Annotated in this window: 55 protein-coding genes (1 of these 55 cut by a window edge); 24 read left to right on the forward strand and 31 right to left on the reverse strand. The window is 68.9% G+C overall.

Annotated features, from left to right (window positions below; genetic code table 11):
• Positions 1-197 precede the first annotated feature (197 nt).
• From ACODRV_RS08895 to ACODRV_RS08910, 4 genes are all read right to left on the reverse strand, one after another.
• Positions 198-407, reverse strand: a complete 210-nt coding sequence (locus ACODRV_RS08895; RefSeq protein WP_092310331.1) for a DUF3126 family protein — start codon at positions 405-407, stop codon at positions 198-200.
• Between the two features lie 78 nt (positions 408-485).
• The gene (locus ACODRV_RS08900; protein ID WP_488908075.1) at positions 486-944 is read right to left on the reverse strand and encodes a hypothetical protein; all 459 of its coding nucleotides are present in this window, start codon (positions 942-944) and stop codon (positions 486-488) included.
• Positions 945-993: 49 nt separating this feature from the next.
• Entirely contained in the window at positions 994-1,815 is an 822-nt protein-coding gene (cysE, locus tag ACODRV_RS08905; protein ID WP_488908076.1) for a serine O-acetyltransferase, read from the reverse strand.
• A gap of 22 nt (positions 1,816-1,837) precedes the next feature.
• The gene (locus ACODRV_RS08910) at positions 1,838-2,488 is read right to left on the reverse strand and encodes an NUDIX domain-containing protein (RefSeq protein WP_488908077.1); all 651 of its coding nucleotides are present in this window, start codon (positions 2,486-2,488) and stop codon (positions 1,838-1,840) included.
• A 45-nt stretch (positions 2,489-2,533) separates the two neighbouring features.
• Between ACODRV_RS08910 and ACODRV_RS08915 the strand changes: the two genes are divergently transcribed.
• A complete protein-coding gene (locus ACODRV_RS08915; protein WP_141626990.1) occupies positions 2,534-3,136 on the forward strand; it encodes a nitroreductase family protein in 603 nt (200 codons plus the stop codon).
• Positions 3,137-3,302: 166 nt separating this feature from the next.
• Here ACODRV_RS08915 and hutI read toward each other — a convergent pair whose 3' ends face one another.
• The 3 genes from hutI to ACODRV_RS08930 are packed head-to-tail and all read right to left on the reverse strand — an operon-like array spanning position 3,303 to position 6,567.
• On the reverse strand, positions 3,303-4,502 hold the full coding sequence (gene hutI, locus ACODRV_RS08920) for an imidazolonepropionase (protein WP_488908078.1): 1,200 nt from the start codon (positions 4,500-4,502) through the stop codon (positions 3,303-3,305).
• Positions 4,499-5,200, reverse strand: a complete 702-nt coding sequence (gene hutC / locus ACODRV_RS08925) for a histidine utilization transcriptional repressor HutC (RefSeq protein WP_488908079.1) — start codon at positions 5,198-5,200, stop codon at positions 4,499-4,501. Before hutC ends, hutI begins: the two co-directional genes overlap by 4 nt.
• Positions 5,197-6,567: a formimidoylglutamate deiminase gene (locus tag ACODRV_RS08930; RefSeq protein WP_488908080.1), complete on the reverse strand. Its 1,371-nt coding sequence runs from the start codon at positions 6,565-6,567 to the stop codon at positions 5,197-5,199. Before ACODRV_RS08930 ends, hutC begins: the two co-directional genes overlap by 4 nt.
• Before the next feature lie 67 nt (positions 6,568-6,634).
• Between ACODRV_RS08930 and hutG the strand changes: the two genes are divergently transcribed.
• From hutG to hutH, 3 genes are all read left to right on the forward strand, one after another.
• Complete coding sequence (gene hutG, locus ACODRV_RS08935; protein WP_488908081.1) at positions 6,635-7,453, forward strand: N-formylglutamate deformylase; 819 nt, start codon at positions 6,635-6,637, stop codon at positions 7,451-7,453.
• A gap of 16 nt (positions 7,454-7,469) precedes the next feature.
• Complete coding sequence (gene hutU, locus ACODRV_RS08940) at positions 7,470-9,128, forward strand: urocanate hydratase (RefSeq protein WP_488908244.1); 1,659 nt, start codon at positions 7,470-7,472, stop codon at positions 9,126-9,128.
• A gap of 159 nt (positions 9,129-9,287) precedes the next feature.
• Positions 9,288-10,817, forward strand: a complete 1,530-nt coding sequence (hutH, locus tag ACODRV_RS08945; RefSeq protein ID WP_488908082.1) for a histidine ammonia-lyase — start codon at positions 9,288-9,290, stop codon at positions 10,815-10,817.
• Positions 10,818-11,099: 282 nt separating this feature from the next.
• Here hutH and fni read toward each other — a convergent pair whose 3' ends face one another.
• Together fni and ACODRV_RS08955 are read right to left on the reverse strand one after the other, a co-directional pair.
• Positions 11,100-12,122 carry a type 2 isopentenyl-diphosphate Delta-isomerase gene (gene fni, locus ACODRV_RS08950; RefSeq protein ID WP_488908083.1) on the reverse strand — a complete coding sequence of 341 codons (1,023 nt, stop codon included), beginning with the start codon at positions 12,120-12,122 and terminating at the stop codon, positions 11,100-11,102.
• A 17-nt stretch (positions 12,123-12,139) separates the two neighbouring features.
• Positions 12,140-13,981 (reverse strand): PPC domain-containing protein, encoded by a 1,842-nt coding sequence (locus ACODRV_RS08955; protein ID WP_488908084.1) that lies wholly within the window; start codon positions 13,979-13,981, stop codon positions 12,140-12,142.
• A 104-nt stretch (positions 13,982-14,085) separates the two neighbouring features.
• On the opposite strand from ACODRV_RS08955, the gene folD reads away from it, so the two are divergent.
• From folD to ACODRV_RS08970, 3 genes are all read left to right on the forward strand, one after another.
• On the forward strand, positions 14,086-15,009 hold the full coding sequence (gene folD / locus ACODRV_RS08960) for a bifunctional methylenetetrahydrofolate dehydrogenase/methenyltetrahydrofolate cyclohydrolase FolD (protein WP_488908085.1): 924 nt from the start codon (positions 14,086-14,088) through the stop codon (positions 15,007-15,009).
• 50 nt (positions 15,010-15,059) lie between these two features.
• A complete protein-coding gene (locus ACODRV_RS08965) occupies positions 15,060-15,635 on the forward strand; it encodes a LemA family protein (RefSeq protein WP_141626999.1) in 576 nt (191 codons plus the stop codon).
• 99 nt (positions 15,636-15,734) lie between these two features.
• Positions 15,735-16,472, forward strand: coding sequence for an endonuclease/exonuclease/phosphatase family protein (locus tag ACODRV_RS08970; RefSeq protein ID WP_488908086.1), 738 nt, complete (start codon positions 15,735-15,737; stop codon positions 16,470-16,472).
• On the opposite strand, the gene ACODRV_RS08975 is transcribed toward ACODRV_RS08970, so the two are convergent.
• Positions 16,459-17,910, reverse strand: coding sequence for a phospholipase D-like domain-containing protein (locus ACODRV_RS08975; RefSeq protein WP_488908087.1), 1,452 nt, complete (start codon positions 17,908-17,910; stop codon positions 16,459-16,461). The genes ACODRV_RS08970 and ACODRV_RS08975 overlap by 14 nt on opposite strands.
• Before the next feature lie 192 nt (positions 17,911-18,102).
• Here ACODRV_RS08975 and ACODRV_RS08980 point away from each other — a divergent pair, with 192 nt between their 5' ends.
• The 3 genes from ACODRV_RS08980 (at position 18,103) to ACODRV_RS08990 (ending at position 21,651) form a co-directional block, all read left to right on the forward strand.
• On the forward strand, positions 18,103-18,291 hold the full coding sequence (locus tag ACODRV_RS08980) for a hypothetical protein (RefSeq protein WP_141627001.1): 189 nt from the start codon (positions 18,103-18,105) through the stop codon (positions 18,289-18,291).
• A 113-nt stretch (positions 18,292-18,404) separates the two neighbouring features.
• On the forward strand, positions 18,405-20,942 hold the full coding sequence (locus ACODRV_RS08985; RefSeq protein WP_488908088.1) for a coiled-coil domain-containing protein: 2,538 nt from the start codon (positions 18,405-18,407) through the stop codon (positions 20,940-20,942).
• Positions 20,943-21,054: 112 nt separating this feature from the next.
• The gene (locus ACODRV_RS08990) at positions 21,055-21,651 is read left to right on the forward strand and encodes a hypothetical protein (protein ID WP_488908089.1); all 597 of its coding nucleotides are present in this window, start codon (positions 21,055-21,057) and stop codon (positions 21,649-21,651) included.
• 3 nt (positions 21,652-21,654) lie between these two features.
• On the opposite strand, the gene ACODRV_RS08995 is transcribed toward ACODRV_RS08990, so the two are convergent.
• Positions 21,655-22,848, reverse strand: coding sequence for an MFS transporter (locus tag ACODRV_RS08995; protein WP_488908090.1), 1,194 nt, complete (start codon positions 22,846-22,848; stop codon positions 21,655-21,657).
• A gap of 122 nt (positions 22,849-22,970) precedes the next feature.
• On the opposite strand from ACODRV_RS08995, the gene ACODRV_RS09000 reads away from it, so the two are divergent.
• A complete protein-coding gene (locus tag ACODRV_RS09000; RefSeq protein ID WP_141627004.1) occupies positions 22,971-23,342 on the forward strand; it encodes a DUF423 domain-containing protein in 372 nt (123 codons plus the stop codon).
• 30 nt (positions 23,343-23,372) lie between these two features.
• Entirely contained in the window at positions 23,373-24,347 is a 975-nt protein-coding gene (pip, locus tag ACODRV_RS09005; protein WP_488908091.1) for a prolyl aminopeptidase, read from the forward strand.
• Positions 24,348-24,463: 116 nt separating this feature from the next.
• Here pip and ACODRV_RS09010 read toward each other — a convergent pair whose 3' ends face one another.
• The gene (locus tag ACODRV_RS09010) at positions 24,464-24,934 is read right to left on the reverse strand and encodes a DUF6173 family protein (RefSeq protein ID WP_488908092.1); all 471 of its coding nucleotides are present in this window, start codon (positions 24,932-24,934) and stop codon (positions 24,464-24,466) included.
• A gap of 153 nt (positions 24,935-25,087) precedes the next feature.
• Here ACODRV_RS09010 and ACODRV_RS09015 point away from each other — a divergent pair, with 153 nt between their 5' ends.
• A complete protein-coding gene (locus tag ACODRV_RS09015; RefSeq protein WP_488908093.1) occupies positions 25,088-25,327 on the forward strand; it encodes a hypothetical protein in 240 nt (79 codons plus the stop codon).
• Positions 25,328-25,370: 43 nt separating this feature from the next.
• Here the strand turns inward: ACODRV_RS09015 and rodA are convergent, their stop codons facing one another.
• The 9 genes from rodA to ACODRV_RS09060 form a co-directional block, all read right to left on the reverse strand.
• Positions 25,371-26,537 carry a rod shape-determining protein RodA gene (gene rodA / locus ACODRV_RS09020; RefSeq protein ID WP_488908094.1) on the reverse strand — a complete coding sequence of 389 codons (1,167 nt, stop codon included), beginning with the start codon at positions 26,535-26,537 and terminating at the stop codon, positions 25,371-25,373.
• Complete coding sequence (mrdA, locus tag ACODRV_RS09025) at positions 26,534-28,612, reverse strand: penicillin-binding protein 2 (protein ID WP_488908095.1); 2,079 nt, start codon at positions 28,610-28,612, stop codon at positions 26,534-26,536. The genes rodA and mrdA overlap by 4 nt, the downstream gene beginning before the upstream one ends.
• A complete protein-coding gene (locus tag ACODRV_RS09030; protein WP_488908096.1) occupies positions 28,609-29,133 on the reverse strand; it encodes a hypothetical protein in 525 nt (174 codons plus the stop codon). The genes mrdA and ACODRV_RS09030 overlap by 4 nt, the downstream gene beginning before the upstream one ends.
• Positions 29,130-30,254: a rod shape-determining protein MreC gene (gene mreC, locus ACODRV_RS09035; RefSeq protein ID WP_488908097.1), complete on the reverse strand. Its 1,125-nt coding sequence runs from the start codon at positions 30,252-30,254 to the stop codon at positions 29,130-29,132. The genes ACODRV_RS09030 and mreC overlap by 4 nt, the downstream gene beginning before the upstream one ends.
• 137 nt (positions 30,255-30,391) lie before the next feature.
• Positions 30,392-31,432, reverse strand: coding sequence for a rod shape-determining protein (locus tag ACODRV_RS09040; RefSeq protein WP_141627012.1), 1,041 nt, complete (start codon positions 31,430-31,432; stop codon positions 30,392-30,394).
• A gap of 299 nt (positions 31,433-31,731) precedes the next feature.
• The gene (locus tag ACODRV_RS09045) at positions 31,732-32,454 is read right to left on the reverse strand and encodes a TVP38/TMEM64 family protein (protein WP_240811611.1); all 723 of its coding nucleotides are present in this window, start codon (positions 32,452-32,454) and stop codon (positions 31,732-31,734) included.
• A 58-nt stretch (positions 32,455-32,512) separates the two neighbouring features.
• Positions 32,513-34,126 carry a cisplatin damage response ATP-dependent DNA ligase gene (locus ACODRV_RS09050; RefSeq protein WP_488908098.1) on the reverse strand — a complete coding sequence of 538 codons (1,614 nt, stop codon included), beginning with the start codon at positions 34,124-34,126 and terminating at the stop codon, positions 32,513-32,515.
• The gene (locus ACODRV_RS09055) at positions 34,126-35,148 is read right to left on the reverse strand and encodes a ligase-associated DNA damage response exonuclease (RefSeq protein ID WP_488908099.1); all 1,023 of its coding nucleotides are present in this window, start codon (positions 35,146-35,148) and stop codon (positions 34,126-34,128) included. The genes ACODRV_RS09050 and ACODRV_RS09055 overlap by 1 nt, the downstream gene beginning before the upstream one ends.
• Before the next feature lie 57 nt (positions 35,149-35,205).
• Entirely contained in the window at positions 35,206-37,647 is a 2,442-nt protein-coding gene (locus ACODRV_RS09060; protein WP_488908100.1) for a GH92 family glycosyl hydrolase, read from the reverse strand.
• 157 nt (positions 37,648-37,804) lie between these two features.
• On the opposite strand from ACODRV_RS09060, the gene ACODRV_RS09065 reads away from it, so the two are divergent.
• The gene (locus tag ACODRV_RS09065; protein WP_141627015.1) at positions 37,805-39,010 is read left to right on the forward strand and encodes a pyridoxal phosphate-dependent aminotransferase; all 1,206 of its coding nucleotides are present in this window, start codon (positions 37,805-37,807) and stop codon (positions 39,008-39,010) included.
• Positions 39,011-39,245: 235 nt separating this feature from the next.
• Positions 39,246-39,581 carry an endonuclease domain-containing protein gene (locus tag ACODRV_RS09070; protein ID WP_240811612.1) on the forward strand — a complete coding sequence of 112 codons (336 nt, stop codon included), beginning with the start codon at positions 39,246-39,248 and terminating at the stop codon, positions 39,579-39,581.
• 39 nt (positions 39,582-39,620) lie between these two features.
• Here the strand turns inward: ACODRV_RS09070 and fabG are convergent, their stop codons facing one another.
• Positions 39,621-40,361: a 3-oxoacyl-[acyl-carrier-protein] reductase gene (fabG, locus tag ACODRV_RS09075; protein WP_488908101.1), complete on the reverse strand. Its 741-nt coding sequence runs from the start codon at positions 40,359-40,361 to the stop codon at positions 39,621-39,623.
• Positions 40,362-40,431: 70 nt separating this feature from the next.
• On the opposite strand from fabG, the gene ACODRV_RS09080 reads away from it, so the two are divergent.
• Complete coding sequence (locus ACODRV_RS09080; RefSeq protein ID WP_168196825.1) at positions 40,432-41,736, forward strand: serine hydrolase domain-containing protein; 1,305 nt, start codon at positions 40,432-40,434, stop codon at positions 41,734-41,736.
• On the opposite strand, the gene ACODRV_RS09085 is transcribed toward ACODRV_RS09080, so the two are convergent.
• The 6 genes from ACODRV_RS09085 to ACODRV_RS09110 all read right to left on the reverse strand — a co-directional run bounded on the left by ACODRV_RS09085 (position 41,733) and on the right by ACODRV_RS09110 (position 47,839).
• Positions 41,733-42,008, reverse strand: a complete 276-nt coding sequence (locus ACODRV_RS09085) for a hypothetical protein (protein WP_488908102.1) — start codon at positions 42,006-42,008, stop codon at positions 41,733-41,735. The genes ACODRV_RS09080 and ACODRV_RS09085 overlap by 4 nt on opposite strands.
• Positions 42,005-42,949, reverse strand: a complete 945-nt coding sequence (gene fabD, locus ACODRV_RS09090; protein ID WP_488908103.1) for an ACP S-malonyltransferase — start codon at positions 42,947-42,949, stop codon at positions 42,005-42,007. The genes ACODRV_RS09085 and fabD overlap by 4 nt, the downstream gene beginning before the upstream one ends.
• A gap of 79 nt (positions 42,950-43,028) precedes the next feature.
• On the reverse strand, positions 43,029-43,277 hold the full coding sequence (locus tag ACODRV_RS09095; protein WP_141627021.1) for a hypothetical protein: 249 nt from the start codon (positions 43,275-43,277) through the stop codon (positions 43,029-43,031).
• 145 nt (positions 43,278-43,422) lie between these two features.
• Positions 43,423-44,853: a purple acid phosphatase family protein gene (locus ACODRV_RS09100; protein ID WP_205750738.1), complete on the reverse strand. Its 1,431-nt coding sequence runs from the start codon at positions 44,851-44,853 to the stop codon at positions 43,423-43,425.
• A gap of 90 nt (positions 44,854-44,943) precedes the next feature.
• Entirely contained in the window at positions 44,944-46,350 is a 1,407-nt protein-coding gene (locus ACODRV_RS09105; protein ID WP_488908104.1) for an FAD-binding oxidoreductase, read from the reverse strand.
• A gap of 58 nt (positions 46,351-46,408) precedes the next feature.
• Positions 46,409-47,839, reverse strand: coding sequence for a LytTR family DNA-binding domain-containing protein (locus ACODRV_RS09110; protein WP_488908105.1), 1,431 nt, complete (start codon positions 47,837-47,839; stop codon positions 46,409-46,411).
• Positions 47,840-47,951: 112 nt separating this feature from the next.
• Between ACODRV_RS09110 and ACODRV_RS09115 the strand changes: the two genes are divergently transcribed.
• From ACODRV_RS09115 to ACODRV_RS09130, 4 genes are all read left to right on the forward strand, one after another.
• Positions 47,952-49,397 carry an alpha/beta hydrolase gene (locus ACODRV_RS09115; protein WP_488908106.1) on the forward strand — a complete coding sequence of 482 codons (1,446 nt, stop codon included), beginning with the start codon at positions 47,952-47,954 and terminating at the stop codon, positions 49,395-49,397.
• 63 nt (positions 49,398-49,460) lie between these two features.
• Positions 49,461-49,889, forward strand: a complete 429-nt coding sequence (locus tag ACODRV_RS09120; protein WP_488908107.1) for an NUDIX hydrolase — start codon at positions 49,461-49,463, stop codon at positions 49,887-49,889.
• 95 nt (positions 49,890-49,984) lie between these two features.
• Complete coding sequence (locus tag ACODRV_RS09125; protein ID WP_141627026.1) at positions 49,985-50,989, forward strand: SPFH domain-containing protein; 1,005 nt, start codon at positions 49,985-49,987, stop codon at positions 50,987-50,989.
• Positions 50,990-50,992: 3 nt separating this feature from the next.
• Complete coding sequence (locus ACODRV_RS09130) at positions 50,993-51,451, forward strand: NfeD family protein (RefSeq protein ID WP_488908108.1); 459 nt, start codon at positions 50,993-50,995, stop codon at positions 51,449-51,451.
• A 187-nt stretch (positions 51,452-51,638) separates the two neighbouring features.
• Here ACODRV_RS09130 and rnhA read toward each other — a convergent pair whose 3' ends face one another.
• A complete protein-coding gene (rnhA, locus tag ACODRV_RS09135; protein WP_488908109.1) occupies positions 51,639-52,085 on the reverse strand; it encodes a ribonuclease HI in 447 nt (148 codons plus the stop codon).
• A 105-nt stretch (positions 52,086-52,190) separates the two neighbouring features.
• Between rnhA and ACODRV_RS09140 the strand changes: the two genes are divergently transcribed.
• The 4 genes from ACODRV_RS09140 (at position 52,191) to ACODRV_RS09155 (ending at position 54,976) form a co-directional block, all read left to right on the forward strand.
• Entirely contained in the window at positions 52,191-52,409 is a 219-nt protein-coding gene (locus ACODRV_RS09140; RefSeq protein ID WP_141627029.1) for a twin-arginine translocase TatA/TatE family subunit, read from the forward strand.
• Between the two features lie 59 nt (positions 52,410-52,468).
• Positions 52,469-53,029 carry a Sec-independent protein translocase protein TatB gene (tatB, locus tag ACODRV_RS09145; RefSeq protein WP_488908110.1) on the forward strand — a complete coding sequence of 187 codons (561 nt, stop codon included), beginning with the start codon at positions 52,469-52,471 and terminating at the stop codon, positions 53,027-53,029.
• Entirely contained in the window at positions 53,026-53,919 is an 894-nt protein-coding gene (tatC, locus tag ACODRV_RS09150; protein ID WP_488908111.1) for a twin-arginine translocase subunit TatC, read from the forward strand. The genes tatB and tatC overlap by 4 nt, the downstream gene beginning before the upstream one ends.
• A 64-nt stretch (positions 53,920-53,983) precedes the next feature.
• Entirely contained in the window at positions 53,984-54,976 is a 993-nt protein-coding gene (locus ACODRV_RS09155; RefSeq protein WP_488908112.1) for a hypothetical protein, read from the forward strand.
• On the opposite strand, the gene ACODRV_RS09160 is transcribed toward ACODRV_RS09155, so the two are convergent.
• Together ACODRV_RS09160 and ACODRV_RS09165 are read right to left on the reverse strand one after the other, a co-directional pair.
• Positions 54,973-55,335 (reverse strand): TonB family protein, encoded by a 363-nt coding sequence (locus ACODRV_RS09160; protein ID WP_488908113.1) that lies wholly within the window; start codon positions 55,333-55,335, stop codon positions 54,973-54,975. The genes ACODRV_RS09155 and ACODRV_RS09160 overlap by 4 nt on opposite strands.
• 64 nt (positions 55,336-55,399) lie before the next feature.
• Positions 55,400-55,777 carry the end of a hypothetical protein gene (locus tag ACODRV_RS09165; protein WP_488908114.1) on the reverse strand. Its footprint extends 2,037 nt past the window's final position, so only the last 378 of its 2,415 coding nucleotides appear in the window; the start codon falls outside the window, past its right edge; the stop codon is at positions 55,400-55,402.

The following is a 55,777-nucleotide window of genomic DNA, read 5'->3' on the forward strand; positions in this document are numbered from 1 at the left end:
CCGCGCCGACCCCGGCTCCGGCCGCCGCTGCACCGGCTGCCGCCGCGCCCGCCGCGGCCCCGGCGCCCAAGCCCGCCGAAAAGGGCTTCCTGGGCAAGCTGATGGACGCGATCTTCGGCAAGAACTGATCGCGCTGAAATGAAGAAGGCCCCGGAGAGCGATCTCCGGGGCCTTTTTCGTGTCCGCTGTCCGGCGGCTTATTCCGGCAGGTCTTCCGCCAGGATGGCCATTTCGAACATGAAGCTGCCCGCTTCGTCCTCGTCCTCGAAGACCACGCCGATGAACTCGTCGCCGACATAGACCTCGGCCGAGTCGGCCGGCTTGCCGCGCGGCTTCACGATGATGCCGCCGGTGTTGAAGGTGCGCTTCAGGTGCGTCTCGACGCGCTTCATGTCGGCGGCGTTCATGGGGGTGTCCTCAGAGTCTTGGAATTTCGGCGGACCCTAGAGAAACGGGCGCGGGAGGGAAAGGCCGTATCTCTCCCTTTACCGAAACGCCCCCACCACTTCGCCGAACCTGGCTTCCGCCTCCCTCACCTCACGAGTGAAGGCTGAGACCAGTGGCCAATCCGCTTCCATACGCGCGTAGACCTCTTCGAAGTCGGCCTCTCGATAGAACCGGTAAGCGCCGTCAAAATAACCGAACCAGTCAAACGGCTCGCTGCCGTCTGGTTGGAGATCACCTGCGTTCGGCGTCTGGCCCTTTCGCATTCGCGACGCGAACCCGGCGAGATCGGCCATCATCATGTAGGCGTCGATCGAACAATGAACCACACGTCGCGCGACACTGTCGCGATCTTCGTGGTCGCCAGGCCAATCCTCGGGGCGCGCCGTGTGCGCGGCGGAGCCGATCTGCGGGCGGGCGGACTGATAGGCCTCTTCCGCCACTTCAAGAACTGCGAAGAAGCTGGTGATCTTCGCTTCGATATCCTTGGTCAAATGCATTCACGGGCTTACGGCCCGTCAGTTCAGAACACCGGCGTGAATCGCCGGGTCAGATCACGAAATCATAGACCACATCGGCCAGGGTATGGTCCATCGTCCGGGCCGGGGTCGCGCCGGTCGGGCAGTTGACCAGACGCGCCGGCACGCCCGCCACGGTGCAGCCCGCCGGGACCGGCTTCAGCACCACCGAGCCCGAGGCCACCTTGGCGTAGTCGCCGACGGTGATGTTGCCCAGCACCTTGGCCCCGGCGCCCAGCAGGACGCCCTTGCCGATCTTCGGGTGACGATCGCCGCGCTCGGCGCCGGTGCCGCCCAGGGTCACGCCGTGCAGCATGGAGACCTCGTCGCCCACCACGGCTGTCTCGCCGATGACGATGCCGGTGCCGTGGTCCAGGAACAGGCCCGCGCCCATCTTCGCCGCCGGATGGATGTCGATCTGGAACAGCTCGGACATCCGGCTCTGCAGATGGAAGGCCAGGGTGTCGCGTCCCTGCATCCACAGCCAGTGCGCCACCCGGTGCGCCTGCAGGGCCTGGAACCCCTTGAAGTACAGGAAGGGCTGCAGCAGCGAGCGGATCGCCGGATCACGCTCCGACACCGCCTGAAGATCGGCCTCGGCGGCCCTCACCATGGCCGGATCGGCCTCGAAAGCGTCGCGGCAGACCTCGCGGATCGACATGGCGCCCAGTTCCGCATCGCCCATCTTGCGCGCGATCTGGAAGCTCAGGGCCGAGGCCATGTCGCCGTGCGACAGGATCACGGCATTCATCTGCGACGCCAGATGCGGTTCCTCGCGCGCCGCCTCTTCCGCGGCCTTGCGCAGCAGGGTCCAGGCGTCCGGTTCAGCGGCGACCACTTCGAGCTTCGGCATCACGGGCTCCATCAGACGGCGATCATACGCTGGCCAGCATGGCCTCCGCCAGTTCGGGCGGCAGTTCGCCCTCCCGCGCCATATGGTAAGCCCGCAGCACTGTCGCGAGGGTAAACATGTCCCGGATCGAGCCGCGCCCGATCTCACGGAGCAGATCGCCGAACGGCACACGGATGACGCGGATGATTTCGGTCTCGTCCGGCGCGACCGGAACCGCGGTGAAATCCCACGCCAGCCAGGCCATCGCCCGCTCGTCGGTGATCGAGTTCGACATCTCGGCGCGATAGGCCAGCCGCCACTGCGCCGCCGCCAGCCCGGCCTCCTCGGCCAGTTCGCGCTTCGCCCCTTCAAGCGGGTCCTCGTCATAGGGCGCGCCGCCCTCCGGCATCTCCCACGACCAGTTCATCAGGGCGAACCGCTGCTGGCCCACCAGCGTCACGGTCCCGTCCGCGTGCAGCGGCAGCACGCCCACCGACATGTTCTGCGGCCGCATGACCATGTAGTCGGTCTTGTGCCCGGTCGGCGCCGTCGCGTCGTGCCGGGTCAGCTTCATCCACGGGCTCTCGAAGAAGACGCTGTGTCCCGCGTCCGTCCACGGCGGCGGGCGGTCGCTTCCATCATCCCACAGCGGGGTCGGGCGGTCCTTGTCGAAGGCGTCACGGGAGTCGGTCATGCTCCGGGTATGGCGCCCCGGCGCGCGGACGACTAGCTACACCTCATGACCGATACCGATCTGGGCGCCCCCCTGCCCCTCCCGACCGCCTCCGCCGAGTTCGCGGATCGGCTTGCCCGCCGCCGTTCGGCCCCGGCGCAGAGCCTCACCGGCCCCGGCCCGTCGCGCGAGGAGATCGAGCGCATCCTGCTCCTGGGCGCGCGCACGCCGGATCACGGCAAGCTTTTTCCCTGGCGTTTCGTGGTTCTGGGGCCGCGGGCCCGCGTCGATCTGGCTGAAAAGCTGCTGCCCCTCGCCGACGCCCAGCCCGGCGCCGACAAGGCCCGCAAGGTGCTCAGCAAACTGACCGCACCGCCGCTGACCATCCTCGTCATCGCCTCCCCGGTCGACAGCCATAAGGTGCCGATCTGGGAACAGCACCTGTCGGCGGGCGCCGTCTGCATGAACCTCGAACATGCCGCCAATGCGCTCGGCTATTCGGCCAGCTGGATCACCGACTGGTACAGCTATGATGCCGCCGCCAAGGCTCTGCTGGGCGTTCAGGAGGGTGAACTCGTCGCGGGCTTCATCCACATCGGCGCCCTGGCCGAAGGTCCGCTGGAGCGTCCCCGCCCCGATCTGACCGCCATCACTGAATGGAAGCTCTAGGGCGAAAGCGGACGCCGCTCCGGCTCTAGGAAAAGACCCCGGCCACCTGCAGGCTCGTCGCCAGGCCGAACAGGATCGTCGTCGCCACCAGGGCGACCACCAGTCCGAACTCGACCATGTCCCGCTTCATACGGGAAGGTTGAGAGGATTCGCCTTAACAAACCACCTATGCGCGTCCGCCCGACAGGTAGCGTGCGTGCAGCAGCGGCTTGCCCAGCCAGTAGCAGAGCTCGGCGGGTCGGCTGATGTCCCAGACGGCCAGATCCGCGGCCTTGCCGACCTCGATGGTCCCCACGTCCGTCAGCCCCAGAGCCTTGGCCGCCACTCGCGTCGCGCCCGCCAGCGCCTCCTCCGGGGTCAGGCGAAACTGGACACAGGCGAGGTTCAGCGCCGCCGTCATCGAGGCCACTGGCGAGGTGCCCGGATTGCAGTCCGTCGCCACCGCCATCTCGACCCCATGCCGGCGGAACAGGGCCACGGGCGGCAGGGTCGTCTCGCGCAGCATCAGGAAGGCGCCCGGCAGGAGCACGGCGACCACGCCCGCCTCGCCCATCGCCTTCACGCCCGGCTCGGTCGTATGCTCGACATGATCCGCCGACAGGGCGTTGTATTTCGCCGCCAGCGCCGCCCCGCCGCCGTCCGACAGTTGGTCGGCGTGCAGCTTGACCGGCAGACCCAGCGCCTTCGCCTTGTCGAACAGGCGCGACACTTCCTCCGTCGTGAAGGCGATGGGCTCGCAATAGGCGTCGACCATGTCGACCAGCCCCTGCGCGTGCGCCTCCGGCAAAATCCCGTCGATGGCCAGATCAACATAGGCGGCGCGATACGCCTTCAGCTCCGGCGGCACGGCATGAAGGCCCAGATAGCTGGTGCGCACCCGCACCCCCGCCTCGCGCCCGATCCTTCGCGCCACGCGCAGCATGGCCAGTTCGCTGTCGCGGTCGAGCCCATAGCCCGACTTGATCTCCACCGTTGTTACGCCCGTGGCCTTCAGCCCCTCCAGCCGCGACAGGGCGCCGGCGTAAAGCTCATCCTCCGAAGCCGCCCGGGTCGCCTTCACCGACGAGACGATGCCGCCCCCGGCCCGCGCGATCTCCTCATAGGTCGCCCCGCCCAGCCGCTGCTCGAACTCGCCCGACCGGTCGCCCCCGAACACCAGATGGGTGTGGCAGTCGATCAGCCCCGGCGTGACCCAGCGCCCGTCCAGCCCCTCGACCACATCCGCTTCCGGCGCTTCCGCCTTCGGCCCCACCCAGTCGATCTTGCCGTCACGGATCAGGATGGCGGCGTCCTCGACGGCTCCATAGGCCTCACCGCCTGCGCGCATCGTCGCCACATGGCAGTCGGTCAGCAGAAGGGTGCTCATCGGGCCTCCGGGCGTGCGGGAGAGAAGCGGGCGACCAGATCATAGGCCTGCCCCGGGAAGGTCTGCCACGCCCAGGTCACGCCCCGACCGTCGGCCCAGGTCCGGCGTTCCAGCTTCAGACAGGCCTCGCCCGCCGCCAGGTCCAGCCGCAGGGCCGTCTCCCGGTCCGCCGCCACCGCCGCGATCCGGTGCTCGGCCTCGGTCCACGGCGCCCGCTTCAGCAGCCAGCCGCCCGGCGACACGGTCTCGAACGTCTCATCGGCCGCCTCGGGCGTCGCCTCCAGACCGATCAGGCGTCGCTCCAGCGCGAAAGGCGCGCCGTCGGCCCGGTGCAGGCAGGCCACCGCCACCACCCGCTCGCCCAGCCAGCGCTCCTCGTCCGTCGCCGCCCGCTCGCCGCGTTCGATCAGTTCATAGCCGTAGGCCATGCCGCGCGCTTCGATCTCGGCGGCGATGTCGGGGATGTCCAGCACGGCGGAATGCACCGGCGGTCGCGCCACCACCGACCCCGCCCGACGCCGTCGCACGATCAGCCCGCGCGCCGACAGGTCGGTCAGCGCCTTCGACACCGTCATCCGGGCGCAGCCGTACTCGGCCTGAAGCTCCGCCTCCGTCGGCACCCGCGCGCCGGGCGGCCACTCGCCCGACAGGATGCGCCGCTCGATGTCCGCGCCGATCCGGCGATGCAGCGAACTCATCCGCCCAGCACGGCGTCCAGCGCCCGGCGATAGCGCGCCTCGATGGCCTCCCGGCCCACATGGCGGCCGTTCTCGACCACCACCCGGCCCCGTCGCCAGACCGTGCGGATCGCCCGCTTCGGTCCGGCGAAGACCAGACTGTCCAGCAGGGCGTCATCGGTCCGGCCCGCATAGGCCAGATCGTCCGTCTCCAGCGAGACGAAGTCCGCCGCCTGCCCGACCGCGATCCCGGTCTTGCCGTTGGTCGCCTGCGCCCCGCCCGCCAGCGCGCGCCGGTACAGCGTCCCGCCGGTCGAGGCTTCCTTGTCCGCCAGCACCGCCCGTCCGCGCCGGGTCAGTCGCTGGCTGTACTCCAGCGCCCTCAACTCACCCGCCGCGTCGATCAGCACGTTCGAGTCGGTCCCGACCCCGAACGCCCCGCCCTCAGCGAAGAAGTCCACCGCCGGGAAGACGCCGTCGCCCAGATTGGCCTCCGTCACCGGGCACAGGCCCGCCACGGCGCCGCTCCGCGCCATCCGTGCCGTCTCGTCCGCCGTCAGATGGGTCGCGTGGATCAGGCACCAGCGCCGGTCCAGCCCGACATTGTCCAGCAGCCACTGCACCGGCCGCGCGCCCGACCACTCAAGGCAGTCCTGAACTTCCCTGGTCTGCTCCGCCGCATGGATATGCACCGGTCCGCCATCAGCCATCGGCACGACCGCCTCGATCTCCTCCGGCGTCACCGCCCTCAGGCTGTGCGGCGCTACGCCGACCACGGCGTCCGGCAGGGCCGAGGCGATCTTCCGGCTCTCATCCATCAGCTTCGCAAAGCCGTCGATGTCATTGATAAAGCGTCGCTGTCCATGCGCGGGCGGCGTTCCGCCGAAGCCCGCGTGGGCATAGAAGACCGGCAGCAGGGTCAGGGCGATCCCGGTCGCCTCCGCCGCCGCCGCGATCCGGCCCGCCAGCTCTCCCCGGTCGGCATAGGCCCGCCCGTCGGGGTCATTGTGCAGATAGTGGAACTCCCCCACCCGGGTGAAGCCGCCCTCCAGCATCTCGGCGAAGGCCAGCGCCGTGATCGCCTCGATCTCCTCCGGCCCGCCCCGGTCGAGGAAGCGGTACATCAGCGCCCGCCAGGACCAGAAGTCGTCGCCCTCATTCGGCCCGCGCGCCTCGGTCAGCCCGGCCATGGCCCGCTGAAAGGCATGGCTGTGCACGTTCGACAGCCCCGGCAGCGCCACGCCCAGATCGACCTCGCCCGGCGCCCGGATCGCGTCGGTCTCCACCGCCGAGACCGCCCCGTCCGCGACGGTGATCCTCACATTCCCGGCCCAGCCCAGCGGCAGCAGGGCGCGGCGGAAGAACAGGCTGTGGGCGGTTTCCGGCACTGGACAACTCTCCATCGACCCGAATATGTCTATACATAATCGAGACCCTGACAAGACGGAGGCGAGCATGAGCGACTGGCTGACGGTGACGCCCGGCGACGCCCCGCTGATCGTCGCCTTTCCCCACACCGGCACGGACATTCCGGCGGCCATCGAGGCCCGCATGATCGACCCGTGGCGCGCCCGCAAGGACGCCGACTGGTGGATCGACCGCCTCTACGCCTTCGCCACCGAACTGGGCGCCACGACGGTCCGCACCGCCATCTCGCGCAGCGTCATCGACGTGAACCGCGACCCTTCCGGCCAGTCCCTCTATCCGGGCATGACCACCACGGGCCTGTGCCCCACCGAGACCTTCGACGGCGAGCCTCTCTACAAAGCGGGTGAAGAGCCCGACGCGGTCGAGATCGAGGCCCGCCGCACCGAATTCTTCGATCCCTACCACGCCGCCCTGACCGCCCAGATCGAGCGGCTGTCCGCCAACGGCCCCGTCGTCCTCTACGACGCCCACTCCATCCGCTCGCACGTGCCGCGCCTGTTCGACGGGCAGCTGCCTCAGTTCAACATCGGCGACAACGGCGGCGTCACCTGCGACCCGGCCCTGACCGCCGCCGTCGAGGCCGCCTGCATCGCCTCGGGCGACAGCCACGTCGTCAACGGCCGCTTCAAGGGCGGCTGGACCACGCGGCACTATGGCCAACCCATCCGGGGAACTCACGCCATCCAGATGGAGCTGGCCTGCCGCGGCTATGTCGATGAGCCGGCCGAGATGACCGCCGCGAGCTGGCCCACGCCCTTCGACGCGGCCCGCGCCGCCCCGATCACGCGCACCCTGCGCGACGTCCTCACCGCCGCCCGCGATTTCGCGATCAGCCAGCGGGCCTGACCCCATGAACAGCACCATGACCTCCAACGCCCGCATCGTCCGCTCGCCTCGCGGTCTTGAGATGACCGCCAAGACCTGGGCTGCCGAGGCCGCCCTGCGCATGATGATGAACAACCTCGATCCCGAGGTGGCCGAGCGCCCGGAAGACCTCGTCGTCTACGGCGGCATCGGCAAGGCGGCCCGCAACTGGCAGGCCTTCGACACCATCGTCGAACAGCTCCGCGCACTGGAGGCCGACCAGACCCTGCTGGTCCAGTCGGGAAAGCCGGTGGGCGTCTTCCGCACCCATGCCGACGCCCCCCGCGTCCTGATCGCCAACTCCAACCTCGTCCCCAAATGGGCGACCTGGGACCACTTCAACGAGCTCGATAGGAAGGGGCTGGCCATGTACGGCCAGATGACCGCCGGCTCGTGGATCTACATCGGCACCCAGGGCATCGTTCAGGGCACCTATGAGACCTTCATGGAGGCCGGACGCCAGCACTACGACGGCGACTGGTCGGGCAAGTGGATCCTGACCGCCGGCCTCGGCGGCATGGGCGGGGCCCAGACGCTGGCGGCCACCATGGCGGGCACCTCCTGCCTCGCCATCGAATGTCAGCGCAGCCGGATCGAGATGCGCCTGCGCACCCGCTACCTCGACGTCATGGCCGAGACGCCGGACGAGGCCCTGGCCCTGATCGAGCAATCGAAGATCGACAAAAAGCCGATCTCTGTCGGCCTGTTGGGCAATGCGGCTGAAGTTCTGCCTGAACTGGTCAAGCGCGGCGTCCGCCCCGATCTGGTCACCGACCAGACCAGCGCCCACGACCTCGTCAACGGCTACCTGCCCATGGGCTGGACCGTCGCCGAGTGGGAAGACAAGCGCCAGTCCGACCCCGCCGCCGTCGAGGCCGCCGCCCGCCAGTCCTGCGCCGTCCACGTTCAGGCCATGCTCGATTTCGAGGCCATGGGCATCCCGGTCACCGACTACGGCAACAACATCCGTCAGGTCGCCTTCGACGCCGGTGTGGCCAACGCCTTCGACTTCCCCGGCTTCGTCCCGGCCTACATCCGTCCGCTGTTCTGCCGCGGCGTCGGCCCCTTCCGCTGGGCCGCCCTGACCGGCGATCCGGAAGACATCAAGAAGACCGACGCCGCGATGAAAAAGTTGTTCCCGGACAACGCCGGCCTGCACCGCTGGCTCGACATGGCGGGCGAGCGCATCGCCTTCCAGGGCCTGCCCGCCCGCATCTGCTGGATCGGTCTGGGCGACCGTCACCGCGCGGGCCTGATGTTCAACGAGATGGTCGCCTCGGGTGAGCTGTCCGGCCCCATCGTCATCGGCCGCGACCACCTCGACAGCGGCTCCGTCGCCAGCCCGAACCGCGAGACCGAGGCCATGCAGGACGGCTCGGACGCCGTCTCCGACTGGCCCCTGCTCAACGCCCTGCTCAACACGGCGTCCGGCGCCAGCTGGGTGTCCCTGCACCATGGGGGCGGCGTCGGCATGGGCTACAGCCAGCACTCGGGCGTCGTCATCGTCGCCGACGGCACGCCCGAAGCCGCCGCCCGCCTCGAACGCGTCCTCTGGAACGACCCCGCCACCGGCGTCATGCGCCACGCCGACGCGGGCTATGACATCGCAAAAGCCGCCGCGAAGGAACACGGGCTGAACCTGCCCTCGCTTCGATAAGCCCTCCCCCTCGAGGGGGGAGGGTTGGATGGGGGTGGTCGCACACTCTTTCCCGCTTCCCGCAAAAGGCTCCGTCGCCTCACGCGCCTGAACCTTCAACAGACTGCCAACACCCCATCCCCGGCCCTTCCCCCTCGAGGGGAAGGGAGAAGGATCGAGATGACCCACATCACCATCGGCCAATCCCCGCTCACCCTGCCGCAACTCCGCGCCGTCCTCGAAGGACCCGTCACGGTCAGCCTGACCGACGCCGCCTGGGCCGATGTCGAAAAGGGCGCCGCCGTTGTCGCCGCCATCCTCGCCGACGGCAGCACGGTCTATGGGATCAATACCGGCTTCGGCCTGTTGGCCAACACCAGCATCGCGCCGGAAGACCTTGAAACCCTTCAGAAGAACCTCGTCCTCAGCCACGCCTGCGGCGTCGGCGCCCCGCTGGACGACAACGTCACCCGCCTGCTGCTGGTGCTGAAGATCGCCAGCCTGTCCAAGGGCGCCTCGGGCGTCCGTCGCGGCACGCTCGAAGCCCTGATCGCGCTGGTGAATGGTGACGTCCTGCCGTCCATCCCGTCCAAGGGCTCGGTCGGCGCCTCAGGCGATCTGGCCCCGCTGGCCCACATGTCCTGCGTCCTCATCGGCGTCGGCGAAGCCCGCCACAACGGCGAGGTCCTGTCCGCCGAGGCCGCCCTGGCCCACGTGGGCCTGACGCCCGTAGTGCTCGGTCCCAAGGAAGGTCTGGCCCTGCTGAACGGCACCCAGTGCTCGACCGCGCTGGCGCTCGCCGGCCTGTTCGCCGCCGAGGCCGTCTTCGCCGCGGGCATCGCCGCCGGGGCCCTGTCGGTTGATGCGCTCAAGGGCTCGGACGCCCCCTTCGATCACCGCATCCACGCCCTGCGTGGCCAGCCGGGCCAGATCGACGTCGCCGCCCGCCTGCGCGCCCTGATCTCCGGCTCGGCCATCCGCGACAGCCACCGCCACGACTGCGCCAAGGTGCAGGACCCCTACTCCCTGCGCTGCCAGCCGCAGGTCATGGGCGCCACCCTCGACGTCCTGCGCAACGCCGCCGCCATGCTGGAGCGCGAAGCCAACGCCGTCACCGACAACCCGCTGGTCTTCATCGAGGACGGCGACGTGATCTCCGGCGGCAATTTCCACGCCGAGCCGGTCGCCTACGCAGCCGACCAGATCGCCATGGTCCTGTGCGAGATCGGCAATATCTCCGAGCGCCGCACCGCCATCCTCGTCGATCCGAAGATGAGCGAACTGCCCGCCTTCCTGGTCAAGGAAAGCGGCCTGAACTCCGGCTTCATGATCGCCCAGGTCACCGCCGCCGCCCTCGTCGCCGAGAACCGCATGGTCGCCCATCCCTGCGTCATCGACACCGTGCCGACCAGCGCCAATCAGGAAGACCACGTCTCCATGGCCACCCACGGCGCCCGCCGCCTGCTCGACATGGCCGAGAACACCGCCACCGTCGTCGGCATTGAACTGCTGGCGGCCGCGCAAGGGTTGGACTTCCACCGTCCCCTGACCAGCTCGCCCGATCTGGAGCAGGTCTGGAGCATCGTCCGCGAAGCCGCCGAGCCCTACGCCTCGGACCACTATTTCGCGCCGGACATCGAACGCGCGACGGCCACCGTCCGCGCGGGCCGCTACCGGGCGTTCGCGGCGGACCTGCTGCCGTCGGCGTAATCTCCCCTCTCCCATCGGGAGAGGGAATTTACCCACACGACCAAATTCGACGCATCGGCATGTCAGACTGCATCCCGGTCTTTGACATCGCGGTCCGTGACGCTCCCTCCGGGTTGAGCATCGGCTGAACGCCCCGCCGCACTGGGCATTTCGCCGAGCCCCCCGTCGCTCGACTCGCGCCTTCGCGCCCGAGGCCCTCATTCATGGTTGAAACAGCCCCTCAACACTCAGATAGAGGGAAAAAGTGCGCTATGTGCACTCCATTTTTTCCGAGTGCACTTTTCAGTCCTGAAGCGGCGCCCGGGTCAGCGCCGTCAGATTTGCCGAGCCGGTGCAGAAGCAGACGGTCCTCAGTTGCCGGATCAAGGTCTGGAAATGCGCGATCACGGCCTCGGTCGAGACGGTCGCGGCGGCCAGCACCCCGGCCGCCTGACCAACCATGTCGGCGCCCAGCCGCAAGGCCTTCGCCGCATCCACCCCGTCACGGATGCCGCCCGAGCCGATGATCAGGGTCCGGGGACAGGCCGCGCGAACCTCGACGATGGCCTGCGCGGTCGGAATGCCCCAGTCGGAGAAGGCGGCGGCGTGGGTCTTGTCGGCCTCGCTCTCGGCTCTCTCGCCCTCGACCAGGCCCCAGTTGGAGCCGCCCGCGCCGGACACATCCAGCCCCGCCACGCCCATTTCGGCCAGCCGCTTCGCCGTCGCCGCCGAGATTCCCGCCCCGGTCTCCTTGACCACCACGGGGAAGTCCGCCGTCCGCACCAGCGCTTCCAGCGCCGCGCCGACGCCCCACCAGTCGCGGTCGCCCTCGGGCTGACAGGCTTCCTGCAAGGGGTTCAGATGCACGATCAGGGCGTCCGCGGCGACCATGTCCACGATCCGCCGGGCCTCGTCCGCCCCCACGCCCCGCGTCAGCTGGGCCGCGCCGATATTGGCCAGGATCGGGGTGTCCGGCGCCTTCAGACGCAGGCTCATGTCCAGCCCCGGCGTCGGCGCATCGGACTCCAGCGCCGCCCGCTGCGATCCGACCGCCAGGGCGATGCCCAGCGACTGCGCCGCCTCGGCCAGCCGGGCGTTGATCGCCTCGGCCCGCGACGGCCCGCCGGTCATGGCGCTGATCAGCAACGGCGCCTTCAGCCGCCGCCCGAGGAAGTCCGTCCCCAGATCGATCTTGCCGTAGTCGAGGTCAGGCAACGCCTCGTGGACGAAGCGCACCGCCTCCAGCCCCGTCCCCCGCCCGTGCCGCGCCTTCCCGGACAGGATCACGTCCAGATGCTGATCCTTGCGAGAGACGATGTCCGGCATGGGCGGCTCCGACGCCGTCAGGGCTTCTTCTCGACGATCAGGGCGTAGGCGCCGGTCTGACCCTGCGCGAACGTCCCGGCGCGGATTTCGTACACGCCGTCCTCCGGCGCCTTCCACTCCAGCTTGGCGTGGGTGTCCGACAGGCTGTCGTCGTCCGAGGCCAGGGCCTCGATCGTGTCGTCCTCCTGCACACGTCCGATGACCAGGAAGCTGTCGACGTCGTTGGAGACCATCTTGATCACCAGCTCCTCGCCCTCCTTCAGGTGGACCCGGTAGGCGTCATAGAAGCTGTTGTCCTCGGCGGTGGCGTCCGTCTCGGTCAGGGCGCCGCGCGCGGTGGCGCCGACCAGCAGGCTGCCCGGCTTGGGTTGCGGTCCGCGGTCCTGAAGCTCCAGCGAGTAAAGGCCCTCGCCGTCAGACCCCAGCGCCGCGGCCCGCAGCACATAGCGACCGTCCGCCGGCAGGGTGAAGGTCAGGCGCGAGTCCGTCCCCTCCCCCAGCCCGTCGTCATCGCGCGCCAGAGCCGTGAAATCGCCCTCGGCGTTGCCGATCTGCAGATAGGTGTCGAAGTCGCCCGAGCGCATGATAGCCCGGACCCGCTGCCCCTCCACGCCCTCGAAGACGAAGGCGTCGTAGCCCCGGTCGTCGGCGTCCCGGGAATCGTTCTCGTCGATCTCGCCCTGCACGGTCCGGCCGAACGCCAGCGGCTGCGGCGGCGCATCCGGGGCGACCTCGGTGATGACCAGCCGGTACTCGCCGGTCGCCTCCGAGAAGGCCCGCGCCTCGATCACATAGTCGCCGTTCTTCGGCAGGGTGAAGACCAGCCGGGAGTTGGTGCCCTCCGGTCCGCCGTCATCGTCGGTCGCCAGACTGCTCTGGTTGTCGTCGAACAACTCCAGATAGGTGTCGAACACGCCGGAGGTCATGTCGATGCGGACGCGCTGCCCCTCGCGGCCGGTGAACCGGTAGGCGTCGGCATGGACGCCGTTGGCGCTGAGGCCGTCCTGCTCGGTCAGTTCCCCGCGCACCGTGTCCCCGATCCGGATCGCCCGCGCCTCGACCGGCGGCGGTCCCTCCGACAGGGTCAGGCTGTAGGGCCCGGTCCCCCCGGCGCTCAGCGGGGTCGCCCGGATCACGTATTCGCCGTCCTCCGGCAGGGTGAAGTTCAGGCGCGAGTTCAGTCCCGAGTCCGGGCCGTCGTCGTTGTAGGCCAGTTCGCTGAAGACCCCGTTCGTCATCCGGCCGATCCGGACCAGCGGGTCGAAGCCATCGGAGTCCAGCGCGACCGCCACCCGGTCCCCGCGCCGTCCGCCGAAGGCGTAGGCGTCGTAGGCGATGCCCTCGTCGCTCTCCGGATCACCGTCGCCGATCTCGCCCTCGATGGTCTGGCCCAGGCGGATGGGCTGCGGCTCCGGCGCGGCCCCGGCGGGCGCCCGCTCGGTCAGGCTCAGGCTGTAGGCGCCGCCGTCGAGCCCCGACAGCGGGCGGGCGCGCAGGATGTAGACGCCGTCGGACGGCGCGGTGAAGCGCAGACGCGAGTCGGTGCCCTCGCCCAGCCCGTCGTCATCGCTGGCCAGCGGGACCTCGTCCTCGCCCTCGCCCTGCTTCTGGACCTGCAGGAAGGCGTCGAAGGCGTCCGAGCGCAGGATCACCTCGAACCGCTGCCCGGCCACAGCGGTGATCGCATAGCCGTCGTAACGGTAGCCGTTGTCCGGCCCCGTCGGATCGGTGTCGGTGATCTCGCCTTCGATCTGGTCGCCCGGCGCCAACGGCGTCGGGTCCTGCGCGAACGCTGGCCCCGCGAGGGCGGCGACGATCGCCAGACTGCTGACGGCGGCGAGAATGGTCGAACGGCGCATACGGAATCCTCTGGGAGTCTAAGGGGATCATAGACGCCGAACCCGCCCGTCTGTAAATCGCGCGCACCGCACGATTCCTGACGAAACGAACCGGAGCCGAGACCATGACGGCCGAACCCGCCCGCGCGACCCTGATTGACGGCAAGGCCTTCGCGGCCGGTCTGGTGGACCGTGTCGCCGCCGCCTCCGCCCGGCTCGAGGCCGCCCAGGGCGTCAAGCCCGGACTGGCCGTCGTCATCGTCGGCGAGGATCCCGCCAGCCAGATCTACGTCCGCAACAAGGGCGAAACGACCCAACGGGCCGGGATGCGCTCGGACACCCACCGCCTGCCCGATACGACCACGCAGGCCGAGCTTCTGGCCCTGATCGCGACCCTCAACGCTGACACGGGCATCCACGGCATCCTTGTCCAGCTGCCCCTGCCCGGCCACATCGACAGCGCCGCCGTGCTGGACGCCATCGATCCGGATAAGGACGTGGACGGCTTCCACGTCGTCAATGCGGGACGTCTGGCCGTCGGCCTGCCGGGCCTCGTGCCCTGCACACCGCTGGGCTGCATCATGCTGCTGCGCGCCGAACTGGGCGACCTGACGGGGCTCAACGCCGTGGTCGTGGGCCGCTCGAACATCGTCGGCAAGCCGATGGCCCAGTTGCTGCTGGCCGACAGCTGCACCGTGACCATCGCCCATTCGCGCACGAAGGATCTGCCCGCCCTGTGCCGCACCGCCGACATCGTGGTCGCCGCCGTGGGCCGCCCGGAGATGGTGCGCGGCGACTGGATCAAGCCGGGCGCCACCGTCATCGACGTGGGCATCAACCGCGTGCCCTCGAAGGATCCGGTGAAGGCCGCCGAGGGCAAGACCCGCGTGGTCGGCGACGTCGCCTTCGACGAGGCCGCCGTGGTCGCCGGACGCATCACCCCGGTTCCGGGCGGCGTCGGCCCCATGACCATCGCCTGCCTGCTGGCCAACACCTACACCGCCGCCTGCCGCAGCGCGGGTGTGGACGCCGAGTCCCTGGACGCTTGAACCCGGCTCCGAACCGGCCTCATAGTTCGCGCAGCTCCTAGGAGAGGTCGATGACCCAGCGCTCCCATCGCTTCGCCGCCGTCATGCTGGTCATGGCCACGGTGCTTGCGGGATGCGGTCTGAATGCCAGTTCCACGCGCGAGGAGATGGCCCAGGCCCGCTGGGCCGATGTTCAGGCCCAGGATCAGAACCGCGCCCGACTGACCGCTGACATGGTGGGCGCGCTCCAGGGCGCGGCCGCGCCGCAGGACATCGTCATGCTCCGCCAGATCGGAGCCGGGATCGCCCCGCCCGTCTCCACGCCCGAAACGCCGACCGACCCCGCCGCTTTCCGCCGCTATCAGGCCGCCCAGCTCCGGTTGACCCGCTCACTCGCTCAGCTCGAGCAGATATCGACCCACTACCCCGAGCTTCAGTCGAACCAGAGCTTCGTTGTCCTCCGCTCCCGTCTGGAGGGCAGCAAGGGCCGGATCGCCGTCGCCCGCAACGACTACAATGAGGCCGCCGAAAGCTATAATGCGGCGCTCGGTCACTTCCCGGCCTCACTCTGGTCCGGCGGCCGCGAAAGGATGCAGGTCTTCACGCCGGAGCCGTCCGTGCCGGGCGCCGGTTCAGGAACGAGATAGCCGCCTTTCCGGTTACTCCACCGCAACGCCTGTCATGAGTTCAGGTGTAGAAGGGAACGAACCCATCGGCCCGTGTCTTCGGGGCCAGCCTGGAACGCCATGCCCCGCCTGTTGACCTATAACGTCCACCGCTGCGTCGGCGTGGACCGCAAGCTGGACGTCAGCCGCATCGCCGCGGTCATCGCCGAGCATGAGCCCGACATCGTCTGCCTGCAGGAGCTGGACGTGGGCCGTGCCCGCACCGGCTACGTCGATCAGGCCCAATCCATCGCGGCCCAGCTGAAGATGACACACCACTTCCACCCGGCCATGCGGGTCGAGGCGGAACTGTACGGCGACGCCGTCCTGACCCATCTGCCCGAGCGCCTGATCCGCTCCGCCGCCCTGCCGACCGTTCGGGGCGTTCCCGGGCTGGAGCCGCGCGGCGCCCTGTGGGTCGCCATCGAGATCGGCGGCGCCACGCTCAACGTCTTCAACACCCATCTGGGGTTGGTCCCGCGCGAACAGAGGCTTCAGGCCAAGGCCCTGGTGGGCGATCAGTGGCTGGGCCATCCGGACTGCACCGGTCCGACCCTGCTGACCGGCGACTTCAACGCCACCTCGATCACCCGCCCCTACCAGACCCTCGCCGGCAAGCTGGCGGACTGTCAGCGGACCCTCGGCCTGAAGCCGTCGGTCAAGACCTTCCCCTCCAGCTTCCCCGCCATCCGCATCGACCACTGCTTCACCAGCCCGGAGGTGATGGTCACCGGGGTGAGGGCGCCGTTCTCGCCTCTGGCGCGGATGGCGTCGGACCACCTGCCGCTGATCGTCGACTTCGAGATCAGGCAGCCTTGACCCGCAGGCGGCGGTGCGACGTCGCCCGCCGCTTCCACGGTCTGAAGGCGTCCCGCATCGAGGTTGGGTCGCCCAGCTGGAACTCGGCGATCACCTGTTCGACCCGTGACGGCGGCGTCGCGCCGAGCACTTGCATTCGCCCCGTGTCAAAACGGTGGACGGCCATGCCGACAGAGCCGGTGAGCTCCTCCGCCGCGCCGAACGCCTCGGCGTCCACACCGATCCAATGTCCCAGCGTCCGGTGGCGGAAGCGCCGGATGGCGTCAGCGCCCTGCTCCGTTCCCGGCGCGACGGCGACGTCGCATTCGGTGTCAAAGCCCAGCGAGCGGTTGTTCAGATTGGTCGATCCGACCCGCAGCACCTGATCGTCATAGATGGACACCTTGGCGTGGACGATGATCCTCTGACCGTTCGCCGTGTGCGGCGCGAAGGCGAAGAAGCGGTTGTTCCGGTCCGCCTGCTCCAGCCGGTACAGAACCTCCGAGCGCGCGGTATCCATGGTCAGGCGGTCGAACCAGCTCGGACTGCCGCCCGTGGAGACCAGCACCACCTCCGGCCCGTCCCATTCCGCCAGCCGCTCGGCCAGCGCCGCGGCGATCACCGGCGAGGTGAAGTACTGGTTTTCCAGATAGATCAGCTTCTTCGCCCGGCGGATGGCGTCGACATGCAACGCCTCGTTCTCGCGTGTCTCGGCCCACTGGCCGAAGCCCGGCTCGGTTCGGGCGATGGCCATGGGGGTGTCGAAGATGTCGGGCTCGACGTCATCAGGCCAGGGATCGCTCGCCGCCACGTCGACGATGGTTCGCTCGCCGGTCGCCTTGCGCCAGCGCTCCCGCGCCAGATCGCCCAGCGCCCGCGCGGCGGGACCATCGACCACGCACATCACCTCATGCCGGGGCGGCGCGATCAGGCCGGACGGCAGACATCGCCTCGGGTCGCCGTCCAGATGCTCGTCGCAGTCCCAGCGATCAACCGAGATGTCGCCCCCGCCGACAAAGGCCACGGCGTCGTCGATGATCACCACCTTCTGATGGTGGCAGGCGCCCGGCGCCGGCGGCGGGTCCAGCCGGAGCTCGACCATTCGCTTGCGGAACCATGCCTGCGCCCGCTGGGGGAAAAAGCCCTGGGAGGCGGCGATCAACAGGGGCGACTTCCAGATCAGAAGCCGCACGTCCAGCTGGGGCTTGGACTTCACCAGCATGCGCAGCAGCCGACCGATCTCGTCGGTCGGCCCGGCGTTGGCGATGTCGGGGTGCAGGCGCGTCCGCGGATCAAACTGCCAGCCCAGCAACACGACCGACCGCTCCGCCTTGTCGAGCGCCGACCGCAGGGCGGAGAAGTAGGCGGCGTTCTCCATCAGCACCGCAAAGCGGGTCGCCGTCTCCACCCGCCAGCAGTTCTGGCCCGGCGCGAACAGTGTCTCGTGGTGTTGTTCCATGCCGCTAGGCCTGACCGATTCGCATGACGGCGGCATGCGCCTCCCCGCTTATGAGACGCCTGCCGTGTGTTTCCGTTCCCACACGGTCACGCCTACGGTCAATGGTGACGCTTTGTTCACGGAACCGGCATTGTTTCGGGAAAGGTTTGGGCGCATAACGGCGTGCGTCATTCGGGACAGGGGAGATCGGCGATGCAAGCGCTGATCGATTTGATCGCAGGCTTCATCGCCATGCTCGCCGCTGCGGCCCTGTCGCAGTTCGGCCTGGACATTGACGCCCCGCAAAAACCTGAACGCGAAATCCATCGTGTGCGCGAATGCGGCCCCGAGGCCCCCTCCGCCATGATCGCCGTCTCGAAAGATCAAAAACGCGAGTGTTGAGCGATTCCGGAATCGTCCGGGCTCGACTTTGCTCTGCGTGATTGACCCGCTAGGGTTCCATCGTCCCCCAGCGGGCGTCCTGCTGACGCCGTTCGAGACGAGATCAACGCCTGATGAAGCCTCCCCGCCAACGGCCGCCGCTGAAACTATCTGATCCCGAGCCCGCGACGGAAGCGCAGACTGACGAGACGCCGACCACCGAAACGGTCGATGAAACGCCGTCGCCCGCCCGCGGCGAGCGCCCCATGTCCGAGCGTCGTCGGCGCCGTCTGGCCGAGGAACAACGTCTGGCCGCCCAGCGTGAGGTCGAGACGGTCGAACCCGCGGCCCGCCCCGCGCCGGAGCCCGAACCTGAACCGGCCGCTGAGACGTCGCCGGTCGAAATCCGCTTCTTGGCCGAAAGCGCTGACGCGCCCCCTGCCGCCTATGATCCGCCACCGGCGCCGGTCACCTCCGTGCGCCGCCGTGAGACCGCGCTGCCCTCGGGCCGTCACGCCTATCTGGTCGCCGGCGTCGCCGCGGCCCTGTGGATCGGCGGCGTCGCCGCCTGGGCCGCCTTCGAGGTCGGCTCGGGTTCGGTCGATCTGGAGCCGCTGCGGATCGCCGTCTATGCGTTGATCGCGCTGGCTCCGGCCGGTCTGGCGATCATGCTGGCCCATGCCGTGCGTCAAGGCGCCGGTCTGGCCGCCGAGACCAAGCGCGCCCGCGATCTGTCCGAAGCCCTGATCGCGCCCACGGCTCTGGCCGCCCAGCGCACCGGCGAGGTTCTGCAGACCCTGCGCATGGACATCGACCAGGCCTCCCTTTCCGCTGAACGGGCCCGCAACGACATGGCCCTGCTCCGCGAGGCCTTGGCGCAGGAAACCGCGCGTCTGAACGAAGCCGCGGAGACCGCCGGCCGAACCGCCCGGCGCCTGGCCGAACAGCTCGGCGGCGAGCGGGACCAGATGCAAGCGCTCGGGTCCGCCCTGGACAAGCAAGCCGCCGGTGTTCTGGATGCCGTCGAACGTCAGTCCCGCATGGTGGTGGACGCCTCCGATCTGGCACAGACCCAGTTGCGTGAAGCCGAGGCCGCCCTGGCCGCGCGCGCCGCCGATCTGGCCGCCGCCGCCGGAGAGGCCCAGGACGCCGCGCGCGTCGCCGCCGACGATCTGGCCCGCCAGACCCTGCGTCTCGAGAACGCCGGATCGGGCGTGGCCGAACAGATTCAGTCGGTCGAGGAAGGGTTGGGTCAGCAGCGCGCCGCCCTCGTCACGGCCGCCTATGCCCTGCGCACCGATCAGGAGGACTTCTCCGCCCAGGTCGAAAGCCAGCGCGCCCAGCTCAGCGAACAACTGTCCGCCGCCCGCGCCGCCGCCGGAGAGCTGGACGAGACCTCGACCCGCACGACCGAGAGCGTCAAGGATCTGGTCGAGGCCGCCACCGATCAGTTCAAGGCGCTGGTCGAGATGTCCCAGCGTGAGGCCGACGGCTTCGACGCGGCGACCAAGGTCGCCCTGGATCGCTTCGAGGCTCTGGCTGCCGAAGCCCGTGATGCCCTGGTCGAGGAAACCCGCCGGGCCCTGGCCGCCCTTCAGGCCACCGCCGAGGACTCCCGCATCGCCGCCGCTGAGGCCGCCGATCAGGCCCAACTGCGCGCCGACCGTCTGGGTGAGGCCATGTTCGAGGCTGCCCAGAAAGCCGACGCCGCCGCCGACTCCCGCGTCGAGACGGCTCGCCGCGTCGTCGCCGAGACCGGCAATCTGGTCGATCAGGCCGGTGAACGGGTGCTCGACAAGCTGGAACAGACCGTCAGCCGCATGGACGCCGCCCTCGCCCGCATCGACGAGGCCATCGGCGATCTTGATGATCGCGCCGGGCGCCTGCCCGAAGAAGCCCGCAAGCGGGTCGAGGAAGTCCGTAACACGGTCGAGGAAGGCCTCGCCGCCCTGTCCGCCGCTTCGCAGAAGGCCGCCGCCGACACCGAGGCGCTCGATGCCGGCTTCCAGGAGCGCGTGCGCCGCAACTACGACATGCTGACCGAGGCCGTGCGTCTGATGGGCGTGGTCTCCGGCGAAACCCCGACCACCCGCCGTCGTGAGCCCGCCGCACCGCCGCCTGAGCCCCGCACACCCCCGGCTGACGACGGCAAGGGCTTCGGCCTGCGCGGTCGTCTGAAGCTGGAGCCGACGCCGGTCGCGCCGTCCCAGCCGACACGACCGCTGGACTGGGCCGATCTGGTCGATGAAGGCCCCGCCGAGGCGCCGCTGGACCTCGACACCCCTGTCATGCCTCGAGGGGGCGGTGACGGCAATCTGGAGACGCTGACCCAGCGGGTGGTGACCGCCATCCGTCGGATGGGGGTCGATCCCAACGCCTTGCTGCCGCGCTCGCGGGTCGAGGAGGCGGCTCACGCCCTGACTGATCGCGATCCTGACAGGGCGCGCCAGATCGTGCGTCGGGTGGCTCCGGCCGCCGTGCGCAGCGTTTCGCGTCGCGTTCTGACCGACCCGGACCTGCGCGCTGACGCCGAGTCCTACGTCCGGGCATTCGGGCGCGAGTTGCAGGGCCACGCCGCCGCCGGAGACGGCCCGGCGATCCTCGGCCGACTGACATCGGACGGCGGACGGGCCTTCATGCTGCTGGACGCCGCCATCGGGGATCTGTCCTGACCGAGGCGCCGCGCAGACACGTTTGAAACCGGTGTTTTCGACTTGACGGAAAGGTCGGGATGCCGCCACCGTCCGCAACGTCACGTAAACGTCACGTAGTTAGTCCGGGTTCATGACCGCTCTCGATCAGATACCAACGGACACGCGTCCAGGCATCCTTATCTGCGCCTGGGAGGCTGACGGCTCAGGCTGGGATCCGGTCGAGGACCTGTCCGGCGAACCCTGGAGCCCGGAGGGCGCGCGCACTGTTCCGGTGCCTTCAGCCGAACCGGACGCGCTGGCGTCCACCCTGTCGACCTATCTCAACGATGACCGTTGCCGGGCGCTGCTGCTGGTGGGACGGACGCGGAAGGCCGATGGCTTCCGCCTGCAGATGCGGGCCGAGAATCGCACGGCGGAAGGCACGCACCGTCCCGATGACGTCAGCCCCAGCGTCGCCCGCGCCACCGCCCCGGTGGGAGACATGGTGCGCGCTCTTCAGGAGGCGGGACTGGCCGCCGGAGCCACGTCGGAAGCCGAGGACGACGCCGGCAGCTATCTGCTCTACCGCGTACTGACCAGCCTGCCTGATGGTTCAGCGACGCCTGCTGTGGGGCTGCTGCGCGCGCCCGAGGACGAGTCCGACGACGCCGTGCAGCGCGCGGTCAAGGCCGCCGCCCAGGCCATCGCCCGGCATCTGGCGCCCCTGCCCCGCTCCCGCGCCTACTGACCGTCAGGCCAATCGGCGGCGCAGGGTCAGCGCCGCCAGCAAGCCGACCGCCGACAGTCCCGCCATCGCCACATAGCCGCCCGCGCCAAACCGGTCGTACAACGGCCCCGACGCGGCTGTCGCCAGGCCGATCAGGAGACCGGCCGACAACACCGAACTGAGCGTCTGGGCGGCGGTCTGGCTGTCGCGCGGCGCCATCGTTTCGACCAGTTGCACGCCGGCAAGGAAGGTCGCGGCGAAGGTCAGGGCGTGCAGGGCCTGCAGCGGCCAGAGTAGCCAGAGCGGCGGCGCGAACGCCATCGCCGTCCACCGCACCACAGCCGCCCCCGCGCCGACCAGCAACAGCGGGAAGGGACCGATCCCCACCCGCCGCCGCCACGGCTCGAACAACCACATCAATCCCACCTCGACCACCACGCCGAAGGCCCACAGCTGGCCAGTCACCGCCTCGCTGATCCCCTGCGCCTTCCACAGGAGGGCCGAAAAACCGTACTGGAAGGCATGCGCCGCCTGCACGGCGCCGACAGCGAAGATGGCGGTCATGAAGACCGGATCGCGCAGCAGCAGCCCCAGCCCCCGGAAGCGATCCCGCTTTCGCAGCGGCGCACCCTCGCCGACCGGCTCTGCGGGCAGGATGAAGGCCCCCGCCGCCGCGATGGCCAGCCCCATCAGGGTGATCCAGATCACGATGGCATCCACCGGCGCGCCCAGCAGAACCGCCCCCATCCCGACATTGACCACCACGAAGGCCACCGAGCCGCAGCCGCGCGGAAGGGCGAAGGTGAACCCTTCCCTGGCCGCCAGTCGCAGGGTCAGCACGTCGCTGAGCGGAATCAGCGCCGCCGCCGCCGTCGCGCCGATGAACCAGAGCACCGCTTTCGCGAAGAAGCGGTCGATCAGTCCGGCGCCGCCGTAGCCCAGCGCCATCATCAGCCCCAGCAGGGCGATCGGCGCGCGACGGGTCCGGAAGCCGTCGGCCCAGACCGCCAGCAATGGCCCGGTCACCACGCGTCCCAGCATGGGCGCCGCCAGCAACACGCCGATCTGCGCCCCGCTCAGACCATGGGCGCGAAACCACAGACTGGCGAACGGCAGACTCACGCCGCTGGCGCCGAAGAGCAACACGTACTGAAGGCCCATCCGGGCGGCGGCGTTCATCGCCGCGAAATAGCAGACGGCGACGCTTCTGTCGGCCAAAGTGAAATCGGCCGAGTTGGACACCGCCCAACTCAGCGCAGATTTCGGTCCGGCGTAATGCTGGGCCATTTTTTGGATTCCGGCCGTTCCGACCAGAAGCAAAAATGGTCTAGCGTCTGCGCATGTCGGTGAATCGAAATCTGGCGGCCTTCGCGGCCGTGAACGGGGCGATGGCGGTGGCGGTCGGTGCCTTCGCGGCCCATGGCGCCGGTCCGCAGATCAAGACCCTGCTGACCACAGGCGCGCAGTATCAGTTGGCCCATGCGTTGTTGGGGATCGCCTGCGCCCTTTGGCCCTCTCGACCACGGCTGGTGACGATCGCCGGCTGGATCGCCACGACCGGCGGAATGATCTTCGCCCTGTCGCTGACGCTTTATGGTTTCCTTCAGTCCATCGTCTTCATGATGATCACCCCGATCGGGGGAACGCTGATGATCGCCGCCTGGCTTTTGCTCGTTCTCGCCGCATTGCGGACCACCCGTTCAAACGCCTGATCCGGGCGAGCAGAAAGACCCGATTACAGTATGGCCTTCCCCTCGCCTGTCGCCCCGCGCCGTGACCTGTTCCCGGAAGTCGACTCCTACGCCTCCGGCTATATGAAGACAGGGGGCGTGCACGAGGTCTGGTACGAGGAAAGCGGCAATCCGCAGGGCCTGCCGGTCATCGTCCTGCACGGCGGCCCGGGCGGCGCGGTGAATCCCGGCATGCGCCGCTACTTTGATCCGAAGAAGTACCGCATCGTCATGTTCGACCAGCGCGGTTGTGGGAACAGCCGCCCGAACGCCTCGCTGGACGACAACACCACCTGGACCCTGATCGAGGACATCGAGCGTCTGCGGGAACTGCTCGGCATCGACAAATGGGCGGTGTTCGGCGGCAGCTGGGGTTCGACCCTGTCACTGGCCTACGCCATCACCCATCCCGAACGCTGCACGGCCCTGCTGCTGCGTGGCATCTTCCTGCTGACCAAACCCGAACTGCACTGGTTCTATCAGGACGGCGCCTCGCACCTGTTCCCGGACGCGTGGGAGCGGTTCATCGCCCCGATCCCGGAGGCCGAGCGTGGCGACCTGATGGGCGCCTACTACAAGCGGCTGATCGGCGACGACAAGGCCGAGCGCGAGCATTGCGCCGTCGCCTGGTCCAGCTGGGAAGGCGAAACGGTCAGCGTACAGGGCCCCGACGCCCGCCCCGACAAGTTCGCCGAGCCCGAGTTCGCGGTCGCCTTCGCCCGGATCGAGAACTGGTACTTCACCAACGGCGGCTTCTTCCCCGAGGAAGGCTGGCTGCTGAAGAACGTTCACCGCATCCGCCACATCCCGTGCTGGATCGCCCAGGGCCGCTTCGACGTGGTGACGCCGATGACCAGCGCCTGGGCCCTGCATCGCGCCTGGCCGGAAGCGAAGCTCGACGTCATCCCTGACGCCGGCCACGCCTCATCCGAACCGGGAATCATCGACAGCCTGGTCCGCGCGACCGATTGGGCGGCATCGCTCTAGAGGCAGTAGGGAACAGGCAGTAGGCGACAGGAGCGGTTGCGCGGATTGCGACCCTGCTGCCTACTGCCTACTGCCTACTGCCTACTGCCTACCGCCTACTGCCTACCGCCTACGCCTCACTTCGGATTGGTCTTCTCCACCAATTCCGACAACTGGAAGCCGATCCGTTTCGCCTCGCGCTCCTGCGGCTTCTTGCGGGCGTCGAGCAGGACGTTGATCTGGGCGTAGTGCTGGATCAACCGGACCGGCCTGCCCTCGTTGTTCCGTCCAAGGAACATGATGAAGTCCGGTCCCCAGAAGCCGACATCCTCGATCTGCATCACCCCGTCGCCGGGCAGGCCCACGATGCGGGCGGCGATCTCTTCGTCCTTGTCGAGGCCCTTCTCATAGTCCTCGATCAGTTTGGACAGGCGCACAAAGGCCCATTCCGCGGGATTTTCGCGCATCCGCACCCCGTCGGTAAGCGCGGCCGCCTGCTCGGGCGTGGCGGTGGGAATGATCGGCTCGGGACAGGGCTTGTCGCCGCAGTCGGAGAACATGGAAGCCGGGGCGACGACAGGACCATCAGGCGCGGAGGGTTCGGACATGCCCTCAAACTAGGCATCGGCGGCGGGAGAAGCCAGCACGCCTCGATTGTCAATCAAGACAGTAAACAACCTGAATTTGACGTCGGCCCGACGAACGACCTAGCGTGGAGCCGGGCCGGAGGCGGTCTTCGGCCCCGAAACGGGAGACTGACCATGCGTAAACTCTTCGCGGTCGCCGCTCTGGCGGGCGGCCTGATGATCCCCCTCGCGGGCCCCTCGAACGCCCGGACCGTCATGGTCCACGAGTGCAACAGCGCCAGCATCGAAGCCATGATGTGCGGCGCCGAGTACGACTACGACGTTTCGATGTGCGACCTCGTCGCGCCGGGCGAGTACAACGCCTGCCGCGGCGAGGCGACGACCAAATGGGCGCGTTGCATGACCAGCTGTTGAGGCCGCCTCGTCTCCCCCGCCCGGCGGCGGGGGAGACACCGGATCAGAACAGGCTGTAACCGCCCTTGGGCAGCTCGGCGTAGCGGTGCACCCGCGTCGACAGGACCAGGCCGAAGCCGATCATCACCGTCATCATCGACGAACCGCCATACGACAGCAGCGGCATGGGCACACCCACGACCGGCGCCATCCCCATCACCATCGCACCGTTGATCAGCACGAACAGGGCGAAGAAGGCCGTCATCCCGGCCGCTGAAATCCGCCCGAAGTGGCTGTGCGCAAGCGAGGCGATCCGCAGGGCGATCAGGATCAGCGCCACATAGCAGACCACCAGACTGAACGAGCCGAGGAAGCCGAACTCCTCCGCCACCGTCGAGAAAATGAAGTCGGTATGCCGCTCCGGCAGGAACTCCAGCTGGCTCTGGCTGCCCAGCCCGTACCCCTTGCCCATCACGCCGCCCGACCCCAGGGCGATCTTGGACTGGATGATGTTGTAGCCCGTGCCTGTCGGATCAGCCTCCGGGTTCAGGAAGGTCAGCACCCGGTTTCGCTGATAGTCGTGCATGCCGAACATCACGAATGGCGGAATGATCGCCACGGCGGCGGCGACGCCGGCGGCGATGATCCGCCAGCTCAGCCCCGCCATGAACATGATCACCGCACCCGTCAGGCCCAGGATCATGGCCGACCCGAGGTCCGGCTGTTTGGCGATCAGGATGAAGGGGACGCCGATCATGCCCGCGGGGACGATCAGCTTCCAGGACCAGCGCGCCTCTTGCGCGGTATGGCTGTGGTACCAGCGCGCCAGCGCCAGGACGAGCCCGATCTTCATGAACTCGGCGGGCTGGATGCGAGTGAAACCGAGGTTCAGCCAGTTCTTGGCGCCCGCGCCCGCGGGCTCATAGCCCAGCGGGGTGAACTCGATCATCAGCACAAGGATCAACAGGACGCCGTAGGTCGGATAGGCCGCGCGGAACCACCATTTCGGGTGCACCATCGCCAGCCCCAGCATGACGATCAGCAGGGCGCCGAAGCGGATCAGGTGATTGATCGCCCACGGCCGCCAGCTGCCGCCGGCGATCGAATACAGCATGGCGGCGCCGACACTGGCGATCACACAGATCAGGCCGATCAGTCGCCAGTCCAGCTCGGCGATCTTGGTCGACAGCCGGTCGCGTTCCCCCGGACGGGTCAGGGCCGAGGCGGTCATCGGGGCGGCTCCGGCACATAGGGACGCGGACCAGAGGTCGCTGACGGCGCCGTGGGTGCGGCCGGCGGCGGCCGCAGGACTTCCGCCGCCTCCTGCCCGGTGACCTCTCCGCCGGGCGCGGCTCCGGCCTCGCCCTCGTCCGGCGTATCGACCGTGGCCTGGGGCGGCAGCGGACGCTCGATGCGCGCGCGCATGTCCGGATCCTTCAGCAACACGGTCTTCATGATCTCGCGCGCCTTGGGCGCCGCGTCCGCCGCCCCGCCGGACGGCGCGTGCTGGATGATCAGGGCGATGGCGTAGCGCGGCGCATCGTGCGGGGCGAAGGCGACGAACAGGGCATGGTCGCGACGGGTCCAGACCGCGTCACGCGGTCCGCGCGACCCGGTGCCGTAGTCGCGCGACTGGGCGGTGCCGGTCTTGCCCGCCATCTGGATGTCGCCGAGCCCCAGCTGCGAGGCGCGGTAGGCCGTGCCCGTCACGTCGTTCGCCACGGCCTGCATGCCCGCCCGCACGATATCCAGGTGCTCGACGGAGATCGGAAGATCGCCGAAGTCATCGCCTTCGGGCCGGTTCACCCCACCGACTGACTTCACCAGCCGCGGCATGATCGCCTTGCGACCGTTGGCGATGCGCGAAACCATGACCGCCAGCTGAAGCGCGTTCACCGCCAGCGCGCCCTGCCCGATCGACACCGACAGGGTCTCACCCGGATACCAGGTGCCGTCATCATCCCACTTGGTGGCGGCGGCGTAGTCGCGCTTCCACTGGGTCGAGGGGACGATCCCCTTCGACTGACCCGCGATGCCGATATCGAAGGTGTGGCCGAAGCCCAGCTTGCCGGCGATGTCGGCGATCTTGTCGACGCCCGCCCGGTTGCACAGGTGATAGAAATAGGTGTCGCACGAGTTCTTGATGGCGTTGTGCATGTCCATCGAGCCGTGGCCGCCCCGTCGCCAGCAACGGAAGGTCCGGTTCCCGTAGCGATAGCCGCCGGTGCAGTTGACCCGTTCCTTGGGATCAATACCCGCCTCAAGGAAGGCCAGCGCCGTGGTCATCTTGAAGGTCGAGCCCGGCGGGAAGGTGCCGTAGATCGCCTTGTCCAGCAGCGGCTTGCGCTCGTAGTCGCGCAGGGCGTTGTAGACCCGGCTGGGCACGCCGCCGACAAACAGATTCGGATCAAACGACGGTGCCGAAACCATGCAGAGGATGTCGCCGTTGCGGACATCCATCACCACGCAGCCGCCGGACTCCTCGCCATAGACTTCCAACGCCCGGTTCTGGACGTCGGTGTCCAGCGTCAGCACGACATCCTTGCCGGGCTGTGCGGGGCGCGATCCGCCGATGTCCTCGGCCACCACGCGGCCGCGAGCATCGACCTCGACGCGGTTTCCGCCGGCCTCGCCTCGCAGATCGCTGTCAAAGGCCCGCTCCACCCCTTGGCGGCCGATACGGAAGCCGGGATTGTAGAGGATTTCCGGGACCTTCTCGCCCCGATCCTGAATGGCCTTGATGTCCCGATCATTGGGCTTGGCGACATAGCCGATGACGTGGGCGAAGGCGCCACCGTAGGGATAGAAGCGCGCCTCGTTCATGTCGGCCATCACGCCGGGCAGCTCATTGGCGTACAGATTGACCCGGGCGAACTCTTCCCAGGTCAGGTCAGACTTGACCGGCACCGGCGAGAAGCGGGGGGCGGCGTTGACCTCTCGGATGATGGTGCGACGGCGATCCAGCGTATCGGGCAGCAGACGGCCCAGCAGGTCCAGCGTCTGATCCAGATCCTTGGTCTCGTCCCGCACCACCAGGACGCGGAAACTGGGACGGTTGCCCGCGATCACGACACCGTTTCGGTCGAGAATCCGCCCGCGCGGCGGCGGCACCAGACGGAAATTGAACTGGTTCTGACTGGCGAGCGTCGCGTACTGGTGCGCCTGGAACACCTGCAACTGGGCAAGACGTCCGCCCAACGCCAGTCCGCCCAGCGTCATCAGACCGCCCAGCACGAAGGTGCGCCGCAGGAACGAGCCTTGGCGCTCATTCGGATCGGCGAAGAAGATGGACGGTTCCGAGCTCATCGGAACCTCACGTCGCCATCATCGAATTCCTCGACCATCCGGTTGGCGAACGGGAACAGCAGCAGGGTCGGCACGACCTGGCCGATCAGCGCCAGAATACTGGGCATGTTGCCCGCCTTCAGGGAAACGATGGCGTAGGCGATCAGGAAGGCCAGCGCCGAACAGGACGCGTACCAGATGAACAGGACAGCCGTGTCCTGACCGATCAGGAATGAACGGGCGCCCAGCACGACCGCATAGACGGCCAGCAGGGCCAGCGCCCACATGCCCAGCAGCCCCTGCCCGCCCCAGAAGATGTCGAGGAACAGGCCGAGGACGAACAGCACCAGCGGCGCGACCCAGGACGGGCGGATCAGCGGCCAGGCGAAGGCCAGCACCATCGGAACCACCGGCTCGGGCAGGCTGAGGCCGAACAGCTCTACCGGGGTCGCCAGAAGCAGGGTGACCGCGACCGCGATCAGGGCCGGATAAACGATCCACTGCAGCGGCCCGACGACGCGGACCGTGACGCCGCGTTTCATTCGGTTGCTCCCGGCGGCGTCTGCTGCGTCGCCGGCTGGGCGGGCGGCGGCGCGGCCGGACGGGCCGGAGGCGGCCCGGCGGGCTGGCGGACCGGAGCCTGAGCCTGAGCCTGAGCGGGCGGCGGTGCGGCATTGGCGGCGCGCACCCGCTCCGCCTGCGCCTGCGCGGCGGCGGTTCGGCGGGCGGCTGCGTCATTGATCGCAGCGACCTGGGACCCGGTCGCATCCGGCAGGGTGTCCAGCGCGGCCAGCGGCGGCGCGTTCAGGTCGGCGCCGCCGACCAGCTGACCGAAGTCCTCGAACAGCAGGACCTTCACATAGTCGATAGCGCCGCGGTCGCTGAACAGCTTGACCCGCCAGGAGCCGTCGATGCCCTTGGCCGCCACGCCGATCGGCACGCCGCGCGGGAAGCCGCCGCCGTCGCCCGAGGTCAGGATGCGGTCGCCCGGCTGTACCGAGCCCACGCCCCGCACGAACTCCAGTCGCGGATTGCCCGAGCCGTCGCCCGTCAGGATGGCGCGCGCGTCGGTGCGGTCGATCAGCACCGGCGTCCGGCTGGCCACGTCGGTCAGCAGAAGCATGCGGCTGACATTGCCCGACGTTCCGACCACGCGGCCGACCAGGCCGTGTTCGTTGATGACAGGATTGCCGATCTTCACGCCCTTGGCGGCGCCGGTGTCCAGCAGACGGGCATTGGAGAAGGGCCCGCGCGAATCCGAGACCGATCGCGCCGTCAGCATCGGCACCGCGGGCTCAGGCCTCAGACCCAGCATAGCCTCATAGCGGGCGTTGATGTTCTTCAGGGCGATGGCCTGATCCCGCCAGGGCTCAAGCTCGGCCAGTTCACGCTTCAGGCGACGGTTCTCGGACACGGCGAAGAAGTAGCCGCCGATGTAGTCGCTGACATGGCCGAACCAGCGCACCGGAGCGGCGAAGACGCCGCCGACAGGGCCGGAGACCGTCTCCACGCCCGCGCGCGCCGGCTGGTAGGGGGACGCCTCGGCGCCGTTGTCACTGAACAGCAAGAACACCGCGAGCACCGCCGCCACAGCGACAGACACGGCCGCGGTCCAGACCAGCGGCACCTTGATGTTCTCGAACGGTCCGTCGCGAAACGCCACGGCGCGCCTTCCTCAAAATAGGGAATCGGTGGGACGCCCCCGCCGATCTGCCGAGCCTATCGCAAAATACACGCCAGTTGGAAACCGGCGTAATCCCCGTAATGACGGGGATTTGAGGCCTTTTCCTGAACCGGCTCTTACAGAGCCGAGTCCAGCACACCCTTCATCCAGCGCGGATGCTCCAGAACGCGGCCGCAACCGATGGCCACGCAGGAGAGCGGATCGTCGGCGACCGAGACCGGCAGGCCGGTGTGATCACGGATTTCGGCGTCCAGACCGCGCAGCAGCGCGCCGCCGCCGGTCAGCATGATGCCCTTGTCGGCGATGTCCGCGGCCAGTTCCGGCGGCGTGGCTTCCAGGGCCACCTTCACGGCTTCGACGATCTGCGAAACCGGCTCGGCCAGCGCTTCGGCGGCCTGACGTTCCGAGATGCGAACCTCGCGCGGCACGCCCTGCATCAGGTCGCGGCCCTTCACGTCGATCGACAGGCCTTCGCCGTCGGCCGGGATGCGGGCGGTGCCGATGTCCTTCTTGATGCGCTCGGCGGTCGTTTCGCCGATCAGCAGGTTATGGTTGCGACGCATGTAGCTGATGATGCTGTCGTCCATCTTGTCGCCGCCGACGCGGACCGAACGCGAATAGACGATGCCCGACAGCGACAGGACGGCCACCTCGGTGGTGCCGCCGCCGATGTCGACGACCATCGAGCCGGTCGGTTCATGGATCGGCAGGCCGGCGCCGATCGCGGCGGCCATCGGCTCGTCGATCAGGCCGACGCGGCGGGCGCCGGCGTTCAGGCAGCTGTCGTTGATCGCGCGACGCTCGACGGCGGTGGCGCCCGACGGCACGCAGACGATGATCTTCGGGTTCACGAAGCCGCGGCGGTTATGCACCTTGCGGATGAAGTGCTTGATCATCTCTTCGGCGACCTCGAAGTCGGCGATGACCCCGTCACGCATGGGACGGATGGCTTCCATGTGGCCCGGGGTGCGGCCCAGCATCTGCTTGGCTTCGATACCGACAGCGTGGACGATCTTGCGGCCACCCACGTTACGCAGGGCGACGACGGACGGTTCGTTCAGAACGATGCCCTTGCCCTTCATGTAGATCAGGGTGTTGGCGGTGCCGAGATCGATGGCGATATCGTTCGAGATCGAGCCGAAGATGTGGGAGAACATGGGCCTGGGATACCGTTCGTTCGAGCCTTGAGGGCGTGCGTTTAACTCGATCTGCTTCGGCGACGCCCCGGCTTCGCGTATCCCCATACGCGCCGCCTCCTGATCGTCTTCGCCTGACCGACCGAGGGCTCGTTTGCCCGTGTGCGGAGGCGATTACAAGCCCCGTGACCACAGCTTGGTCCCGGAACGGGGACAGGTTGTTCACGATAGTGTCAAGGCGACGCCCTGCCCCACCCCCATCTCGCGCTGCTCGCACAGTCCATCCGTCCGGGTTCGGACGATGAGACGCCGCTCTCGGGTCAGTCCTCGCTGACGCCCGCCGCCTTCTCGCGCCGTTTGACGAACTCGCGCACGGCCAGCATCAGCCCCAGCCAGACCACCGCCACCGCCGCCAGGATCAGCGAGGTCCAGACGCCGTCGCCGCTGACCGCAGACACCACCGCCCCGCCGAAAAACGCCACCAGCGCCGTCTTCGGCAGGACGCCCAGCGCGCACCCGGCCAGATAGGTCCAGAAATTCGCCCGCGTCGCCCCGAAGGCCATGTTGACCACGATGAAGGGCGCGGACGGCACATTGCGGATCATGAAGCTGGCGTAGAAGGCGTTGCGCCCGACAAACCGCTTCAACCGGTCCAGCGTCCGGCTGTCGAACCTGTCGATCAACCGCGCGGTCGGTCCCCGGCCCAGCCAGTAGGTCACCCCCGCCGACACCACCGTCGCCACCCAGCTGTAGGCGAATCCCAGGTTCGGCCCGAAGGCCACCACGCAGGCGGCGATCAGAATGAACTGCGGCGCGCCGATGAAGGCCGACACCACGAACAACACCACCGTCGCCGCGAAGGCCCACGGACTGCCCGCATAGCCTTGCAGCCACGCTTCCAGCTTCTCCTCGGCGTCCAGCCCCAGCTGCGTCTTGCCGAGCGCCAGCAATCCGAGGGTCGCGCCCAGCAACAGCACGGTCGCCAGCACCACCTTCCAGCGGCGGGCCTCCATATTGAGGATAAAATCGAGGATGCGGCGCAAGAATCTGTCCCGGCTCAGGGGGCGAGCCGGGCCATTTGCACGGACTGCCCCCGCCCGTTCAAGCGCCCTGATCCAGCATTCGCTCCAGCGTGCCCAGCTCATCGGCCTCGGCGGCGGGCTTGTCCCAGCGGATGCGGCTGATGCGGGGGAAGCGCATGGCGACGCCGGACTTGTGCCGCTTCGAACGCTGCAGCCCCTCGAAGGCGACTTCCAGCACCAGACCAAAGTCCCGCCCCGCCCTGACCGACCGCACCGGCCCGAACCGCTCGACGGTGTTGTCGCGAACGAACTTGTCCAGTTGCTTCAGCTCCTCATCGGTGAAGCCGAAATAGGCCTTGCCCACCGGCGTCAGGGCCGGAACGCCGTCCGCGCCTTCCGTCCAGACCCCGAAGGTGAAATCGGAATAGAAGCTGGACCGCTTTCCATGCCCACGCTGGGCATACATCAGCACCGCGTCGATCAGGTGCGGATCGCGCTTCCACTTGAACCATGGGCCCTTGGGGCGACCGGCCTCATAGACACTGTCGAGCCGCTTGAGCATCAGCCCCTCGGCCGCGAGCGGATCGCCCTCCGGCGGATCGGCGCGGATCGCCGCCAGTTCCTCCCAACTGTCGAACGAAACCAGAGGTGACAGGTCCAGTCGCTCGGACCCAGCCGCCGCCACGAACCGCTCCAGCCGCGCCCGCCGCTCCACGAACGGCAGGGCGCGCAGGTCCTCGCCATCGGCGGCCAGCAGGTCATAGGCCCGGATGCCCGCCGGGTGGGCGGCGATCAGCTTGGGATCGGCCACCTTGCGGTTCAGCCGCTGCTGCAGGTCGCCGAACGCCCCCACCCTGCCCTCGCGCAGCACCAGCAACTCGCCGTCGATCACGCCCTCATAGTTCAGCGCCGCCAGCACATCGGGAAAGGCCGGCGACACGTCCTCGCCGGTCCGGCTGTAGAGACGCTTCACCCCGCCCTCGCTGACGGCCTGCACACGGATGCCGTCCCACTTCCACTCGGCCGCGTAGGCGGCGGGGTCCAGCCGGGCGAAATCGACCGCTTCATCGATCGGCTGGGCCAGCATGACCGGCCGGAACCGCCCATGCGCCTCGGCCAACGGTCGTTCCGCCTTGCCGTCCAGCCAGGCCAGCAGATCGGCATAGGGCGGGCTCTGGGCGTGCCAGACCTCCTGGATGTCCGCGACCTCGACCCCGCCGAAGTCCGCCGCCGCCTGCCAGGCCAGCCGCGCCGACACCCCGACCCGAAGGCCGCCGGTGACCAGCTTCAACAGCGCCCACCGCCCGTCGGCGTCCAGCGCATCCAGCCAGCCCTCCAGCAGCCCCTGAACCTGACCGCGCTTCGCTTCACGCAGGGCGTCGATCACCTCGGACAGCTCCGGCTCACGGTTGGCCCCGTGCCGGGCCGGCCAGATCAGGGCCGCCGTCTCGGCCAGATCGCCGACATAGTCATAAGACAGGCGGAACAGCTCCGGATCGACCCGCGCCTCGACCGCCGCCCGGATCATCGCCGGCTTGGCCGCATTGAACGAGAGCGCCCCGGTCAGGGCGGCCAGCGCCCAGCCGCGATCCGGGTCCGGGGCCTCAGCCAGATGGTCGCGGATCAGCTTCAGCTTGGCGTTCCGGGACGACGTCAGCGACAGCCGGTCCAGCAGGGCGGCGAAGGCGCGCATCAGTCGTCGTCCTCGTCTTCATAGCCCACCAGATGCAGCGCCCGCGCCTTCAGCCCGTTCAGCTCGGCCCAGCGCCGCAGGGCGTCGTCCCGCCCGTGGGTGATCCAGGTCTCCTGCGGCGCCAGCTCGGTCAGGGTGGCGGTCAGTTCATCCCAGTCCGCGTGATCCGACAGCACCAGCGGCAGTTCCACGCCCCGCTGCCGGGCTCGCGCCCTCACGCTCATCCAGCCCGAGGCGAAAGCCGTCACCGGATCGGGGAAGCGGCGGCTCCAGCGGTCGGCGATGGCCGAGGGCGGCGCGATCACGATCCGCCCGGCGAAATCCGCCTTGGAGCCCGTCGCGGGCGCCAGCGGCCCCAGATTGACGCCGAAATGCTCATACAGCCGGTTCAACCTCTCCAGCGCCCCGTGGACATAGATCGTCTCGTCATAGCCCGCCTCGCGCAGTAGCCGGATCACCCGCTGCGCCTTGCCCAAGGCATAGGCCCCGACCAGATGCGCCCGTTCCGGGAACTGGACCACCGAGCGCAGCAACCGCCCGATCTCATGACTGTCCGGCGGATGGCGGAAGACCGGCAGGCCGAAGGTCGCCTCGGTGATGAAGACATCGCTGGGCACAGGCTCGAACGCCGCGCAGGTGGGGTCGCGCCGCCGCTTGTAGTCGCCGGACGCCGTAATGGTCAGCCCGCCCTGCCGCACCGTCGCCTGCGCAGAACCCAGCACATGGCCTGCGGGGGCCAGCGACACCTCTACCCCGCCGACCATCAGCCGCTCGCCATAGGCCAGCGTCTGTGTCGACCCCGCGAAATCCTTTCCGTAGCGCTCGCCCATGATCGCCAGCGTCTCGGGCGTGGCCAGCACAGCGCCATGCCCGGCGCGGGCGTGGTCGGCGTGGCCATGGGTGATGACGGCGCGGTCCACCGGCCCCGGCGGGTCGATGAAGAACCCACCCTCGGGGCACCAAAGCCCCTGCGGCGTCGGGCGCAGCACGGCTTCAGGCAGGATTGTCCGGTTCGGGCTCATGCGTCTCCGACAGCAAAGGCGGTCATCCGAAACGCGGCAAGCCGAAAAGGTGTCCCGTCACCTCGCCCGGCACACATCCCGCGGCGTCGCGCCCGCGCCCTGCCCCCAGTGGGCGCGGTCCGCCCGGTCGGTCAGGCGCAGGTCGATCCGTCCGCCGGCCTTCAGCTGATCCCACTCCAGCCAGACCCGGTCGAAGGCCTGACCGTTCAGGCGGGCGCCCGAGACATACTGGACCCGCTCGCCGGTCGCGCCGGGGGCGTTGATGCTCAGGGTGCGGCCCTGGCCCAGATCGATCTCGACCTGTTCGAAACGCGGCGTCCCGACCAGAAGCTCGCCTGTTCCCGGCATGCCCGGATACAGGCCCACCGCGCCGAACAGGTACCAGGCCGACATCGTCCCCAGATCGTCATTGCCGGTCACGCCGTTGGGCGCGTTGGTGAACAGGGTCTGGGCCGCGCGGACCACCGCCGCCGTGCGATCAGGCCGCCCCAGCAGGGTGTAGATCCACGGGGTGTGCATGGTCGGCTCGTTGTTCGGATTGTACCGGTGCTGGCCATAGTAGGCGTAGGGCCCTGCCACCCACTCGGCGCGGGCGCTCGTGGGATCGGCGGAGATCTTGTCGAAAGCGAAGAAGCGATCCAGCCGCGCCAGCGTCCGCTCACGCCCGCCCATCGCCTCGGTCAGCCCCGCCACATCCTGCGGGACCAGCCACTGGTACTGCCAGGCCGTCCCCTCATGGAAGCCGTAGTGGGAGGTCGGGTCATAGGCGCCCGCCGGAGGCGTGAACCACGCGCCATCCTCCATGCGCGGACGCGGGAAGCCGGTGAAGTCGCTCTCGCCGTCGGCCACCGAGGCGTCCCAGACATTGCGCCAGTTGCCGCCTCGACGACGCAGGATCGCCGCATCCGCCGTCTGGCCCAGCGCCGCGCCCATGATCGACAGAGAACAGTCGCCCAGTGCGTACTCCATGGTCGCAGACCCGGCGTGGTGTGGATCGGAGTCCATCCCTTTCGAGGGGTGCGCCCGGTCGAACTGGATATAGCCCTCGGCCAGATAGTGCGGATTGCCCGCCCGGCCGTCGTGGCGCGAGTTCAGCGGCGGATTGCCGAAGGCGTTGCGACGCAGCGCGGCCCATGCCTGCTGTTCCCGGCCCTCCAGCGCCCCATAGCGCCACAGGTCGACCATGAAGGGCGTCACCGGATCGCCGGTCATCACATTGGTCTCGAAGCCGGCGTAGCCCCAGCGCGGCAGCCAGCCGCCCTGTTCGCCGATGGCCAGCACCGACCGCGCGATGTCCCTCGCCCGCTCCGGCTTCAGTATGGCCAGCAGCTGGTTCTGGGACCGGTAGGTGTCCCACAGCGAGAAATACTCGTGATAGGTCCAGCCGTCCGCGACGTGGATTTGATCGTCATAGCCGCGGTAGCGCCCGTCGGCGTCGCTGCCGGTCATGGGTTGCAGCAGGGCGTGATACAGGGCCGTGTAGAAGACGGCGCGGTCGTCACGCGTCCCGCCGCTGACCCGGACCGACCTCAGTTCCCGGTTCCAGACCTCCTGCGCCGCCTCTCGCATGGCGTCGAAGCTCAACAGTTGACCGTCGCGCCGCCCCTCGGCGTCCAGATTGCCCCTCGCCCCCGCCTGATCGACGTGCGAGATGGCGCTGATCGCCGTCACGGCCTGCCCGCCCGCCAGATCAAACGTCACCCAGGCGCCGTTCCTGGGGTCGTGCTCGCTCTCCATGCTGAAGCGCGCGCCCGGCGTGCCGCCCGCCTGTCCCCAGACGCCGAAGCCGGTGAAGGGCCGGTCGAACTCGATGCGGAACCAGGTCGAATACTGGTGGCCGCCGCAGAAGCTCATCGTCGTCACCTTGCCCTCGACCGCGCGGTCGCCGACGACGCGGATCTGGCTGCCGATGACCCGGTGCCGCTCATTGGCCTGACTGACGTTGATCAGGACATGGCCCTGCGTCTGGCCCGGCGCGAAGGTGTAGCGCTCGGCCGCCGCCCGGGTCAGGGCCGTCGCCTCCACGTCGATGCCGCCGTAATCGGTCAGCCTGACGCGATAGTAGCCCGCCTGCCCCACCTCTCCCTCGTGGGTGTAGCGGGAGGCATAGGCCTTGTGATCGAAGCTGTTGGCCTTGGTGGTGTCGAACGTCCCGCCCGGGGTGATGGAGCCGGTCACCGGCAGGACCGACACCTGCCCGCCCTGCTCCCAGCAGCCGGCGCCCGAGATGAAGGAGCGCCCGAAGCCCCGTATCGTCTCGTCGTCATAGCGATAGCCCGCATAGTGCGAGCCGATCGGGCTGACCTGAATCAGGCCGAAGGGGGCCGAGGCGCCGGGGAAGGTGTTCCCCTCGTCCCGCGTGCCGATGAAGGTGTTGACGGTCTGAGGCAGCGTCCGGTCATTCCGGACCGACGCCGCCGTCACAGGCTGCGCCAGCCCCAGCAAAACCACGGCCGCCGCCATCGCCTGTCCGAACCGGACCGCGTTCCGCCACCCCATCGCTTCCTCCCCGAAGCCCTGATTTGTCAGGCCGGTTCTAGGGCGATGCGGCGACGGTGTGAACCGTCTGTATCAAACGCAAGGAACCGTAGCGTCTCGTCATTTGCTCCCCCCTTCGCAACTGCGTAATGAGGGCCGCCGTTCAACGGGAGTCGCCATGTCCAGCCTGCAGTCCTCCGCCCTCGCTCGCGTCAAGCCGTCGGCCACGCTCGCCGTCACCGCACAGGCCCGGCAGCTGAAAGCCGAGGGTCGCGATGTGATCGGTCTGGGCGCCGGGGAGCCGGACTTCGACACTCCGGGCAACATCAAACAGGCCGCCATCGACGCCATCACCCGCGGCGAGACGAAGTACACCGACGCCGACGGCATGCCCCAGCTGAAGGCCGCCATCTCGGCCAAGTTCAGGCGCGAGAACGGCCTCGACTATTCGACGGCCCAGATCCACGTCGCTCCGGGCGGCAAGCCGGTCATCTTCAACGCCTTGGTCGCCACCCTGAACCCGGGTGACGAGGTCATCGTCCCCGCCCCCTACTGGGTCTCCTACCCCGACATGGTCCTGCTGTCGGGCGGCGAGCCGGTCAAGGTGATCGGCGAGGAGAAGGACGGCTTCAAGCTGCGTCCCGAGGTGCTGGAAGCGGCCATCACGCCGAAGACGAAGTGGCTGATCCTCAACAGCCCGTCCAACCCCACCGGCGCCGCCTACACCCGAGCCGAACTGGAGGGCCTCGCCGAGGTCCTGCGTCGTCACCCGCACGTCTGGGTGCTGACCGACGACATGTACGAACACCTCGTCTACGGCGACTTCGAGTACACGACCATCGCCCAGGTCGCGCCGGACCTCTACGACCGCACCCTGACCGTCAACGGCGTGTCCAAGGCCTATGCCATGACCGGCTGGCGCATCGGCTATGCGGGCGGACCCAAGCCGCTGATCGACCTGATGCGCAAGGTGGCCAGCCAGACCACCTCCAACCCGACAAGCATCAGCCAGTGGGCCGCCGTCGAGGCGCTGAACGGCCCGCAGGACTTCATGGCCGAGCGCCGCGTCGCCTTCGAAAAGCGCCGCGACCTGGTCGTCTCGATGCTGAACCAGACGGCGGGCGTCACCTGCGCCACCCCGGAAGGCGCCTTCTACGTCTATCCGTCCATCGCGGGCCTGATCGGCAAGACCACCGAGGGCGGCGTGGTCATCGACGGCGACTCGACCTTCGCCGCCGAACTGCTGAACGCCGAGGGCGTGGCCGTGGTCCAGGGCGAAGCCTTCGGGTTGTCGCCCTATTTCCGCATCAGCTACGCGACGAGCGAGAGCGTGCTGGAAGAGGCCTGCACGCGGATCCAGCGGTTCGCGGCGTCGCTGCGCTAAGAGTCGGCCAAGACCTCACCTCTCCATCGCCCTCCAAGGCGATGGAGAGGACCGATCGGCGCGCGAGCGACGATCAGGAGAGGGCGGCGCAGGCATCAACCAGTTGCGCACCGACCCAATTCATGCAACTTTTCCGAGCATGGATGAACACGCCACACACGCGTTCGCCAAACGTTTGCGATGCCCCATGACACCGCCCGAAGCGCGGCTCTGAACCCGTGTCCGCGCTCACCGCTTGCAGGGCTTCAAATTCCGCCGCCAGCATCCGTGCGGCCCCTACATCCTCGATTTCTACTGCGCAGCGGCGCGCCTCGCGGTCGAGGTGGACGGGCGCTGCCACGAAGACCCGCACCGGATCGCACACGACCGACGTCGAACCCGCTGGCTGGCCGCACAGGGCATCCGCGTAGTGCGGATCGCGGCGCATGATGTGCGAGACGAATTGGACGGCGTGCTTGGCTTCATCGCCCGCGTGGTTCGCGAACGGATCGCCGATATCGGCGCCGCCCCCTCCACCACCCGGGCCAGGTCGCCCGGGCGGTCCCCCTCCCCACCTTCGGTGGAGAGGTGAGGCTGAGCCACCTTCTCCCGCAAGGGGAGAAGGCGAAGATCAGATCATCGCCATGCCGCCATTCACGTGCAGCGTCTGCCCCGTGACATAGGCCGCTTCATCCGACGACAGGTACACCGCCGCCGCCGCGATCTCGTCGCCGGTGCCCAGACGGCCGGCCGGGATGTTGCGAAGGATGGTCTCGCGCTGCTGGTCGTTCAGCACGTCGGTCATCGGCGAGGCGATGAAGCCCGGGGCGATGCAGTTCACGGTGATGCCGCGCGAGCCGACTTCCTGGGCCAGCGACTTGGAGAAGCCGATCATCCCGGCCTTGGAGGCCGAATAGTTGGTCTGGCCGGGGTTGCCGGTCACGCCGACCACCGAGGTCACGCCGATGATGCGGCCCGAGCGGCGCTTCATCATCCCCTTCATCGCGGCGCGCGACAGGCGGAAGTAGCTTTCGAGGTTGATCTTGATGACCTGCTCGAAGTCCTCGTCCTTCATCCGCATCAGCAGGCCGTCTTTGGTGATGCCGGCATTGGCGACGAGGATGTCCAGCGGCGAACCGGCGGCTTCCTCGGCGCGCGCGATCAGGCCGTCGACCGAGGCCGCGTCGGACAGGTTGGCCGTCGCGTAAAAGGCGCGCTCGCCCAGTTCCGCGGCCAGTTCCTGCAGCACCGCCTCGCGGGTGCCCGACAGAACCACCGTCGCGCCTTGCGCGTGCAGGGCGCGGGCCACCGCGCCGCCGATGCCGCCGGTCGCGCCGGTCACGAGGGCCGTCTTGCCAGTCAGGTTGAACATTTTGATAGCTCCGCCATTTCGTGGGAGGGGTCTAACCGAGCCCGCGTCATATCGCCAGAAGGAACGCCCGATGGACCGAAACCGCCTCATCGCCAGCCGCCGCTCCCTGCTTCTGGGCGTCGGAGCCCTTGGTGTGTCTGGAGGTCTGGCCGGCTGCGGGACGGTCGGCCTGCCCTTTGGAGGCGGCGGTTCGGCGCCGGCGATTCGCGGTCTGGACCGCCTGCCGCGCAGCCAGACGGTGCTGAACCGCTTCGTCAGCGAGCGCCGCCTGCCCGGCGTCTCGGTCGGTGTCCGCGCCCCCGACGGCAGCGACATCTTCATCCAGGCGGGGACGCTGGACTTCAACGTTTTCGACCGCGTCGGGCCGGACAGCCTGTTCCGTATCTTCTCCATGACCAAGCCGATCACCGGGACCGCGGCGGCCCTGCTGATCGAGGACGGAAAGCTGACGCTGGACACCCCGGTCGCCGACATCGTGCCCGAGTTCGCCGATCTGAAGGTCGCGACCAACCCCGAGCGCGGTCTGGCGGGCCGCCCGGCGCGCAACGTCATGACCATCCGCCATCTGCTGACCCACACCAGCGGGCTCAGCTATTCCATCGCCGGAGACGGTCCGGTCCCTCGCGCCTATCGCGAGGCGGGCCTCACCCCCGGCGCGCCCGGCGGCGACAGCAATCAGGTCCGCGACCTCGACGAACTGGTCCGCAAGCTGGGCGACCTGCCCCTGATCGCCGAGCCGGGAACCGCCTACCACTACAGCCTGTCGCTGGATGTGCTGGGTCTGGTCATCCAGCGCGTCTCGGGCATGGCCTTCCCCGACTTCGTCCAGCGCCGCATCCTCAATCCGGTCGGCATGCGCGACACCGTCTGGCGACTGCGCGACGGCGACGCCGCACGGCTGATGCAGGTCTACGCCTTCGGTCGCGACGGCCGGAATCCGCCTTCGGTCATGCCGGGTCTGTCAGCCGAGGACTACTCCGCTCCGGTCACCCTCTATTCCGGCGGCGGCGGTCTGATCTCCTCGACCCGCGACTACCTGGACTTCCTGTCCATGCTGCTGCGCGACGGGCGCGCGGGCCGTGTGCGGGTGATGAAGCCCGAGACCGCCCGCCTGATCCACACCGACATCCTGCCCGAGGGTCTGACCGCAGAGGGCGGCGGCTATGGCTTCGGCGGCTGGATCGCCCGCCCGGGTCACCGCCGTCAGGGCGAGTTCGGCTGGAGCGGCGCGGCGGGCACGCAGGGCTGGATCGATCCGGAGAAGAACTTCGCGGCGACCATGATGATCCAGGCCATGCCCTATCGCGCAGTGGACATCCTGACGGAACTGCGCCCGGCGCTGGATGCGGATTTGGGGATCGAGCGGGCGGGCTAGATCCGCCCGAACACGCCCCACAGCAGGACCAGCATCAGCGGCGCCCACGACAGGGCCAGCAGGATCCACGCCTCGCGGGCGTCGCGGCGCCAGTAGCGGTAGCCCCCGGCGCCGACGGCGGCCAGCATGACCAGCGCCGTCACCGCGCCCATCAGGTCAAAGCCGCCGCGTACTGACAGGGTCAGCGACACGGCGCCATAGAGCAGCGGCAGGATCGCCAGAACGACCCAACCGGCCACGGTCAGCCAGAAGAGCGCGGCCGCCCTGGTCACAGCGACTTGGCGAAGGCTTCCAGTTCCTCGGGCATGTTCAGCGGAGCGCTCTCGGCGTTCGGCGCGATGCGCTTGGCCATGCCGGTCAGCACCTTGCCCGAGCCGACCTCGGCGAAGCGGGTCACGCCGCCCTCGCCCGCCATCCACTCCATCGACTCACGCCAGCGGACGCGGCCGGTGACCTGCTCGACCAGCAGGCGGCGGATGACTTCCGGATCGCTTTCCGGGCGGGCCAGAACGTTGGCGACCACCGGAACGACCGGGGCGTTGATGGTGGCTGCGGCCAGCGCTGCGGCCATCTCGTCGGCGGCGGGCTGCATCAGCGGGCAGTGGAAAGGCGCCGAGACGTTCAGCAGGATGGCGCGGGCGCCCAGTTCCTTGGCGGCCTCGATAGCGCGATCCACGGCGGCCTTCTCGCCGGAGATGACGATGTTTCCGGCGTTGTTGTCATTGGCGACCACACAGACGCCGATCTCGGCGCCGACCTTGGCGGCGGCCTCGGCCAAGGCCAGATCGGTCTTCGGGCCGATCAGCGAGGCCATGGCGCCCTGCCCCACCGGCACGGCGCGCTGCATGGCCTGACCGCGCAGCTTCAGCAGGCGGGCGGTGTCGGTCAGCGACAGCGCTCCGGCGGCGCACAGGGCCGAGTATTCGCCCAGCGAGTGGCCGGCCACAAAGGCGGCGCGGTCCACGCCGACGCCGAACTCCACCTTCAGCACCCGGGCGGCGGCGGCCGAGACGGCCATCAGCGCCGGCTGGGCGTTCTCGGTCAGGGTCAGCTGGTCTTCCGGCCCTTCGCGCATCAGGGTCGACAGCTTCTGGCCCAGCGCCTCGTCCACCTCGTTGAAGACGTCGCGGGCGCAGGCGAAGGCGTCGGCCAGCGCCACGCCCATGCCGACGGCCTGGCTGCCTTGGCCGGGGAACAGAAGGGCGAGGGTCATATGAAGGGCTCCGAAGCCGTGAATCAGGCCCGCAGCGATAGGCCGGGCGTGCCGCAGGGGCAAGCCGGGCCGCTCAAGATCAGCCCCAGAGGTGGATGGCGTCCGGCGCGGGCTGCGCCTCGACCGGCGCGGTCTCGCCGGCATAGCTGATCCGGCTTTCGCGCCCGCCGCAGACACAGCGGAAGCGTTGCGACGTCCCGGCGGCGGGCCAGTCGCGGGTCGAGCCGAACAGGGTGCGGGCGTCCATCAGGGCCACATGCACGCAGCCCGGCGACAGGCAACGCACGATCATCCGCCCGCGCGACGCATCCATTTGAGATTCGGCCATGATTCCTCCCGGACCCCGACGCTAGCCGGATCGTCCTGTGAGTCACAAGGTTAAATGTTCCAGCTTTGTTCTCATATCCACAGCCATGATCGAACCGGCGTGATGTGAAAGGGGCGGAACCCCGCGGCCCCGCCCTCCTACCCGGTCAGTCCTTGATCTCGGCCGTGCAGGGGCGGTCGTCCGGTCCGGCGGCGCCCTCGCAGCGGCGGGCGGCCAGAAGGGTCTCTTCCGTCTCGGTCAGCCGGTTCAGCCCGTCGGCGCCGCGCGTCAGGGTGAAGGCGTCATACAGACGACCCGTGGCGGTGAAGGCCCGGAACGACAGGGTGTCGGCATCCACGTCGATCAACTGGTACAGCTCGGTGTTCTCGGCGGCGCGGACCGGCTGGCTGTCGGCGCGGTCGTTCAGGCCGTACATCTTCGAGCCCGTCACCGAGACCACATAGACCGGCCCCTGCGGACGGCCCGCATCGCTGTTGGCGCGCGAGGCGGCGGCGCCGGCGGGGTCCGAGACCCGGCCATAGCAGTGGTCATGTCCCTGCAGCACCAGATCGATCCGGCGGGCGTCGAAGATCGGCTTCCAGGCCGCCTTCAGCGCCTCGGTGTCCTCGGGCCGGGCGCAGGTGTAGAGCGGCTGGTGGAACAGGGCGACGTTCCAGCGCGCGGTGCTGGAGGCCAGCGTCTGGTCCAGCCAGCGGGTCTGGCTTTCCAGCCCGCCCAGATCCAGCGCCGCCGTGCCGTCCAGCACGATGAAGCGAACCCCCTGATAGTCGACGAAATAGCTGGTCTGCTCGACGCCCGGCGCGCCGTTGGTCGGCAGGGCGAACTGCAGCGACCAGTGCGGCCCCAGCACCCGCGACTCCGTGCCGTCCGCCAGAATGTGATCCACGTATTCGTGGTTGCCCGAGGCCGGGATTTGCGGAGCCATGGCGAAGGCGCGGCCGCCCGCCTCGGTCCATTCGCCCCACTCGTCGTCGTGCACCTTGGTCTCGCGCTGGGCGACCAGATCACCGGCGTGGACGACCAGCGCCGCCGGACCGGCTTCGCGCAGGGCCGAGCGGATCACCCGCGAGCCGATCTCCAGAATGTCGTTCTGGGTGTCGCCCAGATAGATGAAGCGGAAGGGCTGGAAGCCCTCGGCGGCGGTCTGGAACGGCAGCCACTCGCTCCAGCCGTCGGCGGCGCGCACACGATAGACGTAGCGGGTGGACGGGATCAGCCCCTCGAAGCGCACCTGATGATAACGGGCCTCGCCGTTCTCATTGGCGATGGAGGCCGTCGTTCCCGCGACCGTGCGGGCGATGAAGCCCAGCAGGGGGCCGTCGATCTCGACCGCGATCTGGGCCTCGGCGGTCGTCTGGCGAACGTCCGTGCGCCAGGCCACGGCGGCGCCGCGCGCGGCATCGGCGCCGGGCGTCAGAACGATCCGGTCGGCCCAGCCCCGGGCGGCCCAGCGGCCGTTCGGCGCATGCTTCGGCGGCGGCGCGACCTCGGGGTCCGGCGGCGCCACGATCTGCGCCATCGACGGCGCGGCGGCGAACAGCAGGGCGCCCGTGAGGGCGGCGGCCGACAGCTTCATTGGAGTATCCCCGACTCGATCCTGAAGCGGCGGACCTAGCGGGGCTTTGCGACGGTTTTGTGCGGGTCCGGAGCCCCTGCGACAATCCGGCTAGAACAGCACCGCCGGGTTCATGATCCTGAGGGGATCAATGGCCGCCCGCACCGCCTGCATGGTCGCGACCTCCAGCGGGGTCTTGTAGCGCCGCGCCTCCTCGGTCTTCAGCCGCCCAAGACCATGCTCGGCCGAGATGGAGCCGTTGTAGCGGGCGACCACATCGTGAACGACCTCGGAGCCCTGCATCCAGCGCCCGATGAAGGCGGCATGCTCCACGCCCGGCGGGCACAGGATGTCGTAGTGCATATTGCCGTCACCGACGTGGCCGAAGGCGCTGATCCGCGCGCCCGGTTCGAACCGCTCTACCGCCGCCGAGGCTTCATCCAGGAAGTCGGCGATGCGCGAGACGGGGACGGAGACGTCGTGCTTCCAGCCGCCGCCCTCGGGCTTCTGGGCCGCTGACTGTTCCTCGCGGACCTTCCAGAAGGCGGCGCGCTGGGCGTCGTTCTGGGCGATGGCGGCGTCGGTGATCAGCCCGGCCTCAAAGGCGTCGCCCAGCAGCCGTTCCAGCGCCGCCTCCGCTGCCCCCGGCTCACCCGACGCCAGTTCGATCAGCACATACCAGGGCGGCGTCGTCTCCAGCGGCTCGCGCGTGTCGGGGATGTGCTTCAGGGCGAACTCGACCCCGATCCGCTTCATCAGCTCGAACGCCTCGACGCCCCCGCCGGTCTCGGCCTTTGCCCGGGCCAGCAGTTCGATGGCCGCATGGGCGCTGTCCAGCCCCACCACCGCCGTCGCCCGCGAGCGCATGATCGGGAACAGCTTCAGCGTCGCCGCCGTCACCACCCCCAGCGTCCCCTCGGCCCCGATCAGCAGCTGCTTGAGGTCATAGCCGGTGTTGTCCTTCCGCAGCCGCTTCAGGCCGTGGAAGATCTCCCCGTTCGGCATGACAGCCTCGAGACCCAGCACCAGATCGCGCATCATGCCGTAGCGCACCACCTGCGTGCCGCCCGCATTGGTCGAGATGACCCCGCCGATGGTCGCTGTCCCCTCGGCCGCGAGGCTGAGCGGGAAGCGCCGTCCGGCCGCCTCGGCCGCCTGCTGCGCCTCCAGCAGGGTGATCCCCGCCTCGACCGTCATGGCGTCGTCCAGCGGCGTCACATCGCGCACCACCCGCAGCTTGCGTGTCGACAACAGGACCTCGCCGAACGGAATCTGCCCGCCGACCAGCCCGGTGTCCCCGCCCTGCGGCACGATGGCCACCCGGTGCTGCGCACAGATCGTCACCAGCTTCGCGACCTCTTCGGTCGAGCGCGGCGTCAGCATCAGGGGCGTATGGCCCTTCCACCGGTTCCGCCACTCGGTCAGCCAAGGGGCGATATCGGACGGATCATCGGTCCAGCCGCCACTACCGGCGGCGGCCTTGAGGGCGGCGAGAGCTTCAGGAGACGGGGAGGTCATGGCCTGTTGTGGCAAGGGTTGAGAGGGAGCGCCAGTTGAAACCGGGTCCGCCGCACAGTCATTCCGATGCGGGTGACGGCGCAACGTCTTCCAGCGCCTCCCGCACCGTCCCCAGCCGGTTCCGGCTGATCGGCAGGGGCTCGCCCTCGCGCATCAGCAACCGGTTACGCCCGCCCTCGCGCTCAAGCCCCCGAACCTGATCGAGATTGGCGATCACCGAGCGATGGACCCGCAGGAAGCTGTCCGGCAAGTCCTTCTCCAGCCGGTCCAGACGCGCCGCGTGCAGCAGGCGCCGCCCCCCGATCAGGCGCAGTTCGACGTAGTCGTCCGCCCCGACGATGGCGATGATGTCCGCCAGCGGCACCCGCTCGACGCCGCGCGCGGAGGCCACGGTCAGGCAGTTCGGGCGGGCCGCCGCGCGGGTCAGCGCCACTTCGCGGCTCTGGTCGTCCCGCCCCAGCCGCACCACCTCGATCATCAGCAGCGGCAGCACCAGCCCGGCGGCGAACAGGAAGTAGGACAGGTCGGTCAGCCAGGCCGGAAAGATCAGCGCGACCGCCAGAAACAGACCCAGATAGGCCAGCGTCGGACGCGCGCCCGGACAACGCCGCCAGACGGCGACGGCGGTTACCGACACCGAAATGGCCAGACCGACGATCAGGGCCAGCACCGTCTTGGCGTCAAAGCCTTCGACGAAAACCGTGGCGACGACCGCCACCACGGTGACGGCGAGGACCGGGCGACGCGCCTGTGGCCAGAATCGCGACACCGCCCACGACACGAGCAGGATCGAGAACACCGCAGCCAGTCCCCAGATCCCGACCAGTCGCCAGCCGTGGACGGGATAAGCGTAGGGAACGAGCGTCCGCAGGCTTTCCAGGATCGCCTGCAACCCCGCCACCGCCGCCAGCGCGCCCAGCATCAGGCTGGAACCGGTGCGCCGCAGACCGTGGATCAAGCCGAATCCGAAGGCGGCGGCGAACAGGCTTCCCGCCGCGATGAAGGCCATGGCCAGCAGCGGCGCCCGCGACGGCCAGGGCCAGCGTCCGACCAGCAGCCCCGCGATGGGCCCGTCCAGCCGTACCCGTCCGTGGAAGGACGACATGCGGATGACGATCTCATTGTCCGCCTCGCGCCACAGGTTGTCCGGGATCGGGAAGGCCGCCTCATAGCGTCCGGCGATCTCCTCCGACTCCGACGCGCCCGGCTGACCGTTCGCGCCCAGCCGGTGATCGTTCAGCCAGACCTCGGACGACGCCACGCCGACGACGTACAGGGCCTGAGGCTCATGCCCGGCCGCACGCTGGACCGTGGAGCGCAGCCAAAGCTCGCGCCCCTGCGGATCGATCACGCCCTCGACCGGACGGCAGTCGGTCAGCACCGGCGCCGCCGCGCCCGATACGGCACGACATGAGTCCCAGCCCTCCTGCGCCCGCAGCGCGGTCGGAAGGGCCGTCAGAAGGATCACGAAAACAAGCAGTCGCCACATGGTTTGCACCCTAGCGCGCCGTTCACCGGAAAGCGCCGCCGTTCACCGATGCAGGACGACCCTTCGCCGAAACGCGCTCCACACCTGCGCAAGTCCGGTCTCCAACAGGCTCATGACCCACACAGCCCTGAACCGTCGTTCCCTTCTCGCCGCCGCCGGCATCGCCGCGCCGGCCCTCGCCCTGCCGTGGAGCGCCCGCGCGCGGACGCAGGCTGAGGCCGGTCCCTTCCGCTTCGTCGCCGGGAACGGTCAGGAGACCGACGCCGAGCGCGGCTTCTTCGAGGTCCCGGAGGATCGCAACATCCCCGGCTCGCGTCGCATCCGCATCGGCTACGTCCGCTTCCCCTCGACCTCGCCCAATCCGGGACCGCCCATCGTCTATCTGGCGGGAGGACCGGGCGGCTCAGGCCCCCGGACGGCGATGGGGCCGCGCTTCCCGATCTTCATGGCCCTGCGCGCGGTCGCCGACGTCATCGCCCTCGATCAGCGCGGAGTCGGCCTGTCGGCGCATATCCCGGACCGCCCCGCCGCGACCGGCCCCTTCCCCGCCCTGACCCGCGACGGCATGACCGGCTGGTATCGGGACGAGATGCAGAAGGCCTGGGTGGACTGGACCCGCGCCGGGGTCGCCATGACCGGATACACCACCGAACAGAACGCCGACGACATCGAGGACCTGCGCCGCCACCTCGGCGTCGACAAGGTCAATCTGTGGGGCATCAGCTACGGCGCCCATCTGGCCCTCTCGGTCCTGAAGCGGCACCCGCACTCCATCGGCCGCGTCGCCCTGGCCAGCCTTGAGGGGCAGGACCAGACGGTGAAGCGCCCGGCGCGAATCGACGCCTTCCTGAACCGCGTGGACCGGCTGCTGGACAACGACCCGGTCGCCCGCGCCGCCATCCCGAACCTGCCCGCCCTGATGCGCCGCGTGCATGCGCGGCTTGAGGCTGATCCGGTGACGCTGACCCTCGCCAACGGCGAAGTCGCCCGGCTCGGCGGCTTCGGCGTGCAGCTTCTGGCCGGCGGCATGGTCGCCAACCCGCCCTCCCTGTCGATGCTGCCGCGTCTCTATCTGGCGCTTGACGCAGGGATGACGGAGGCCTTGGCGCCGATGATGCCGCCGCCCTCGAGCCTGTTCAGCCTCTCGGGCATGCCGGAAGCCATGGACATCGCCTCGGGCATCTCTCCGGAGCGGCTGGCTCTGGTTGAGGAAGAACGGAAGACGGCCGTGCTGGGCGACGCCTTCAACTTCCCCATGCCGCATCTGCTGGGTGCGATCCCCGGCCTCGATCTGGGTCCGGACTTCCGCGCGTCGATCCACATCGACACCCCCGCCCTGCTGGTCGCCGGGTCGCTGGACGGCCGAACGCCGCTGGAGGAACAGGCCGAGGTCATCGCCCAGTTCCGCAACCGGTCGCAGGTGCTGGTCGAAAACGCCGGCCACAACGTCTTCGAGGCCCATCCGGAGGTGCAGCCCCTGCTGGTCCGCTTCTTCAGTGAGCAGCCCGTCGCCGACACCACCCTGACCCTGCCGCCGCCGACGTTCGCGGCGGGATGAATATCGTCATCCGGGATCGGGCCTCATGGACAGATACAGGCGAACGCCGGGATAGTCGGAGCCATGTCCGCGCCCCTCTCCGCCCTCCCCGTCCCCGCCCCCATCCCGGCAGTTGGCGTCGTCTGTCTGCGAGACGAGACTGTCCTTCTGATCCGCCGGGGCAAGCCGCCGCGCATGGGCGAATGGAGTCTGCCCGGCGGCCGCATCGAACCCGGCGAGAAGGCCGTCGATGCGGCCTTGCGCGAACTCATGGAAGAGACCGGCGTCACCGCCCGGATCACCGGCCTGCTGGACGTCGTGGACGGCATCTTCCCCGAGGCGAACCGGCACTACGTCCTGATCGACTACGCTGCCGACTGGGTGTCGGGCGAGCCGGTGGCGGGGGACGATGCGCTGGAGGCGCGGTTCGTGCCGCTGGATCAGGTCGAGGCCCTGATCGACTGGTCCGAAACGCGGCGGATCATCGCACTGGCGGCCGCCAAACGCAGCTGAACGGCGAAGATTACGGGGTTGTCATCAACCACCGGTCCGGTTTCGGTGGCGCCCGCCCCGCGGCCTGATACGCTGAAGGGAATTGGGAGGCTTTGATGGACTTTTCTATTCTCTTCTTCGTGGCGCTGGTCGTCCTGGCCTTCGTCCTGCTGTTCAGCGTGGTGAAGATCGTGCCGCAAGGCCGTGAATTCACTGTCGAACGCTTCGGCAAATACACCCGCACCCTGTCGCCGGGCATCAGCATCCTGACCCCGTTCGTCGAGCGCATCGGCCGTCGCATGAACATGATGGAGCAGGTGCTGGACGTCCCCACCCAGGAAGTCATCACCAAGGACAACGCCGTGGTGAAGGTCGACGGCATCGTCTTCATCCAGGTCATGGACGCCGCCCGCGCCGCCTACCGCGTGGACGACCTGCCCTACGCCATCTCGCAGCTCTGCATGACCAACCTGCGGACCGTCGTCGGCTCGATGGAGCTGGACGAGGTGCTGTCGCAGCGTGACTCGATCAACACCCGCCTGCTGCAGGTGATCGACGCGGCGACCGAGCCGTGGGGCGTCAAGGCCAACCGCATCGAGATCAAGGACCTGACCCCGCCGTCCGACATCACCAACGCCATGGCGCGTCAGATGAAGGCCGAGCGTGAACGTCGCGCCGTCGTCACCGAGGCGGACGGCGAGAAGCAGGCCGCCATCACCCGCGCGGAGGGCGCCAAGCAGGCCGCCATTCTGGAAGCCGAAGGCCGCCGCGAAGCCGCCTTCCGCGACGCTGAGGCCCGCGAACGTGAAGCCGAGGCCGAAGCCCGCGCCACCGCCATGGTGTCCGAGGCCATCGCCCGCGGCGACGTGAACGCGATCAACTACTTCGTCGCCCAGAAGTATGTGGAGGCCTTCGCCGAACTGGCCCGCAGCCCGCAACAGAAGACGGTGATCGTCCCGTCCGAGATGGGCGCCCTGGTCGGGACCATCGCCGGCATCGGCCAGCTGGTCGGTCTGGCGCAGGAGCAGCAGGGCTCGACCCCGCGTCCGGCGCCCGCCGCCGCCGCGCCCAAGCCGCCGACGCCGCCGCGCCCGCCTCGTCCCGCCGTTCCCCGGAGCTGATCCATGGACGCCCTGATCGAGCTCCACACCGCCCAGCCCTTCTGGATCTGGCTGGCGCTGGGCGTGATCCTGCTGGCGGTCGAGGCGGCCTTCTCGACCGAGTGGCTGCTGTGGCCCGCCGTGGCGGCCGGGGTGGTGGCGGTGCTGACCGCCATCGGCCTGTCACCCGGCTTCTGGGGCGAGGTCGCCCTGTTCGCCGCCCTCACCGTCGCCGCGACCCTGCTGTCGCGTCGTCTGGTGCAGAAGGTGAACCCGTCTGACGTCCCCGACATCAACGCCCGCGACAGCCGCCTGATCGGCCAGCGGGCGCAGGTGGTCCAGACCTTCGTCGATGGCCGCGGCCGGGTCTTCGTCTCGGGCGCCGAATGGTCGGCCGAGATCGAGGGCGTTGCGCCGGCCGCCGGTGAGAGCGTCATCGTCGAAAGCATCGACGGTCCTCTGCTGAAGGTCCGCGCGACTTAACCCCTCCACCACCCTTCGGGTGGTCCCCCTCCCCAGCTTCGCTGGAGAGGTGAGAGTTTGAGTTCACCTCTCCACGCAGTGGGGAGGTGGCTCGACGGCGAAGCCGACGAGACGGAGGGGTCAGAGTGACGGAGCCGTCAGAGCCTTTCGCCCCTCCCGGCCCTCGCCAGAGGCAGGAGCGAGTATATCAGCGTTTGCCCATCGCCTCCGCGCAGCCCCTGTTGGCCAGCTGATCCGCGCGCTCGTTCAGCTCATGCCCGGCGTGACCCTTGACCCAGTGCCACTTCACCTCGTGTCGCGAACGCGCGGCGTCGAGGCGTTTCCACAGGTCGTCGTTCTTGACCGGCTTCTTGTCGGCCGTCTTCCAGCCCCGCGCCTTCCAGCCGCGGATCCATTCGGTGATGCCCTGCATCACATATTTGCTGTCGGTATGCAGATCGACGCGACACGGGCGGGTCAGGGCCTCCAGCGCCATGATCGCCCCCATCAGCTCCATCCGGTTGTTGGTGGTCAGCGGCTCGCCGCCCCACAGCTCCTTCTCATGGCCGCCCCCGGCCTGAAGGATGGCGCCCCAGCCGCCGGGCCCCGGATTGCCCTTGCAGGCGCCGTCGGTGTGGATGATGACGTGACTCATCCGCGCGCTGTAGCAGGTTCCCTTGGCGTCCCGCCACCGAACCGCCTATATGCGGCATGAAAGTATGACCGGGCCGCGCATCGGCCCGAACGAGGAGATACCGCCGTGGGCGCTATGAGCATCTGGCACTGGGTCGTTGTGGGCCTGATCGTCCTTCTGCTGTTCGGCGGTCGCGGCAAGCTGTCCGGTCTGATGGGCGACGCCGCCAAGGGCGTGAAGGCCTTCCGTGACGGCCTGAAGGACACCGACGAGAACAAGCCGAAAGACGAACGCGCGGGCGCCCTGCCCCGCACGGACGCCGAAAAAGAAGACCTGAAGTCGTAATCGCGCGTCCGCGCCGGAGAGACTGACGGATGGGTGGCCTGGGCCCCGGTATCGGGGGCATGGAATACGTTGTGATCGCCATCGTGGCCCTGCTTGTCGTGGGGCCCGAACGGCTGCCCGCCATGCTGAACAAGCTGGGCAAGCTGGTCGCGCGCGCGCGCAACATGGCCAATGAGTTCCGCCACAGCTTCGATGAGATGGCGCGTCAGTCCGAACTGGACGACCTGCGCAAGGAGGTCGAAGCCCTGCGGACCGGCCAGAGCCGCATGATGCCGCTGGGCGCCGAGGCCGAGGCTACGTTCAAAAGCATCAGCGACGACCTGAACCGCCCGCTGAACGCCCCCTCGCCCGCTCCCGCCCTGACCGGTCCCGAGGAATGGCCTGACGCCGCGCCGGTCATGGAGCCGCTGGAGGCCGAGCCCGAAGCGAAGCCCGCGGCCAAAGCCCGCAAGACCCCCGCCTCCACAGCGACTTCGAAAGCGAAGCCGGCTGCGAAAGCCGCGTCCGCCAAGCCCGCTCCGGCGAAGAAGGCTACCGCCCCGTCCCCGGCCAAGCCCTCGGCCAAGGCGCCTGCCAAGCCCAGGCCGAAGACCACTCGCAAGAAGGCTGTCGAGCTGTGAGCGCCACTGACCGGGACGATGCCGAGATCGAGGCGTCGCGCGCGCCCCTGATGGATCACCTGATCGAGCTGCGCAGCCGGCTCCTGTGGTCTGTCGTGGCCTTCATCCTGGCCTTCCTCGTCTGCTTCTACTTCGCCGCCGACATCCAGATCTGGCTGATCAAGCCGTTCCAGGCCGCCTATGCGATGCACTCCATCGCCCAGGCGTCTGGCGCGCACGGGGCCAATCCGCTGGAGCTGATCGCCGTCACTGCCGGCCTGCACCCGATCCCGCCGGGCGCCGCCGCCACCGTGGCCCTGCAGGCGACCGCGCCGCTGGAGCAGCTTTTCACCAAGATGAAGGTGGCCGGCTTCGGCGCCATCGCCCTGGCCTTCCCGGTGCTGGCCTACCAACTGTACCGCTTCGTCGCGCCGGGCCTGTATCGCAACGAGAAGGGCGCCTTCCTGCCCTTCCTGTTCGTCGCCCCGGTCCTGTTCATCGTCGGCGCGGCGCTGGTCTACTTCGTCATGCTGCCGTTCGTGATGTGGTTCTCGCTCAGCCAGCAGATCGCCGCCGACGGCATCGTCGTGGAGCTGAACACCAAGATTTCCGAATACCTCAGCCTGGTGACCTCGCTGATGCTGGCTTTCGGCCTGTGTTTCCAGCTGCCGGTCGTCACGACCCTGCTGGGCATGGCCGGGATCATCACCTCGAAGATGATGTCCGAGTTCCGTCGCTACGCCATCGTCGCCGTGGTGGTGGTCGCCGCCGTCGTGACCCCGCCGGACCCCATCAGCCAGATCATGCTCGCGGTGCCGCTGGTGCTGCTCTACGAAATCTCGATCTGGTGCGTCCGCATCATCGAACTCCGCCGCAAGAAGGCGGACGAGGCCGAAGGACTGGCCGCCTGATCTCTCCCTGTTAGTCCGTCCGTAACGCCGTCCGGGCAACCTGCGGGCGAAACGGGAGCGTGACATGGGCCTGACCGACCTCTGCAACGACATCATCGCGCGCGGCGAGGTGACGTCTGCCGACATCCTAGCCCTGCGCCGGGACATCTTCGGCGAGATCACCGTCACTCGCGACGAGGCCGAGGCCCTGTTCCGCGTCGACGAGGGAACGGAGCGCCGCGTCGCCGAATGGCGCGACCTGTTCCTGGAGGCCCTGACCGACTGGCTGATCCGCCAGCAGGAGCCGCGCGGCTATGTCACCGACGAACAGGCCCAATGGCTGATCGCCCGCATCGAGGCCGACAAACGCGCCCGCGACGGGACCGAGATCGAACTGGTCGTCCGTGTGCTGGAACAGGCCGACGCCGCCCCCGCCTCGCTCGCGGCCTTCGGCCTGAAACTGGTCACCCGCTCCGTGGTCGGGAATGACGGCGTCATCTCCGCCGCCGAGGTTGAACGCCTGCGTCGGCTGATGTTCGCCCCGTCCGGCCCGGGCCGTCTGGCCATCTCGCGCGAGGAGGCCGGCGTCCTGTTCGACCTGAACGACGCCACCCGGGGCGCCGCCAACGATCCCGCCTGGACCGACTTCTTCATGCGCGCGGTGGCCAACGCCGTCACCGCCGCCGCCGGCTGGGCCCCGCCCGGTCGCGAGGAGGCCCTGCGCCGCGAGCGCTGGCTGGCCGACCCGAACGACGGGATCGCCGAGGCCTTCGCCCGCGAGCACGGCGCCATCCCCACCAGTCCGTCCGGCAAGAACCTGTGGTTCATCCAGGCCTTCGCCTGGGCCATGCGCGAGCCGTCGGCCGACAACCTCTACGCCCGCCGGGTCGAAGACAATGCCCGCGCCGCCGCCACAGCCGCCCCGGTGGACCGCGAGGAGGCCCGCTGGCTGATCGACCGCATCGGCCGCGACGGCGTCTTCGACGACAATGAGCGGGCGCTGATCACTTTCCTGCGCGAACTGGCCCCGCAGACCGACGAGGCGCTGGAGCCCCTGATCCGGCAGCTTGCAGCCTAGCGTCGCTCGACGCCCTCCACGACCGAGGTCAGGGTCACGGTGACCTCGCTGCGGACCGGACGACCGTCCACCAGCCGGGGCTCCGCCAGAGCCTCGCGGGCGGCCCGACGCGCGGCCGCCGACAGCCGCTCTCCGACCGAACTGTCGGACACGATCACACAGGCCTCCAGCCGGCCTTCCTCGGTCATCTCGCAGGTCATCACCACCGTCCCCTGCGGCGGCTGACGCCCGGCCCCGCCGCGGGTCGTCCGGCTGCCGTTCGACAGCACCGGCGGCCGGATCCAGCGCGGCGGCTCCATCTGCACGGGCGAAGCGGCCTGCGCCTGCAGGGCGACGACAGCGAACAGGATCGAAAGCATGGGGCCTCACAGGACTCTCGCCCGCCTTATCGACCCGCCCGACCCAAACGGAAAGGGCGCCCGGTCAGGTGATCCAGCTGGACAACTCCTCGACCTCGCAGGCGTCGCTGGCCGCCTCCTGACAGGTCACCATGAACTGGCCGCCAACCCATCCGGCGGACCAGATGACCAGATGCCGGCGATCATCCAGCGAGGAATAGATGTCGACCGACGGCGGCAGGAAGGGCGCGGGCCCGGTCTTCATCCGGTCCGCCTGCTCCGGCGTGTAGACCAGCAACCGGAACGGCAGGGTCAGCCCGGCGAACATCGTGGGGTCCCCGACCATGATGCGGCTGACCATCCGCGGCGCGGTCCCACGGGCTTCCGAAATCATGGACAGGACGTCGTCCGGATCGGTCGATGCCTGTGCGGGCATCACGATCGCGCCGGCGTCGTGCCCGGT

The sequence above is a fragment of the Brevundimonas sp. FG8 genome (genome assembly GCF_057808845.1).

Bases quoted from the DNA above. Each gene is read 5' to 3' on its own strand.
- ACODRV_RS08895 (WP_092310331.1), bottom strand. From the start codon at position 407: ATGAACGCCGCCGACATGAAGCGCGTCGAGACGCACCTGAAGCGCACC.
- ACODRV_RS08900 (WP_488908075.1), bottom strand. From the start codon at position 944: ATGCATTTGACCAAGGATATCGAAGCGAAGATCACCAGCTTCTTCGCA.
- cysE (WP_488908076.1), bottom strand. From the start codon at position 1,815: ATGCCGAAGCTCGAAGTGGTCGCCGCTGAACCGGACGCCTGGACCCTG.
- ACODRV_RS08910 (WP_488908077.1), bottom strand. From the start codon at position 2,488: ATGACCGACTCCCGTGACGCCTTCGACAAGGACCGCCCGACCCCGCTG.
- ACODRV_RS08915 (WP_141626990.1), top strand. From the start codon at position 2,534: ATGACCGATACCGATCTGGGCGCCCCCCTGCCCCTCCCGACCGCCTCC.
- hutI (WP_488908078.1), bottom strand. From the start codon at position 4,502: ATGAGCACCCTTCTGCTGACCGACTGCCATGTGGCGACGATGCGCGCA.
- hutC (WP_488908079.1), bottom strand. From the start codon at position 5,200: ATGAGTTCGCTGCATCGCCGGATCGGCGCGGACATCGAGCGGCGCATC.
- hutG (WP_488908081.1), top strand. From the start codon at position 6,635: ATGAGCGACTGGCTGACGGTGACGCCCGGCGACGCCCCGCTGATCGTC.
- hutU (WP_488908244.1), top strand. From the start codon at position 7,470: ATGACCTCCAACGCCCGCATCGTCCGCTCGCCTCGCGGTCTTGAGATG.
- hutH (WP_488908082.1), top strand. From the start codon at position 9,288: ATGACCCACATCACCATCGGCCAATCCCCGCTCACCCTGCCGCAACTC.
- fni (WP_488908083.1), bottom strand. From the start codon at position 12,122: ATGCCGGACATCGTCTCTCGCAAGGATCAGCATCTGGACGTGATCCTG.
- ACODRV_RS08955 (WP_488908084.1), bottom strand. From the start codon at position 13,981: ATGCGCCGTTCGACCATTCTCGCCGCCGTCAGCAGTCTGGCGATCGTC.
- folD (WP_488908085.1), top strand. From the start codon at position 14,086: ATGACGGCCGAACCCGCCCGCGCGACCCTGATTGACGGCAAGGCCTTC.
- ACODRV_RS08965 (WP_141626999.1), top strand. From the start codon at position 15,060: ATGACCCAGCGCTCCCATCGCTTCGCCGCCGTCATGCTGGTCATGGCC.
- ACODRV_RS08970 (WP_488908086.1), top strand. From the start codon at position 15,735: ATGCCCCGCCTGTTGACCTATAACGTCCACCGCTGCGTCGGCGTGGAC.
- ACODRV_RS08975 (WP_488908087.1), bottom strand. From the start codon at position 17,910: ATGGAACAACACCACGAGACACTGTTCGCGCCGGGCCAGAACTGCTGG.
- ACODRV_RS08980 (WP_141627001.1), top strand. From the start codon at position 18,103: ATGCAAGCGCTGATCGATTTGATCGCAGGCTTCATCGCCATGCTCGCC.
- ACODRV_RS08985 (WP_488908088.1), top strand. From the start codon at position 18,405: ATGAAGCCTCCCCGCCAACGGCCGCCGCTGAAACTATCTGATCCCGAG.
- ACODRV_RS08990 (WP_488908089.1), top strand. From the start codon at position 21,055: ATGACCGCTCTCGATCAGATACCAACGGACACGCGTCCAGGCATCCTT.
- ACODRV_RS09000 (WP_141627004.1), top strand. From the start codon at position 22,971: ATGTCGGTGAATCGAAATCTGGCGGCCTTCGCGGCCGTGAACGGGGCG.
- pip (WP_488908091.1), top strand. From the start codon at position 23,373: ATGGCCTTCCCCTCGCCTGTCGCCCCGCGCCGTGACCTGTTCCCGGAA.
- ACODRV_RS09010 (WP_488908092.1), bottom strand. From the start codon at position 24,934: ATGTCCGAACCCTCCGCGCCTGATGGTCCTGTCGTCGCCCCGGCTTCC.
- ACODRV_RS09015 (WP_488908093.1), top strand. From the start codon at position 25,088: ATGCGTAAACTCTTCGCGGTCGCCGCTCTGGCGGGCGGCCTGATGATC.
- rodA (WP_488908094.1), bottom strand. From the start codon at position 26,537: ATGACCGCCTCGGCCCTGACCCGTCCGGGGGAACGCGACCGGCTGTCG.
- mrdA (WP_488908095.1), bottom strand. From the start codon at position 28,612: ATGAGCTCGGAACCGTCCATCTTCTTCGCCGATCCGAATGAGCGCCAA.
- ACODRV_RS09030 (WP_488908096.1), bottom strand. From the start codon at position 29,133: ATGAAACGCGGCGTCACGGTCCGCGTCGTCGGGCCGCTGCAGTGGATC.
- ACODRV_RS09040 (WP_141627012.1), bottom strand. From the start codon at position 31,432: ATGTTCTCCCACATCTTCGGCTCGATCTCGAACGATATCGCCATCGAT.
- ACODRV_RS09050 (WP_488908098.1), bottom strand. From the start codon at position 34,126: ATGCGCGCCTTCGCCGCCCTGCTGGACCGGCTGTCGCTGACGTCGTCC.
- ACODRV_RS09055 (WP_488908099.1), bottom strand. From the start codon at position 35,148: ATGAGCCCGAACCGGACAATCCTGCCTGAAGCCGTGCTGCGCCCGACG.
- ACODRV_RS09060 (WP_488908100.1), bottom strand. From the start codon at position 37,647: ATGGGGTGGCGGAACGCGGTCCGGTTCGGACAGGCGATGGCGGCGGCC.
- ACODRV_RS09065 (WP_141627015.1), top strand. From the start codon at position 37,805: ATGTCCAGCCTGCAGTCCTCCGCCCTCGCTCGCGTCAAGCCGTCGGCC.
- fabG (WP_488908101.1), bottom strand. From the start codon at position 40,361: ATGTTCAACCTGACTGGCAAGACGGCCCTCGTGACCGGCGCGACCGGC.
- ACODRV_RS09080 (WP_168196825.1), top strand. From the start codon at position 40,432: ATGGACCGAAACCGCCTCATCGCCAGCCGCCGCTCCCTGCTTCTGGGC.
- fabD (WP_488908103.1), bottom strand. From the start codon at position 42,949: ATGACCCTCGCCCTTCTGTTCCCCGGCCAAGGCAGCCAGGCCGTCGGC.
- ACODRV_RS09095 (WP_141627021.1), bottom strand. From the start codon at position 43,277: ATGGCCGAATCTCAAATGGATGCGTCGCGCGGGCGGATGATCGTGCGT.
- ACODRV_RS09100 (WP_205750738.1), bottom strand. From the start codon at position 44,853: ATGAAGCTGTCGGCCGCCGCCCTCACGGGCGCCCTGCTGTTCGCCGCC.
- ACODRV_RS09105 (WP_488908104.1), bottom strand. From the start codon at position 46,350: ATGACCTCCCCGTCTCCTGAAGCTCTCGCCGCCCTCAAGGCCGCCGCC.
- ACODRV_RS09110 (WP_488908105.1), bottom strand. From the start codon at position 47,839: ATGTGGCGACTGCTTGTTTTCGTGATCCTTCTGACGGCCCTTCCGACC.
- ACODRV_RS09115 (WP_488908106.1), top strand. From the start codon at position 47,952: ATGACCCACACAGCCCTGAACCGTCGTTCCCTTCTCGCCGCCGCCGGC.
- ACODRV_RS09120 (WP_488908107.1), top strand. From the start codon at position 49,461: ATGTCCGCGCCCCTCTCCGCCCTCCCCGTCCCCGCCCCCATCCCGGCA.
- ACODRV_RS09125 (WP_141627026.1), top strand. From the start codon at position 49,985: ATGGACTTTTCTATTCTCTTCTTCGTGGCGCTGGTCGTCCTGGCCTTC.
- ACODRV_RS09130 (WP_488908108.1), top strand. From the start codon at position 50,993: ATGGACGCCCTGATCGAGCTCCACACCGCCCAGCCCTTCTGGATCTGG.
- rnhA (WP_488908109.1), bottom strand. From the start codon at position 52,085: ATGAGTCACGTCATCATCCACACCGACGGCGCCTGCAAGGGCAATCCG.
- tatB (WP_488908110.1), top strand. From the start codon at position 52,469: ATGGAATACGTTGTGATCGCCATCGTGGCCCTGCTTGTCGTGGGGCCC.
- ACODRV_RS09155 (WP_488908112.1), top strand. From the start codon at position 53,984: ATGGGCCTGACCGACCTCTGCAACGACATCATCGCGCGCGGCGAGGTG.
- ACODRV_RS09160 (WP_488908113.1), bottom strand. From the start codon at position 55,335: ATGCTTTCGATCCTGTTCGCTGTCGTCGCCCTGCAGGCGCAGGCCGCT.